Source organism: Enterococcus rivorum (genome assembly GCF_001742285.1).
GTDB lineage: Bacteria > Bacillota > Bacilli > Lactobacillales > Enterococcaceae > Enterococcus_L > Enterococcus_L rivorum.
The window spans coordinates 1-57,671 of sequence record NZ_MIEK01000007.1; the positions used below are offsets into that span (position 1 = coordinate 1).

Here is a 57,671-nt window from a genome sequence, read left to right on the forward strand (position 1 = left end):
ATGGTGTGGTTTACACGAACTTTGAAGGATTGAAGCAAGCCATTAATAAGTGGATATATTACTATAATCACCAACGAATCAAAACGAAACTCAGGTGCAGTCCCGTTCAATACCGTGAACGGATAACAGCATAAAAACTACCGACCAGATTTCTCCAGTCGGTAGTTGGTCTAACTTTTGGGTCTCACTACACTAAGTCAATTCTCTTGTTTTATATTAACTTACCGTTTTTCATAAACTGTTTTTTTGACTGCCATTTGATTTAAATTTAGTAAAACATAGTACAACAGATTTTTAAATTAATACTACTCTTTCCTTTTTAATCTAACATTTTGAAACACAAAGAATCCTAAATTTCCGACTATATCCAACAAAAAAATCGCGAAAGTGAAGACAAAAACAGGCTTGAATTCAAGCCTGTTTTTTTGTTCCACATGAAACAATTGGAAATTATGTGTTGCTTTTTTGGTTGTTTTTTTAGCTAAAGCACGATATCATTCGCAAGTTTATGGAATGTGTTATCTTGATGCAAAAATCAAATCGATTCAATGGCTCTCCAAGTTTCTTATTCACTAGAAGCTACTTAAAATACAACCATTTTCCGATAGGGACAGACTTTTCTCTAGTTCATTTTTTTCATTTCTTCGATAAATGTAGCGTATTTATTTGAGTGTAAGATTTTTTTTTGGCTTTCTTTTTGGTGGATAAAATCCAGTAAGATCGAGTAAATATCTCCGGTTTCTTCGTAGTCTTCTTTTTTGATTGCGAAAAGAAAAACAAAATGAACGTTTTCCCCGTTACCCCAATCGATTCCACTAGGAAGAATGGCGACGGCAACTCTTGATTGTTGGGCTTTTAATGACATAGGGTGGGGAATTGCCAGTGTTTGATTAATATTCGTCTGACTGATGGTTTCTCGCCTGCAGACACTTTCATAAAAATCGTGAGAGACGATGCCTTGTGATTCTAGTACTTGCGTCATCATTTTTAGTAACGCTTCTTTCGTTTGGACATTGGGACTATGGAAGAAGCAAGTTTCATGAAATAAATCAAACACAGTTGCGGTTTTAAGTGCCATTTTTTCAATAAATGCGCCAACTTTATTAATATCTTTATCTAGTTGCCTCATATTGATGTAAATATGAGGCATTTTAAGCTGTTCTAATGGAACGGTTGTAATTACAAAGTCCACCTCGGATAGGTCATGTTGCTGCACTTCAATAAAGGACAAGCGGTGGAGGATTTCGATTTTTTCTTGATAGTGTTTATTAATTTTAGCTTCAATAATACGACTCATCGCCCGACCAGTTCCACAGATGAGGATGACTCGTTGTTTGCGATACTTGTTATAAGCACTACGTTCGATTGCTCCAGCAATGTGTAAGGAAATATATCCAACTTCATCTTCAGAAAAAGTTAAGCCATGCTCAAGCCCAATATTTTTTAGAGGCATGAGACATAAATCATACGCTAAAGGGAAGGACTTTTTGATGGTTTCCAAAAGAGGGTTTCTTCTGCTGGCATCCATCAAATTTGCATTGATAAAGCCTTCGATGTGAGAAGTCAGATCTTGAATTAAAAGCTTATCTGTTCTCCAATCAAAGTTGGAGGCGTTTTTGATTGCTTGTAAAAGTTCAGACACAATTTCTTTAGCGGCAGGATTGGACGGGTTGCTATTTTGCTCCATTTCAACGAGTCGAGGGGCGTTGATGGATAAGTGATAAATAAAATATTCCTTTTCTTCGTTGCTTAAAATCACTTGGAAAGCGTCTTCAATTTCAGTGAAAAAACGTTCCATTAATACGTTAGCTTCTTTTTTTAAAGTAAACACTTCTACGGGAAAGTCCGTCAATCGTTTGCCATCTGTTATTCTGCTTAATGCCAAGGCAAAGTGAGAAAGGATATTTTTGTGATAATAGTCAGAATCCAGTAATCCAAGAGGTTCAAAATAAGCGAGTTGGATTTTTTTCAACAATTCTAAATTAATATTATCAAACAAAGACAACTCGGTTTCTGTGAAACCAACAAGATATTCTTGGAGGTCTTTTACAATGAGTAAATCACTGATAGCTTGGCGTTTTGCCAACTCATTACCAACCAGTTCAAAGCCAATATTGGGGCGGTTGATAATTTTCAATCCATAAGGGGCTAAAAGAGTCCGAAGTGATTTTAAATAGGAATAAAAAGTATTTTTACTGACAAATAAGCGTTCGAGGAAATCCTCTAATGACAGGGGTGCAGCTTCTTTAAAAAGCAAGTAAAGCAGAAACGTTTGCCGTTCTTGCAGGGACGTTAGGGTGGGCATGGAAGAAGTAATACTATCATTCCGCCAACTGGTGAACGTTTTTTCATTAAGAATATTAAGTACATATCCCTCTCCTCTTAATAAAGAAACACTAGCCCCTACATTTTTTAAGGCATCGTTTAAGTTGGTGATATCTGTTCGGATGGTACGATCAGATACCGAAAAAGCGTTTGTTAATTCGGTCATGGCAACTGGGTAGGATTGTTTTATTAGTATATCTAGAATATCATCCAATCGTTGATACATTAGTTTAGACATGTTCTCACTCCCCATATGTAATAATAAATCGTTCAATATGTATTCTATCGGTTTTGTACTATTTCAATCAGAACAAAAGGATCAAGGTTAAGGTCTATATCAAAAGCACCAAGTGATGTTCTATGTATTGAATGTAAAACGGTAAAACGTAAAACCAATTTTTTAGGACTCTCCTAATTCAACTCTATCATACCTGATAAGAGTAGTGATTGGAATATAGCGATTTCTTAGTCTTTTCCAATAGGTGTGGAAGTGATTTTGGAATTTGCAGTGTCCAGCGACTTCCAAATCATTTGGAAAATGGAAGTGTTTACAACGACTTAGTTAATCGGTAAATTGAAGGTACCAGAGAAAAGGAAGGGAGGCTTCGAGAATGGACTTTACAGAAATAAACATTCTTTTGGATTTAAACGTTTCTTCTCAGCTTGAACTATTTCAAGTGATTGCAAGTTACGCAGAAAAGTTAGGCTTTTGTAAAGAGTCAACGAAAGTCTATGACTCTTTTTTAGCAAGAGAAAATGAATATTCCACAGGATTACAAAATGGTTTTGCGATTCCCCATGCGAAATCTGACTATGTATTAACCCCTACTGTTTTGTTCATTCGTTTAGAGAAACCCATTGAATGGGAAACGTTTGATGATTCAGCAGTTCAAAATATTTTTGCGCTATTGGTACCGAAAGAGGACGAAGGGACACTGCACCTAGAAATGCTTAGTCGTTTAGCAACGGCACTAATGGAGGAAGATTTCATACAACAAATTCAGAATAGTAATAGCAAAGTTGAGTTAGCCAAGATTGTGAAGACAGAAATGATAGGAGAGAGAAATTGATGAAAATTGTCGGAATATCTGCATGTCCAGCTGGGTTAGCCCATACACCTATGGCAGCGAAAGCATTAGAAAAAGCTGGCGAAAGATTAGGCTACGATGTAAAAATTGAACAACAAGGTTCTTTAGGTCAAGTCAATCGGATTTCACAAGAAGAAGCAAATCAGGCGGATTTTGTTTTATTAGCAACCGATCAAAAGGTTATCGGGCTAGAACGCTTTGAAGGGAAACCTCAATTAAGAGTCAATATTAATACCTGTATCAAAGCCCCAGAAGCGGTTTTGAAAAAATGTATTGAAGCAGTGAACCAGCGGAATTTGGAAAAATAATAGAAAAGAGGAAGAAACATGAAAAAGACGTTAGCAGAGCTTAAAGGACATTTGATGAGTGGGATCAGCTTTGTTTTACCACTAATTATCGGTGCTTCATTAGTTGTAGCGATTCCTAAAATGATTGCTTTAGGGATGGGAATAACTAGTTTAGATCCTTATGCGGATGCAGAGGGCTTTAAACATATCCTATATGCGATTGAACAAGTTGGTTGGACAGGCATTGGCTTAATCAATACCGTGTTGGCTGGATTTATTGCGTATTCTATTGGGGACAAAGCAGCGATTGGTGCCGGTTTCATTGGTGGTGCGGTGGCGACAAGTACAAATGCCGGGTTTTTAGGAGCAGTTATTGCCGGTTTTTTAGCGGGGTATTTAGTAAAATGGGCGAGAAATAACATTAAATTACCAGAGTCATTTTCAGGTGTAATGCCTTTAGTTATTTTACCATTGTTGGCGACACTATCTGTCGCAATTGTGATGGGTGCTTTATTGTCGGAGCCACTAGCATGGATTAATACAAGCTTAGTTGAGTGGATTAGAGCAATGATTGCGAATGATGTAAATAAAGTTGTTTTAGCATTAATTATGGGAGCGATGATTGGTTCTGACCTAGGAGGTCCAATCAATAAAGCAGCTTGGATGGCTGGGAATGTATTGTTAACAGAAGGTCTTTATTTACCAGCGATTATCGTAAACGTAGCAATTTGTGCCGTACCGTTAGGGTATGCCTTTGCGACACTTTTTCATAAAAAAAGATTTAATACGGAGCTTTTGGATGCCGGAAGAAATAACTTTGTCATGGGTTTTATTGGTATTACGGAAGGAGCGATTCCTTTTACATTAGTGAATCCTTTAAAACTGGTTCCAATCAATATGATTGGTGGAGCACTCGCTTCCGCAATTGGGATTGCTTTAGGAATGTATGCTAAAATGCCGCCAGTCGGTGGGATTTACGGATTCTTTACCGTTGGGAATGGTTGGGCCTACTTGATTGGTCTTTTCGCTGGGGCTGCTTTTATCGGCTTTATTGCACCTTTATTGGTGGACTTTAATAAAGAAGAAGAGTTGGCTCTTCAAGAAACAGATTCTATTGATGTAGAAATTAGTTTTGAAAACTAATTAGAAGAAAAAGACATGAAGGATGGTGCTTTGTCCCATGTCTTTTTCTATTGATTTTTAGAAAGAACTTAAAGCATCACGACTTAAAATAGAATGTAAGGAGTTTGGTTATGAAGAAAATCGTACATGTTGTTCCCCATAGTCATTGGGATCGGGAGTGGTATTTTACAACTAGCAGGTCGAAAGTTTACTTAATGCATGATGTTAAAAAAGTATTAGAACAACTGGAAGCTGACAATGGGTATGAGACATTTATTTTAGATGGACAGGCGTCTTTGTTAGATGATTATTTAAAATGGCGACCACAAGATAGAAAAAGAATCGAGGCTCTAGTGCACGAAGGAAAATTAATCATTGGTCCTTGGTATACTCAGACAGATCAACTGGTTATTTCAGGAGAAAGTATCGTTCGGAATCTGCTTTATGGGATGGCAATTTGTGAAACCATAGGCTCTTATATGAATATTGGTTATGTGCCAGATTCTTTTGGTCAAGCGGCAAGTATGCCACAGATTTATCGTGGGTTTGGTATCGAAGATACGATGTTTTGGCGTGGTGTTAGTGATGATGAGGTGAAACAGACAGAATTTAAGTGGCGCGGGGAAGATGGTTCAGTTGTGACCGCCTTTCAAATCCCTAGTGGTTATTACATCGGAGGCGCAATTCCAGAAAAAGAAGAAGCTTTAGCTAAATTTTTATATGAAGAACCCTTTAAAACAACTTGGGGGAGAAGCTCAACGAATCACGTGTACTTTCCGAATGGTTTTGACCAAGCTCCTGTTAGAAAGAATTTACCCGAATTAGTAGGCAAAATGAATCGATTGTACCAAGAGGATTATGAACTGCATTTTTCTACCATTGAAAAATATATTCAAGCAGTAAAAAAACAGCAGCCAGAGCTTGAAGAAGTGACAGGGGAGCTGACAAACGGCAAGTTAATGCGAATTCATAAAACCATTTTTTCCTCACGGTCAGACTTGAAGGTTTTAAATACCCAAGTGCAAAATTATTTAGTCAATGTGATGGAACCGATTTTGACGATTTCTATGACGTTAGGCTTTGAATACCCGGTAGAAACAGTCAAGGAAATCTGGAAATTGATGTTTGAAAATGCCGCTCATGACTCCATTGGTTCTTGTGTTTCCGATACAACGAATGAAGACATTTACATGCGCTACAAGCAGGCACGAGATATTGCAATAAATTTAGTAGAACTAACGATGCGAGAAATCGCCACTCAAATTAATAACGCTGCGGCAAAAGAAATGACGTTGACTGTGTTCAATCCAGCTAGTCAATCTCGTGCTGGAGTGATTGAAGCTGAGGTTTATTTACCGCAAAAAGAGTTTGCGATTTTAGACGAGAAGGGGCAAGAGCTTCCCTATACAATTTTAGAGCGAATCGATCAGACGGAGTATGTATTGAATCAGGGGAATATATTGAATCCAACGAAAGAGATGTATTTGCCTGAAAAGGTTTATAAAGCAAAAATTGCCTTCGAAGCATCGGTGATTCCCAGTGTCGGCTATACACAATTAACCATTGATTTAAGTGGGAATACTTTGCAAGAAATAGTGGAGCATAATGTTAATCAAATAGAAAACGAGTTTTATCAGCTTACAATTCATTCAAATGGTTTATTTGATATCCTAGATAAATTGTCAGGAACGTTGTATAAAGAACAGGGAATTATTGAAGAAAACGGCGATAACGGCGACTCATTCAACTATTCTCCTCCAGAACAGGATCTATTGGTTTATGCCACTGATTTTGTGCCGAACATTGAAGTCAAAGAGTCGGCTCTTTTAAAATCAGTCAAGGTGTCTTATCAAATGAAAGTTCCAGCTAATCTAGAGGAAAGAAAGCGTGGACAAGCAACGGCACTATTTCCGGTTAGTTTAAACGTAACGCTAAAAAAAGGATCACAAGTGATTGACTTTTCTTTGCAGGCAGATAACCGTTTTGTAGATAGTCATCGGGTGTGCTTACTATTTAACACAGGGATTCAATCGAAAGTTTCTACAGCTGACCAACAATTTGGAACGCTTCAAAGACCCGTTGTTTATGAAAAAGAAATGGCTTTATGGACTCAGCACAAAGACCAATGGAATGAAATGCCAATTGCTATTGAGACCTGTCAAAGTTTTGTTAGTTTATTTGACAATCAAAAAGGGGTCTCGCTCATGCCAAAAGGAGTAAGAGAATATGAGGTTGTTGGAGAAAAGAAGGATACGATTCGCTTAACTATTTTTAGAACTTATGGCTTTATGGGGAAAGAAAATTTATTCTATCGTCCAGGTAGAGCATCAGGTGAAACCGTAGTAGAAACGCCAGCTGCACAGTGTCATAAAGAAATGACCTTTGAGCTATCCGTCTATTATTTTTCAGGTTCGTTTAATCAAGCAGAAGTCGCCAATATTGCCAAACAAGCCAATACGCCTGTACAAGTTTATCAAGTGGCGGAATTTTTAAACTCTCGGTTGAATTTTACTCTAGGGGATGAAGTGAAGGAGTTACCTGTCAGCTATAGTTTGTTTGAGATGCAAGGAGAGATGACGTTAAGTGTTGTGAAGAAGGCAGAATCTCAAGCTGGATACATTATTAGAGTGTATAATGGACACATGAAAGAGAAGTTAGATGAAGTTATCCGATTTAAGCATCCTGTTAAAATAGTTAAAGAAGTGAACTTGAAAGAAGAGATGATAAGAGAGTTGCAGGTTCATCATCAGGCTGTTGCATTTTCAGGGATCGGACACGCTAAATTTCTGACGTTATATGTTGAGTAGATGAGGGGAGCGTTATAGGGATGGAAAAAATAGTTGGAAGTATTGAAGCAGGTGGCACGAAATTTGTTTGTGCCGTTGGGAATCAGGCGTTAGAAATTATCGAACGAGTGAGTTTTCCAACGACGACACCAGAAGAGACGATGCTATCGGTAATCGATTTTTTTGCGCCATATAAAAATAGATTAGCCAGCATTGGCGTCGGCTCATTTGGACCGATTGATATTAATGAGGACTCTGAAACCTACGGATTTATCACGACAACCCCTAAGTTAGCGTGGCAATATTTTGACTTTGTGGGAACACTGAAGAAAGCTTTTGATGTGCCAATTGCTTGGACGACGGATGTGAATGCAGCTTGTTATGGGGAGTATTCTTCTGGAAGTGGAATCGGAGTGGAAAATGTAGTCTATTATACAATCGGCACAGGAGTTGGTGGTGGTGCTATTCAAAACGGTCGTTTGATTGGCGGTTTTAGTCATCCTGAAATGGGGCATATGGTTGTAAAACCACATCCTAAAGATACATTTAAAGGTGTTTGTCCATTTCATGGGAATTGTTTGGAAGGACTGGCAGCTGGCCCTGCGATTGAACAGCGAATGGGAATGGAAGGAAAACAGTTGCCAGAAACAGATGCTTTTTGGGCGATTGAAGCAGACTATATCGCCCAATGTGCCTATAATACAACGTTAATGTTCTCACCAGATGTCATTATTTTCGGGGGAGGCGTGATGAAGCAACCGCATTTACTAGAAAAAATTCATCAAGCTTTTGAAAAACTAACCAATGGCTACGTGACGCATCCTCCTTTAACAGAGTATATTGTGACGCCGAAACTAGGAGATAATGCCGCGACGATTGGGTGCTTAGCTCTAGCGAAAGAGGCCATCCTATAGTTTTAGGTAAAGCAATAGAAAATGATGACTCATTTCCTAGTAAGAATCAAAAGCTGCCAAAATAATTGATTGATAAATTGAGTCAGGAAATGAAGAAATTAATGTGCCAGAAGAATTTGACTGTTTAAGGATGTAAACGATTAAAAAAATAAAAAAGAGCACTGAAAACGAGGAGAGCTTAAAGCGGCATCGTTTTCAGTGCTTATAATAATTTTAAGCAGTAGTAATAAATGAATTAAGGTTGCATAACCCCTGAGAAAACCAACCAAGCAAGAACTGTTTTGGCAATCAAGCTCAACAGAATATACGTTCGTTCCCCGTAAATATAATTTGACCATTTTCCGATTCGTTTATATTGTAAAACCATGTTAATAGGGAAAAGGTTGAAGAAGACAAAATAGGAAGCTAAAATAGCATAAACAAACCAGGGAACTTCTGATGGGTCAGAATTACCAAGCGCGTAAATAAAAATAACTACCCAGGTGCCCAGACCGGAGATTGAACCAAAGATAAAAGGAAGCCAATTGGTTTTCTTTGTATATTGGTTTAGTAATTCCATCAGGAGCCCAAACAAGTTCATAGAAGCATTCAATAGAAATAGAATAATCAGAGAACCAAGGTCATACATCCCAAAAAGCATTGCAATCAAAACAATCATTAAGGATGAGCTTAAAGCATATTCATACCAGCGGAACCGATTAATCCGCTTTTTAAGATCATTGTTATAGATATCATTGAGTTTTGGTAAAACAATTAGGAAATGCGCTGCAGCAGAAATGAATAAAAATAATGAAACGAAAATAGCAAACGGAACTTGCCCAATCATTTTAGGATCAGTAACAAGCTGTACACTTCGTTTATCAAAGGTTAAAAAATAAGTCATTAAAGGAATTTTAAAGTTCGTTATTTTTGTAACAGACAGTGCAAAAAATAACATTAATCCCCCTTGTATAAAATGTAGACACCCCATTACCAAATTAAATCTTCGCAATGATTGGAAATCAATTTTCTTTTTTATTTTCTTTTTCAAAGTAGCCCCTCCTTTTTTATTACTTCTATTTTCCCATCGATTGGCCAAAGTTACAAAGAATAACCCTCAAATGCTAAGCGTTTCAAAATGACCGAAAGATAAATAAAAGAGAGTATCATAGTGGGAATATTTCCTATATACTATTTTTAATCGCCTTTTTAAGTGAAAGTTTAAAAGAGTAAAGGAGAATGGAATGAATAAAGTTACCTTGCATAAGATTACTATTGAAAATGTGGAGCAATGTTTGAAGTTGAAGACTCATAAAACACAGGGGAAATTTGTTGCAACGACTGAAAAAAGTTTAGCGTATGCCTAAGCTTATCGAGATCAGTGTCAACCATTTGCTATTTATTCTGGAGAAAAAATGGTGGGTTATGTGTTAACCCTGTTCGATAAGGAAGATGAGATGTATTGTATCTGGCATATGATGATTGATGCCGAAAATCAAGGACTTGGTTACGGGAAAGCTGCTTTAAAATTAGTGATTGATTATTTTCAAACATTCCCATTTGGAAAAACGGAAAGTATTGGTTTGACTTGTCATGAGGAGAATCAGGCAGGCTTGCGTCTATACCGAAAATTGGGCTTTAAGGAAACTGGTGAAAAAGATGAAGATAACGAACGAGTTATGATTCGCTCACTAGCAAAATAAAAAAGAAAAATGAAATAATTTGATAGATTATTTCCACCATTTTTTCCGAAAAATAAAGGAAAAAGAGGGTTCAACTTTCTTAATAAGATAGTTTAAGGAACCTTTATTTAAGTTGTACAAACTGTGTTTTCTTGTTAAAATGAAAAGACTGGAAAGCCGATGTTTAAAGTAGTAAGAACAATGAAGTTAAGCTATAAATTTTTCGTTTAGACAGGCTAAAATGGCAAGTAAAAAGCAGGATGACAATTTTAGACAATAAGATTCAATAAAAATCTGCTGGTATCTTGACCATTTTTTAAGTAAGTAGGAGAGAAAATAAATGGATGAAGTATGGCAAGATCGAGTACCGCCACAAAATATAGAAGCAGAACAGGCTGTTCTAGGGTCGGTTTTTTTGGATGCGGAAGTTCTTATCGAAGCGATGGAATATATCGAACCTAAAGACTTCTATCGTAGAAGTCATCAAGTCGTTTTCCAAACAATGCTCACTTTAAACGATCGCAACGAAGCCATTGATGTCATTACGGTCAAGGATCGCTTAGAGCAAGAAAATTTATTGGAAGATGTAGGTGGGCTAAGTTATTTATCAGATTTGGCATTAGCTGTACCGACAGCAGCCAATATTGTTTACTATGCTCAAATTGTTGAGCAAAAATCGTTATTACGTAACTTGATTCAGACTGCAACAGAAATTGTCACAAAAGGGTTTGAACAAGGAGAAGACGTTGAAACAATTTTAGACGATGCAGAACGAAGTATTCTTGAAGTCTCAGAAAAAAGAAATCGAAGTGGTTTTTTGTCGATTGCCGATGTTTTAAATACCACAATCGCGAATATTGACCAGCTGTATCAAAATGATGAAGAAATTACAGGCTTACCAACGGGCTATCAAGCATTAGATAAAATGACTGCTGGTTTACAAGCAGAAGAGTTAATTATTTTGGCCGCTCGGCCCGCAGTAGGGAAAACGGCTTTTGCATTGAATATTGCTCAAAATGTAGGAACAAAAACAGATCGTTCCGTAGCTATTTTCAGTTTGGAAATGGGTGCGGAGTCGTTAGTCAATCGTATGTTGTGTGCTGAAGGCTCTATAGAGGCTGCTCACTTGCGTACAGGTCAGTTGTCAGAAGAAGAGTGGCAGAACTTAATTATTGCAATGGGGAGCCTTTCACGAGCAAACATCTATATTGATGATACCCCAGGAATTAAGATTACCGAAATCCGAGCAAAATGTCGAAAATTGGCACAAGAAAAAGGGAATTTAGGGCTGATTCTCATTGATTACCTTCAGTTGATTGAAGGGACTGGACGTGAAAATAGACAACAAGAAGTTTCTGAAATTTCTCGTCAATTGAAAAAATTAGCGAAAGAGCTAAAAGTCCCTGTAATTGCCTTGTCTCAGCTATCCCGTGGTGTGGAACAAAGACAAGATAAACGCCCTGTTTTAAGTGATATTCGTGAGTCAGGTTCGATTGAGCAGGATGCGGATATTGTAGCGTTCTTGTATCGTGATGATTATTATGATCGAGCTGGAGAAGACGGGGAAGATGATCGTGAAGCACCGGAAATTGATAATGTTGTTGAAGTGATTATTGAAAAAAACCGGAGTGGTGCACGAGGAACTGTGGAATTACTGTTTATTAAAGAGTACAATAAATTTTCATCGCTATCGCCTCGAGAAGAGTTTTAAAATCGAAACGTCTGAGGAAAAAATTTAGAAGGGTTGATTGGCTTTATGCTAAGGGAGGGCAGTGAAAAATCACTGGTCTCTTTTTTTGTAACAACTTTAGAAGGGAGACACGTTACTTGTATTCCATCTTGAAGCAACTGTCAGGCGAATAAAAAAAGTTCAGCCTTTGTCTAAACTTTTTTTGTCTGTATTTGGTCATTCATTATGGTTGATCTTGATTGCAAACTATGAGTATAAATATATTTATTCGTTTATTTTAGGGAAAAGGCGCTAGAACTCAATATGAAGGATTGCTACAGCGGACTATTTTGGATTTTTTCTATGCTTGTACAACAAATTTGAGGTAGCAATGATTATAGGGTGTTGATAAGTTGCTACATTTTCAATTTTTGTGAGTAGGAGCAACTACCATTCAATATCAGTCGCAGCTTATCGCTGCTGTTGAATGGCAGTACTCGTTTATTTTTGACCGACCTATAAAACAGCATGCAGGTTTGGTCTGATAAGAGGGATAGGGTAAAGCTAATGAAGTGTTCTTTTAAAGAGGAGTCGCTAGTGGAGCAGCAAGAGGCAGCTAGCGAATGCCGGTTCTGCCTCTGCTTTGTTTGCTGGGCATTAGCAAACAATACGGTCTGTTCCATGTTGAAAATGTAGTTACCTTAATCCAATCTATTTATAAGGCGTTGCCGTTTCTTTTAGCACTTTATTTAATTCGTCAATATTTTGTTTCCCTTCGGTTCGTAACCACTCTCTAGCAGCTAATTCACCATTTTTCACGAAAGGAGCTACACCATTGGCCCAAGTAGCTCGGCCGCAAAGGACACCATTAAATGTAGAGCCCGCTTTTTTAGCAAAGTAAAGTGTATCCATAAATAGTTCTGCTGAAACACCAGCACTTAAAAAAATGAAAGGCAGATGGGTAGCCTGACTTTGTTCAAGGAAGAGTTGTTGCGCTTCTGCACGAGTATAAACAGCTTCTTCACTATAGCCCTCAACAAAGTGCATATTTACAGGAACTTCTACTTTTAAGACATCAACATGAAATTGTGGCTCAGAAAAAACTTTCATCATTTCGATGACTTTTTTTGGTTTAATTTTGGCATATTCTTTTGATTTAGGGTCTTTAATAGTATCATCGTAAGATAATAATTCAAGGAAAAATGGCAATTCTTCTGCTACACATTCCGAACCAATGCGTTCTACGAAGGCTTTCTTGCGATCATTGATTTCGTCGCTTTCATCCACATCATAATACAGAAGGAATTTACAAGCATCTGCCCCCGCCTCTTTTAGACGTCTGACAGACCAGTGATCTAATAAGTCTGGAAAGCGACCCTTGATAGAAGCATCGTAGCCTGTTTTTTCATAAGCAAGTAGAAGCCCCGCCTCTTTATGACGAACAGAACTTGCAGGCAGACCATATTCTGGATCTAGTAAAATGGCTGAAGCATAAGGAGTTAGCTCTTCTGAAATAAGCGCTTTAAATTGTTTTATCTCTTGCTCAGCCACAGAAGAATTGTAGGCTGACATCATTTTTTTTAAAGCACCTCTTTGGTCAATTGCTAAAGCAGCAATAATCCCCTCTTTATTTGCAAGACATTCAATTGCTGCTTGTTTTTTTTCTGAATTATTCAATCGGTTTTCCTCCTAAATTTGATCTATAATCATTTGGTCGAAAAATGAATCAAAATTTTTGACATTAATCGTCCCGGTTTGGGTTTCTAAGGTATTTAAAATTCCTGTGGTCATTCCTGTTTTTAAAATATCCGTGATAGTTTTTTTCTGTTGAATAGCCGCCGCCATTCCAGCTAAAGAAGCATCGCCAGATCCAACTGGGCTAATCGGGGTGATTTTTGGTAACCGCGCTCTATAGTAGCTAGTTCCATGTTTAAGTAAAGCTCCATCTGCTCCGAGAGTGACAACGATATACTCAACCTCATCGAACAGCGGATTTTTTAAATCTGTTATTAAAGAATCGATAGTCTTGCTGGCTTTTTTATTTAAAAGTTCGGCTATTTCATGATGATTTGGTTTAATTAAATAAGGCTTGAATTTGCCTGATAGAGCATGATATAAGCTTTTTCCAGAAGTATCTAACAAGACCGGGCATTTTTCTAACGTTGCTTGTTCTAATAGAATTTGATAGAAATCTGCTGGAAAGTCCTTAGGTAAGCTCCCCGAAATCGTGATGAGATCGCTTGTTTTTAAAAGGCTATGAAAATGCTCAAGAAAAGCTGCTATTTCTTTTTCAGTAATTTTGGGACCAGCTTCTAGAATTTCAGTTTGCCTATTCTCTGATAAAATAGCAATACAATTTCGGGTTTCCTCTTTTATAGGAGAAAATGAATGTTGAATGCCCATTTGATTGAGCCCCTCTTTCACTCGTTCACCAGTATAGCCTCCAAGGAAACCGGTCGCTTTTACAGAGACATTTAGTTGTTGTAAAACACGCGTAACGTTTAGTCCTTTACCACCTGCCGTTTTAGTTACTAATTCTGTTCGATTGACGGCATCTAGTTGGAAGGTGTCAACAAAGTAAGAAATATCGATTGAAGGGTTGAGAGTGACGGTTAAAATCATAGATAAAACTCCTAATCTGTATAGTCTCCACGATCCCATTTTTCTAGAAATTCATCAAAAATATGTTTATCGGTAATCGTTGCCGAGCTTTTCGTTTCAACTTTATTTATTTTTTCAATTAAAGCCCTATTTTCTTTTGTTGGTTGATAATCGGTTTGGATAAATTCTTGAAGGATGTCACAAATCAAAAATTCCCCTGTAATTTTTCCTCCGAAAGCAATCGCATTTGCATTCAATTCTTTTTTAGCATAAATAGCTGTCGTCATATCTCTGACTAAGGCAGCTCGCACGCCAGGGACTTTATTAACGGCATTAGTAATACCAACGCCGGTTCCACAAATAACGACACCAAGGTCAGCTCGACCAGATGCAACTAAGAGACCAACTTTTCGACCATAAATAGGGTAGTGTGTTCTTGAAAAATCATAAGTCCCGACATCAAGCACCTCGTGTCCTTGACTTTTTAAGAAATCGGAAATAGCAATTTTTGTATTTGTAACAATATGGTCGCAGCCTAAAGCAATTTTCATTATTTTATCCTCCTAAAACATTTTATTTAACATATCTACTCGAATTTGATGACGGCCTCCGTCATAGTGGGAAGTAAGAAAAGCTAAGACAATATTTCTAGCGAGTTCATTTCCGACAATTTCGCTGCCTAATGTGATGATTCGAGCATTGTTATGCTGTCTGGTCATGTAAGCAGAACGTTCATCAGAAACTTCAGCGGCGATAATTCCTGGATGTTTAGTAGCCGCCATGAAACTTCCTGCACCATAGGCATCAAATAGAATGCCAAAACTAGCGTCATCGGCTTGAATTTCTTTAACAACAGCTGCAGTAGATTCTATGAAGTCATCAGCTCCTGTTGCAGTCACATCCAAAACGTTAAACTCTTTTTCCTCTAAGAATTGTTTAATCATGTTTTTCAGCGTCAGTCCATTTTTGTCTGTTCCCAGTATTACGTTCATATTCCTTCCTCCTAATGAATAATAGTGATAATTTTCTCGTATCTTGCTAGTACATCTGAAGGAATTGTCTGGTCGGTAATTAGATAATCTGCTTCAGATAGTGAGTAGAATTTATAAAAATCTTGTTTATCCAATTTAAAATGATCGGCGATAATATATTTAATATGGGCGCTTTGCAAAATGATTCTTTGAGTCACCCCTTCATCTTCATTAGAGTTAGTAACAAAATTGTCTAAAATACCATTTACACCAATAAAGGCTTTATATACTTGAATGTTGGTTACGGTATCATTAGCAATTGTTCCTACAAAAGCACCAGTTTTTGAGCGATAAGAGCCCCCAATCAGAATTAATTCAAAACGGCTATCATTTTTAAATTTATCGAAAACATGAATCGAGTTGGTAACAATTTTGGCAAAGTCACATTCTAGGTAATCATAAACCAATTCAATCGTTGTTCCTGGTCCTAAAAAAACAGTATCGCCTGTCTGTATTTGTTGGGCGATGTTTTTGGCGACCGCTTCTTTTTCAGTTAAGTGAATATTTTTCTTTTCAATATGGCTTAATTCGAAACGACTTAAGTCTTTTTTGGCGGATGCTTTTGCTCCGCCATGAACCCGGATTAACTTTCCTTGTTCCTCTAGTTCTTTTAAGTCTCGACGGACAGTCATTTCTGTCACATTTATTTTATCGGTGATGTCAGTGACTTTTACAAATTCCTGTTTATCTAAAAGAGCTAATAAAGCTTTTTGGCGTTCTTCTTTAATCAATATACACCCCTCCTTTTGTTTTTAAATGTTTGTTAATGTTCAATTAGAACTTATCATCAAAAAACTTATCTGTCAATTAAAAAATTGGTCTTATTTTCAATTTTTTTGATTGACAGAAAGATGAGAGCGGTATATCATTTGTTTGTGAAGAACAAAAACAAACAAAAACAAACATGAAGAAATGAGGGTTTATTTATGAATAAAGAAGAAGTTGCAATGATTGGATTTGAGGTAGTGGCTTTTGCAGGAGAAGCACGTTCAAAATTGATGGATGCGTTGAACGAAGCAGAGAAAGGACAGTTTGAAGTTGCTGATCGTTTGGTGGAGGAAGCTCATAGTAGTTTAATGGAAGCGCATAAATCTCAAACACAAATGTTAGCGGCTGAAGCGAGTGGTGAATCGATTGAAGTTGGTTTTATTATGGTTCATGCACAAGATCATTTAATGACAACGATGTTATTGAAGGATACAATTAAGCACTTATTTAATATTTATAAAAAATAAAAGGAGGATTTATCAAATGAATGCACTAGTTTCTAAAATTGAAAAAATGAAACCAACGTTTGAAAAAATTTCGAACAATCCTTATTTAAGAGCAATCAGAGACGGATTTATTAGTTTGATTCCAGTTATTTTATTTTCTAGTATATTTTTACTAGTTGCTTATGTACCAAATATCTTCAAATTTTATTGGAGCTCTGACGTAGAAGCAGCTATTATGAAAATGTATAGTTATTCTATGGGGATTTTAGGCTTGTTAATGTCAGCTACTGTAGCAAAAAGTTTGACAGATAACTTTAATAGCAAGTTACCGAAAACCAATCAGATTAATCCACTCTCAACAATGATTGCAGCTATTATTTCATTTCTTTTATTAAGTGTAGATCCGCTTGAAAATGGGTTTGCCTCAGGATATATGGGCACGAAAGGGTTGCTGACTGCTTTTATAGTAGGTTTTATTGTACCGAATATTTACCGTTTTTGTATTAAGAACAACATTACTGTAAAAATGCCAGAGGAAGTTCCAGGGAATATTTCACAGACGTTTAAAGATTTAATTCCAATGACATTATCAGCAATCTTTTTCTGGTTATTTGATTTAGGCTTTAGAAGTGCGGTAGGAACCAATTTTTCAGAGAAAATTATTGAACTATTCCAGCCAATTTTTAGTGCTGCAGATGGTTATTTAGGTTTAGCGTTAATTTTTGGAGCGATGGCGTTCTTTTGGTTTGTAGGAATCCACGGACCATTAATTGTCGAGCCTGCTGTGGCAGCCATCTATATTACTAATGTGGAAGTCAATCTACAATTGTATCAAAATGGGGAACATGCTAATCGGATATTATCTCAAGGAACACAATATTTTGTTGCTACTCTTGGTGGGACAGGGGCTACACTAGTCATTACGATGATGTTTGCTTTTTTGGCAAAGTCTAAACAACTAAAAACAATCGGGCGCGCTTCTTCTGTCCCAGTATTATTTGGAGTCAATGAGCCGATGCTATTTGGTGCCCCGATTGTTTTGAATCCGATTTTCTTTATCCCGTTTATTTTGGCACCAATCCTAAATGTTTGGTTGTTCAAATTTTTTGTTGATACGTTTGGAATGAATGGTTTTATTTATAATTTACCTTGGACAACGCCAGGTCCTTTGGGTTTAATTATGGGAACAGGCTTTGCAATCCAAGCTATTATTTTAATGCTTTTGTTGCTAGTAGTAGATTTTGTTGTTTATTTTCCTTTTTTCAAGGCTTATGACAATGAACTTTTAGAAAAAGAACGCAATCAAGAAAATGAAATTATCGAAGAGAAGCGAGAAGAAGCAGCTGAGCAGTTAGTGACAAAGGCCGCTGCTGAGGCAATAGCGGAAGTGAAAACAGAGCAGAAAATTTTAGTTTTGTGTGCCAATGGTGCTACAAGCGCAATGTTAGCAAATGCGATTAAAAAAGGTGCCAAAGCAAAAAATATTGCTTTAGACTCAACAGCGATGGCTTATGGTCAGCATAAGGATTTAATTGGGGAATTTGATTTGATTATCTTAGCACCACAAATGGCTTCAATGTTGAATGAACTGAAGGAAGATGTCAAAGGCTATCAGACAAAAGCCGTTTCGACCTCGGGTGCGGAATATGTAGCTTTGGCCAGAGAGCCTGAACAGGCAGTAAATTTTGTATTTGAAACGTTAGCGAATGATTGATTTAAAATAATTGGCCATTAAAAGCCAATCAGAATGAATGGATAAAGTGAAGGAGGGCAACTGTTTCAGCTTTTGAAGGTTGGTTGCCATTCATTAAGAAAAGGAGTAGTTCTATGCAAAAATTTCCAGAAAACTTTATATTTGGAGCAGCAACAGCAGCTTATCAGGCAGAAGGTGCCACGAAAATTGGGAACAAAGGGAAAACCTACTGGGACGATTATTTAGCTGAACAGAATGTATTTGATCCTTCTACAGCTAGTGATTTTTATCATAAGTATCGAGAAGATCTTGAGGTGTGCCAAGCTTTTGGAATCAATGGCATTCGGATTTCTATTGCATGGACTAGAATTTTTCCAAATGGAACAGGGGAAGTGAATCAAAGTGGTGTTGACTATTACCACGAACTAATTGATACTTGCATAAAAAATAAAGTAGAGCCTTTTGTGACTTTACATCATTTTGATACACCGGATCCACTATTTAAATTAGGGGACTGGCTGTCTCAAGAAATGGTGACTGCTTTTGTTGATTTTTCTAGCTTTTGTTTTAAGGAATATGGGGATAAAGTCAACTATTGGATTACTATCAATGAACCGTGGTCAGTAGTTGCCGGACAATATATTATAGGCCATTTCCCACCGAATAAGCAGTATGACATTCCTAAAGCAATTCAAGCGATGCACAATATGATGGTAGCTCATGCTCGGGTCGTAAAAGTATACGTGGCAGGAAATTATCATGGAGAGATTGGGATTGTGCATATTTTAGAATCGAAGTATCCAATTAGTGACAAGCCGGAAGATGATGAAGCGGCTATGCAAGAGCATGTATTAGCTAATCAGTTTATGCTAGATGTCACCTTTAATGGGTGTTATTCGGAAGAATCCTTAGCTGTTGTAAAAAACATCCTTAAGCAAAATCAAGGAGAATTAATCATCCGGGAAGAAGAGCTTGAAATTCTTTCTGATGCCGCACAAAAAATAGATTTTTTAGGAATTAATTATTACGCCAGTCATTTTCTTAAGGCATACGAAGGAGAAAGCTTGATACACCATAATGGAACTGGTGAGAAAGGCAGTAGCATTTTTGCATTGAAGGGAATTGGTGAGCGAGTAAGTAATCCAAAAATTCCAACAACAGATTGGGATTGGCCTATTTATCCGCAAGGCTTGTTGGATATGTTATTGTATATCAAGGAAAAATATCCTCATTATAAAAAAATCTACGTGACCGAAAATGGAATGGGTGACAAAGATCTTCTAACGAATGAAACAGTCAATGACGACGCACGAATTGAGTATGTTCGCTTGCATTTGTCTGCTATTTTGAAAGCTGTAGAAAAAGGAGTAAATGTTCAAGGCTACTTCATCTGGTCGTTAATGGACGTATTTTCTTGGACAAATGGCTATAATAAGCGTTACGGCTTGTTGTATGTTGATTTTGATACGCAAAAAAGATACGCCAAAAAAAGTGCTTACTGGTATAAAAAATTAGCAGAAACTAAAGAACTATTGTAAAGTATAAAAAATCAAAATGAAACTATGAAACTGTGAGGGTTGTTTTCGAAAAAACTCACAGTTTTTTGTTGAAGCAAAATCTTGTTTTGTCTTATAAAAAAATATTTTTTAGAGGAGTGCTTATTTTACAGTAATTTTACAGTAATCTGACGTAAAAAACATACTATTATTTTATAATATATGAAACAATTATATATTTTATATAGTAATTGTTTGTACCAGAGGCCTATCCGAACAATCACTGTTCTTTGATGATTCTGGCTGTTAGAATGCAATTTTTAGGTATCATAAGTAAAAAAATTATTGGGGGGATTTTTATGTTAAAATTTCAAAAAAGACTGATTGCGTTAACGATGGTATGTGTGTCAATTTTATCTAGTGGTTCTCATTCTCACGCAATGAGCCTCGAAAAGCTTCAGGAGCAAAAAAAATAAAAAATGTTATTGTTTTAATCGCTGATGGGATGAGCATCGATGGCGTTACTCTCACTCGTTGGTACAACGCGTATGACCAAGCGTCAGGAAAAATTGATACGTCAAAAAATCTTTCAATTGATCAAATGGCTAGTGGCTTAGTCAGAACTTATTGGCAAGCAAATGGTGTTGTTGGAGCAATAACCGATTCAGCACCAGCAGGAACAGCTCTAGCCACTGGTGTAAAAACAATGGACAAATTTATCGGCGTTTCTGAGGAAAAAAAACCTTTAGCAACTATTCTAGAAACATCAAAAAATATTGGGAAAGCAACCGGATTAGTCGCTACCTCGCAAATAATGCATGCGACGACAGCCGCTTATTCTAGTCATTTCCCTGACAGAAGTAAAGAAGCAATTATCGCTGAACAGCAGGTTTATAATTCTATTGATGTAGTCTTTGGTGGGGGCTATGGAAACCTTCAAAATCGTGAAGATGATGAAGACTTAGTAAATGTTTTAAAAAATCAAGGCTACCAGTACTTGACAGACAAAAAAGACCTAACTAATGCTAAAAATAAAACTTGGGGCATGTTTGCTGAATCAGCTATGTCCTATGAAATGGATCAGAAAACACTAACGCCATCAGAGCCGTCTCTATCTGAAATGACGAAAAAATCGATAGATATTCTTTCAAAAGACAAAGATGGGTTCTTTTTAATGGTGGAAAGTTCAAAAGTTGATTGGGCAGCACATGCAAATGATCCGATAGGAATGATTTCTGAAATTAATGCTTTTGATCAATCGGTTAAAGCTGCACTGGATTATGCTAAGAAAAATGAAGATACAATGGTTATCGCTATTACCGATCATGGAAATAGCGGCTTAACAATTGGAAATAAGCAAACAGATACCACTTACTCAAAAGATAGTGTGGACAAATTTGTTGCGCCATTAAAAAAAGCCAAGCTGACAGGTGAAGGAATTGGTAAAAAAATAAGTGGAAATACTGATAATTTGGTTAAAATTATGGCTGAATATGGTGGTATTAGTGATTTATCTACTGAAGAAATCGCACAGCTTAAAGCTGTCCTAAATGATGAAAAAAAGGACAAACAAGCACTTTACGGAAGCAATATGCAAGCACTCTATGGACAGTTAATATCAAAAAGGGCCTCATTAGGCTTTACAACTAGCGGTCATACAGGTGAAGATATCACGCTTTATACGTACTTGCCCAATGACGAAAGACTTACTGGAACTATTAATAATACAGACATTCCTAAAGCGATAGCCAAAATATGGGGCATTGATTTGTCGAAAGAAACGAAAAATTATTACACTGATGCCAAAGAAGCATTAGAAAAATTAGGTGCTAAAGTTTCCATTGATGATTCTGATCAGAATAATGTTAAATTGGTTGCAACTAAAGGAAAAACGACGTTGGAAATACCCGAAAATAAAAACTATGTGTTACTAAATGGTAAAAATAAAGAACTAGAGAGTGTTGCTGTTAATGTAGAAAATACTTTTTACGTAAACAATAAGGCTTTAAAGCTGATGAAATAGTAATTTTAGCACATACGAAGTAAAAATAAGCCTGCTTTAAAGAAAACAGCGATGATTTTGGATTCTATGTCAACTCCTGTTGCTAGAATAAAAAACAGAATACAATCGAAGAGCTTAAAACAAAAACAGAGAATCTCTGGTTTTGTTTTAAGTTTTTTTGAACGAAGGAAGACAGCGGGAATGATCTGGGCAGTTGTTGGGAAGTGACTTGGCGAAACCCGTGCCAAGTCCATTCCTAGATCCAGTCAAAGCAGCTGTAAGAACTTTGCTGTTCCTTTTTTTGTTTGAACACTCAAAAAAAGTGCTGGTGGGTTTTCCTTGAGGAATTTCCACCAACACAAAATAGTATAGAGCCAACAAAACGACAACCGTTTTGTTAAGACTCTTTTTTCGCTACCATAAATTGACTAACATTAAATAGCCTGGAATCCAGCAAGTGACAATTCCTTCAAAGATTGCTAAGTATAAAACAGGTTTGGTAATATCAATTTTTAAAATAGATTCCACGAACCCAGCAAACCATAAAATTCCCCAAAGGAGCCAAATAATTGCGAAACGCCAATCCCCTTCGATAGTGTAAGCGACCCAAGCACTTGGAATCGTATTGATTGCGACAAATAAAGCAAAAATTCCATAAATGCGCATATCTAAATTGAAAAGATAGATTAAACCAACCAATAAATAGGTAAAGGCAAATAGATACCCCGTGCCAGCAGAGTAATATTCTCCCTGTAATAAATACATAGTGTTAATAATGAAAGACAAGCTTCCTGTAAGAATATTTAAAAGTGCAGTAGATTTTTTATCTACGCCTGCTAAGCCGCAATACCCATTGCTAATTAAAGTAATCCCTACAAATAATAAACCGACAGCTAACAATTTTGTTCCTCCTATAGATTATTTATGACCATCCAACCATTTTACGAAATATTGAAGAAAAAGTGTACATCATGAGAAAAAAATTTCTTTATAGAAATCAAGTTGCCATGAAAAAAATAAAATTTTCTAATTTTCGCTTTTTTATAGATTTTTTCAATAAAACCGACGTAACGTTCGTGTTTTAACCTTTCCTTTTTTTTCGTTCTTCGTAATATTCGATTTTTCCTTGAAAGGGTGGCGTTTTCTTGGTACAATAATTCAGGACAAAATAATTTAGAACGAGGTGTTCGAATGTCATCAGTTGTAGTAGTTGGAACGCAGTGGGGCGACGAAGGTAAAGGAAAAATCACGGATTTTCTAAGTGAAAATGCGGAAGTTATCGCACGCTATCAAGGTGGAGACAATGCTGGGCATACGATTAAATTCGACGGTGTAACGTATAAACTTCATTTAATTCCTTCAGGTATTTTTTATAAGGAAAAAATTAGCGTAATTGGGAATGGCGTAGTTGTAAACCCTAAATCTTTAGTAAAAGAGTTAGCGTACTTAAAAGAAAACAACGTAGCGACTGATAATTTGCGTATTTCAGATCGTGCGCATGTCATTTTACCTTACCATATTCAATTGGATCAATTGCAAGAAGATGCGAAAGGTGAAAATAAAATTGGAACAACAATTAAAGGAATTGGCCCAGCGTATATGGATAAAGCGGCACGTGTTGGGATTCGAATTGCTGATTTACTAGATAAAGAAATTTTTGAAGAACGTTTGAAAATTAATCTGGAAGAAAAAAATCGTCAATTTGTTAAGATGTTTGATAGTGAGCCAATTGCATTTGAAGATATTTTTGAAGAATATTATGAGTATGGCCAACAAATCAAGAAATATGTTACTGACACTTCAGTGATTTTAAATGATGCTTTAGATGCTGGCAAACGCGTGTTATTTGAAGGTGCCCAAGGTGTGATGCTAGATATCGATCAAGGAACGTATCCTTTTGTAACATCATCAAATCCCGTAGCTGGAGGCGTGACAATTGGTAGTGGTGTAGGCCCATCTAAAATTAATAAGGTTGTAGGTGTTTGTAAAGCTTATACGTCGCGTGTCGGCGATGGACCTTTCCCAACAGAATTATTCGATGAAACAGGAGAAACAATTCGTAGAGTAGGGAAAGAATACGGTACAACAACAGGGCGTCCTCGTCGTGTGGGTTGGTTTGATACGGTTGTAATGCGTCATTCGAAACGTGTTTCAGGTATTACAAACTTATCTCTAAATTCGATTGATGTACTAAGTGGACTAGAGACAGTTAAAATTTGTACAGCCTATGAATTAGATGGAGAATTAATCTATCATTATCCTGCAAGCTTGAAAGAATTGAGCCGTTGTAAACCAGTTTATGAAGAGTTACCAGGATGGTCAGAAGATATTACAGCGTGTAAAACATTAGCTGATTTACCAGCCAACGCTCGTAACTACGTTCATCGTATTTCTGAACTTGTAGGTGTAAGAATTTCAACATTTTCAGTAGGACCAGATCGTAACCAAACCAATGTATTAGAAAGTGTTTGGGCACAAATTTAATCAGGTTTCGAGAGGGCAGAACAAAACGTATACAGTTTTGTCCGCTCTCTTTTCTTTTACTTAAATTAAAAATATTATAGAGGAAAAAAGAGAAATATCTTTATGTTCAGTGTTCTTTAATGAGTGTCATGAGCTTTTGTGTTAAAATGTAAAAAAGGAGGATTATAAAAAATGACCTTTAAATTAGTAACCGATTCTTGTTGTGATTTACCCTATACTTTATTAGAAGAAAATGATGTTGATTTTATAAGTATGACAGTCCATTTGAACGGAAAAGAAATGATTGATGATCTAGGAAAAACCTTTGATTATGATCATTTTCTAAAGGAAATCCAGAACGGTGGTATGCCGACGACTTCTCAAGTGAATATTGGACAATATATAGAGTTTTTCCGCACTTTTATTGAGAAAAAAATACCTGTTCTTTACTTAGCTTTTTCTTCAGGTTTAAGTGGCTCTTACCAAAGTGCCCTGCAAGCAGTTGATATATTAAAAGAAGAATATGAAGATGTTGAAATTTATATAGTAGATACCAAAGCTGCCAGCCTGGGATTAGGTTTACTCGTAAACAAAGCGATTGATTTGAAAAAAGCAGGTCATTCACTAGAAGATATTTTACTTTGGTTAACAGAAAATAAGATGAACGTTCAATCTTGGGTAACCGTGGATGATTTAAAACATTTGGAACGAGGTGGACGAATCTCAAAAACCGCAGCAGCAATTGGTGGTTTGATGAATGTAAAACCAATCATTACAATAGACGCTGAAGGAAAGTTAATAAATGTTGGAAAAGTTCGTGGAAGAGGCAAAGCCCTCCAGAAATTAGCAAATGAAACAACATCAAGAATTATTGAGCCTGTAAAACAAACAATCTATATTGCTTATGCAGGAGATCTTGATAACGCTGAAAAATTAAAGAAGATGATCCTTGAAAAGATTCAAGTAAAAGAAATATCTATCTTCCCATTAGGTTCAACCATCACAAGTCACACAGGCTATGGCTGTATCGCTGTTTTTTCTTTAGGAGAAAAACGAGTTTAAGCAATTATTATTGAATTTTAAAAAAAATCATATATTTAGAAAAATAAAAAGAATCAGAACAACGGACTCAAAAAGTTGGTTGTTCTGATTCTTTTTTGTTTGATTTTTAATATTCCCCAGTAAACAGTTCATCCAATTGTTTTTGAACATCTTTGTTTTCTAAGAATTCGTCGTAAGTTGTTTCAGCACGATCGACTAAACCTTTATCAGAAACAGCGATAATACGGTTTGCTAAGGTTTGGATAAATTGATGGTCATGAGAAGCGAATAAAATTGCGCCAGTAAAGGCCATTAGCCCATCATTTAATGCTGTGATAGATTCTAAGTCCAAATGGTTTGTCGGATCATCTAGAACCAACACATTTGATTTAGATAACATCAGTTTAGAAAGCATGACACGAACTTTTTCCCCACCGGAAAGGACGTTTACAGGTTTTAATACTTCTTCCCCAGAGAATAACATTCTACCTAAGAAGCTACGTAAAAAGGTATTGTCATCTTCTTCTTTTCCAGCAAATTGACGTAACCAGTCGATAATTGTTAAGTCAGTATCGAAATCTTTACTGTTGTCTTTTGGTAAGTAAGCTTGAGTCGTTGTAACACCCCAACGCACCGTACCAGTATCAGGTTTGATTTCCCCCATAATTACTTTGAATAAAGTCGTCGTAACGATGTCACTGTCAGCAATAAATGCTACTTTGTCATCTTTACTTAAGTTGAAAGAAATGTTGTCTAAGACTTTTTTACCATCAATTGTTACAGAAATATTTTCTAATTGTAGTAAATCATTTCCGATTTCACGTTCAGGATTAAAGCCAACAAATGGGTAACGACGTGAAGAAGGCTGAATATCGTCTAAAGTGATTTTGTCCAACATTTTTTTACGAGAAGTTGCTTGTTTTGATTTAGAAGCATTTGCGCTAAATCGTGCAATAAAGTCTTGTAATTCTTTGATTTGTTCTTCTTTTTTTGCATTGGCATTCGATTGTAATTTTGCCGCTAATTGACTAGATTCTAACCAGAAGTCGTAGTTCCCTACGTAAAGTTTAATTTTTCCGAAATCTAAATCGGCCATGTGGGTACAAACTTTGTTTAAAAAGTGACGGTCATGGGAAACGACAATAACGGTATTATCAAAGTTGATTAAAAATTCTTCTAACCAATTAATTGAACGAGTATCTAATCCATTGGTAGGCTCATCCAGTAATAGTACATCAGGTTTACCAAAAAGCGATTGTGCTAATAACACTTTTACTTTTTGACCGGCAGTTAGTTCACTCATCAATTGGTCATGTAAGTTTTCAGGAATGTTTAAGCCTTGAAGCAAGACAGCAGCTTCAGGTTCTGCTTCCCAACCACCTATTTCGGCAAATTCTCCTTCTAATTCAGCGGCACGAATCCCATCTTCATCAGAGAAGTCTTCTTTCATATAGATCGCATCTTTTTCTTTCATAACTTCATATAGGCGTTTGTGGCCCATAATTACAGTTTCCAAGACTGTATTTTCTTCATAATCAAAATGGTTCTGCTTTAATGTAGCCAAACGTTCATCTGGACCTAAAGAAATATTTCCTGTTGTAGGTGGAATTTCACCAGATAAAATTTTTAAGAAAGTTGATTTACCAGCACCGTTTGCACCAATTAGCCCATAACAGTTTCCTGGAGTGAATTTAATATTTACATCATCAAAAAGTTTGCGGTCTGGAAATTGCAAACTTACGTCATTTACAGTAATCAATTGTTTTCCTCACTTTATTTATAATTGTTAAACCTCTCTGCATTATAGCGAGGAAAATGCCATTTTTCAAGGAATTTCAGTGTTTTTCAGAAAAGAATTCATTTCCGAACGTGCAAAAGATAACTTAATCATAAGATTTGAGCATTTTTTGATGTAAACTTCATCTAATAATCTTTTTAAGAGTAAACATTCAGTTGTAAGAATTAGATTTCAAGTTTGCTATTTTAGAAAAAATCAATACAATTAACTTAATCAAATTCATAATAAAGAAATAGTCTCTTTGAAAATTACTGGCTAAACAAAACTACGCTGACGTAAAGTCCTAAAATGGCTATGAAAAAAATATATTGGGGAGGAAACGATGAAAGATATTAATAGATATAATTCAGGAAGACAAAATGAATTAGATATAGCTAAAGGTTTAGCAGTGTTATTTATGGTATTGGTTCACTTTTTACTACAATTTAGTTCATACGCGACACAAGAAGAAAGTGTTTATGGGCAAATCGTTCAATTTTTAGGCGGCATTCCGGCGGCACCCGTTTTTATGTTTATGCTCGGTGTAGGCATCATTTATTCTAGAAGAAATACACCTAGTATTTTGATTAAAAGAGGAGCTACTTTAATTATATTAGGCTATCTTTTAAATATTTTACGTTCGGTTATACCTGAATCAATTAACTTGTTAAATGGTTATAGCAACTACATATCGCTATATGAAGTATTTTATGATCATTTTTTCTATGTGGATATTTTACAATTTGCAGGACTAGCACTAATTCTTTTCTCGTTTGTATTAGCAAAGGATTTTTCGAATAAATCTTTAACTGCGATTGGTTTATTTTTTATGCTGTCTAATTACGTATTACTTCCGTACAGTCGATATTTTGTAACACCAACATCAGCTCCGATAGTCAATCTTTTTGTAGGGGGAAGTGGAGCTTCCTATTTTCCATTTTTAACATGGATCATCTACCCAATCCTAGGGTATTTATTTGGCAGTTACCTTATTCAAACAAATAACAAAGTTCATTTTTACAAAAAAATCTTGATTTATTCAACAGGTCTCTTGGTTATTTATATTCTTGGTATTTTCTATTTAAATTTTCCAACTGGATATGAAAGCGACGCTATTTATTATCATCACACTTTCCCAATCACTCTCTTTTATAGTCTGTTTGTATTATGGTGGGTTTCAGTGTTATTTTTTGTATCAACGAAATTTACAGTTCTTTCTTATCAACATTTAATTAATGCCAGTAAGTATACAACGGAAATTTATTTTACTCATTTTGTATTAATGGGGATATTATCAATATTCTTGCATAGTAAATTAGGCACCTACGCTACTATATTAGCGAGTCTTCTTTTATATATAATGAGTTACTATCTTTCAATGTATTACAAGAATTTTCAAGGAAAACAAAAGTTAGAGGGAGTAAAAGAGTAGCAAGAGGTATGGGGGGACTATAGTTAAACTGAAGTTCTCAGCGGCTGCCAGTAAAATACTATACCCTTTTCTATATTGCTTATGTAGCATCAAAAAAGAAAAAGTCTAGAATCTAACCCATTGAGTTACTTTCTAGACTTTTATCATTTGAATAGGTTATAAAATTAAGCTTTTTTAGAAAATATAGAAGTAAGGATAGAATTATTGCTTTTAGTAGCAAACATATCTGTTGGTAAAAACATACAAACAGAGATAAACAAAGATAAAGCTAAAAAAATCAAAGCAACTAGCGCTGAGCCAGAAAAATTCATGCTTGCTATAGGCACGTATGAATCTGAATAATCTGAATAGACAGATGATAGTGAATTAAGAAGTGATGAGTAGAAGCTCATCATAAATGTTCCATAAAAAGCATAATAAAGAATGTAAAGGGCTAAAATGGTTTTGCTTTTCAACCCTGTGTTTCTTATACGTCTAACAGATAGTGTAATCAAAGGTACTATTAGTGATAACGAGAATAGTAAAACGATAAAAGCCATCAAAGGAACACTAATTGTAAGTATAAATAGAACGACATACGCAATAAAAATAGCAAGTATGACCCACCAGTACCCAGAACGTGTAGTATTTCCTGTAAAATCAAAGTACCCTTGATAAAAATCTTTTACTGCTTGTGGAAAAGAAACTTTTCCTTCTTGTGATATTTTTTTCATAAAAATCCCCTTTCGTATTAATACCATTTTATCATAAAAAAAATTCATTTGAACATTTTCCTTGGAAAATCATTTTTTAAGAAAATAAACTTTGCAAAGTAACTGTTGTTTAGCAGATTTTTAATATGTTCCACATGAAACATATTAGAAAAAAGATTATTTTTAGTGTACTTTTTTAACAATACACTGTATGATACACTTGAATCCTGCTAGGTCCTCTTTTTACTGGGGTTTATAATTGCTTAATAGTCGAACTGTATTAGTGTATTTTTTGAAAAGGAATGGGTGAAATATGAAACGAAATGAGCGAATCTATCTTTATGTGAAAGAGCAGACGCATCACTTAACACCAGAAGATGTTTCTTTTGGTGCAGGAGTAACGACAAGTAGTGTCTCTGAAGCATTGGGTATTCAGCGAACAAATGCAAGTAAAGATCTAAATGAGCTAGTGCGTGATGGTTTATTAGAAAAAGTAGACGGTCGTCCAGTCAAATACATAGATATTGCGGTTTTTCGTCATCGTCCTTTGTCGAAACCAGTTAGTAGTTACTTAGAAAATAAAAAGCCGACCATTGTTGTTTCACCCAAAAGAGTTGAACGATCAGAAGAAGTAGAAGATATTTTTAAACGAATGATTGGTTCATCGGGTAGTATGAGAAATCCAGTAGAGCAAGCTAAAGCGGCGATTTTGTATCCTCCGAAAGGTCTAAATTGCTTAATAACAGGGCCCACCGGTTCTGGGAAAACTTATTTTGCTCATGCGATGTTTCAGTTTGCCCTTTTAAATCAGGTGGTGAGTTCAGAAAAAAAGTTGACAGTTTTTAATTGTGCTGACTATGCTCACAATCCCGAACTGTTGATGTCTCATTTATTTGGTTATGCGGAAGGTGCTTTTACTGGTGCAGTAAAGGCGAAAGAAGGGATTATCCATGAAGCAGATGGAGGAATCTTGTTTTTAGATGAAGTGCACCGTTTACCACCAGAAGGACAAGAAATGATTTTTTATTTTATGGATCAAGGAATTTATGCACGTCTAGGAGAAACGATCAAGAAACGGAAAGCAAATGTTCGAATTATTTGTGCCACAACAGAGAATCCAACTTCCTCGCTGTTGAATACATTTGTTAGAAGGATTCCTATTATTATTCAATTGCCGAATTTTGTTGATCGTCCAGCGAAAGAAAAAATTGATTTACTTAGAGCGATGATTTCAATGGAAGCTTCTCGCATTCAACGGAAAATTTCTCTGTCAGAAGACGTTGTTAAAGCGTTAATTGGTAGTGTCTCTTATGGAAATATTGGGCAGCTGAAATCGAATGTTCAATTAGTTACAGCGCGTAGTTTTTTAAATCATATGGACCAAGATGAATTAACGATTACTATGGATGAACTGTCAGATGGGATTAAAGAAGGAATGATGCAACTAGCAAGCAATCGAGATGCTCTAGCTGAGTTATCAAAGTATTTAGAGCCGCAAATGGTTGTTTCACCAAATGAGCCGTTAGTTACGATTCAGTCAGATTCCTATGAATTGCCTTATAATCTATATGAAATTATTGGTGACAAAGCGGCGTTGCTAAAATCAGATGGATTAGATCAAGAGGTTATCAATAATTTTATAACGACAGATATAAATGTCCATTTAAAATCTTTTTATAAAGATCATGGCTTTACTTTTGATACAGAAAATAAATTAGCAGAAATTGTTGATCAGCAGATTATTGACGTTACAAAAGAAATATATCTGTTTGCTCGAAAGCAATTATCCTATGATTTTCAATCTAATTTTATTTATGCAATGAGCCTGCATATCAGTTCTTTTTTGAAACGAATCCAAGTAGGAGAGCAGCGACAACATAAATTAAATGAAAATATTCGGAATATGGTACTAGATTATCCTAGAGAATTTGAAGTGGCTCAAGAAATTAAAGCAATTATTGAGTCCAATTATCAAATGACAATTCCTGATTCTGAAAGCTACTATTTGGCGGTATTGCTTATCTCTTTACGGGAAAATCAAGAAGTAGGTCGTATTGGTGTTGTAGTAGCAGCTCATGGAAAAAGTACCGCAACAAGCATGGTTCAGGTGGTTTCTCAATTACTTAATGTTGAAAACTTAAGAGCGGTAGATATGCCGTTAGAGATGCAACCGAAAGAAGCGTTGGCACAAATCATTAGTACGGTTGAAGAAGTCAATGAAGACAGTGGTGTGATTCTCTTAGTAGACATGGGATCGTTAGCGACTTTTACTGATGAGATTATGCGTCAAACAGGGATAGAAGTACGCACTGTGGACATGGTAACCACCCCGATTGTTTTAGAAACGGCTAGAAAAACGACCTTAATTGATACGAAACTAGATGATTTATATGATTCGTTGAAAAACTTTCAAGGCTATGCAGAAATCAAACAAGCACAAGACATAGATCCTTTAGCACCTTGGAAAAAAAGAGCTATTTTAGCTATTTGTGCTTCTGGAGAAGGAACGGCTAGAAGAATGAAGGAATTAATTGAAGCAACCGTTTCTCCACAAGTAGGATTAGAATTAGAAGTTCTGCCCTTGTCAATTGTCGATATGAAAGATCGATTGCCTAAAATAAAAGAAGATTATCAAATTATTGCTTCTACAGGTATTACAGATCCTAAAATTAATGCGCCGTTTATTTCAATGGAAACTTTTTTTTCTGGAGAAGCAGAAAGTATCTTAGACCGAATTTTAGTAGAGACAGAAATTTCAATTGAAAAGCAAGAACTGAATGAAGAAATGGCTAAAAAAGTTTGTATGGATTATATGGAACAGAGCTTTACTTTTATTAATCCTAAAAAGGTCATCGACCCTTTGTGGTCTTTTGCAGACATAATCACAACAAAACTAGGTTTGGTAACTAATTATTCACTATATATTAACTTGACGATGCACCTTGCCGGATCATTGGAAAGAATGCTTAGGAATGATTCACTAACTGTGGAAGCAGAAGAATTAGAAAAAATAAAACAAGAGCCGATATATGATGTTGTTGCAAAAGCAGTTCTATTTTTGAATAGAACATTTAATCTGGTCTTTTCATTAGAAGAAACCTACTATATTGTTCATTTGATAAACAATGCTATATTGAATGAAGAAAGCAATACAGACAATACACTATAAAAAATACACAAAAGAGATACACTAATTAGTGTATCTCTTTTGTGTATTTTTTAAGAAAAGCTTATCAATTCAGTGTTTTTAACAAATACACTAATTTTGGCACGAAACTTGCTTAATATATGGGTGAATGTCATAGAAACAAAGATTTATTAAATTATTCTGACAAAGTTCTATCGTTATTTTGGCAATTCGGACAATAACATAGTATTTTATATTTAAGGAATAGTTAAAAGAGGTATGGTTTAAGGAACAAAAGTCTTGTGTTGGGGTCAAGAAATATAACTAAGGGAGAAAGAACCATGGTAATGGATATTCGTTTGGCTCGAATAGATGATCGTCTAATTCATGGCCAAGTGGCAACGGTTTGGGCCAAAAGCACTAATGTCAATCGTATTTTGGTTGTTAGTGATGCAGTTGCTCACGATACCTTGAGAAAATCCTTGCTAATACAGGCTGCGCCACCGGGAGTAAAGGTCAATGTGATTACGGTTAAAAAAATGATTGAAGTCTTTCCCGATCCTCGTTTTGATTCGTTTGACGCAATGCTATTGTTTACAAATCCGAAAGATGTCCAACGCGTAGTCCAAGGTGGCATTAAATTAACGACTGTAAATATTGGTGGCATGAGTTTTTCAATGGGAAAAAAGATGATTACGAATGCAGTTGCTGTAGATGAAGAGGATATCGAAGCTTTTAAATATTTAAACAACGAAGGAATTGAATTAGAAATTCGAAAAGTTGTAGCAGATAGTCAAGTAAATTTGATGGAACTTCTGAAAAAAGAACAATTATTGTAAGTGAATTTAAACAAGCGTTTAATTGTCTTCTTTTTCAGGTTTCTATATAAATCGATTGTTGCTAATCGCCAATTAGTGCCGTTTTTGACAAGTTTTGAGAGGAAGTGGGTCTGTTAGGAGAGTAGCAATGATACAAATGTAGTACTTTATTCTGAAACTATTAGGTAAACATAGCACTAAAAAATTTGATGTAGTTTTTCCCTAAAATTTAATTCAGTATTTTTTGACCGTTGTTTATAAAGTAGAAGAAAAATAAAAGCTACAAAAAAATTAGAACTTATAGGAGGGATCAAAACATGGTAGGAATTATTTTGGCTAGCCATGGAGAATTCGCCGAGGGTATCTTACAATCCGGCGCCATGATTTTTGGTGAGCAGGAAAAAGTGCGGGCAGTTACGTTAATGCCTAGCGAAGGCCCAGATGATTTGAAGGCGAGATTACAGGAAGCAGTTGCATCTTTTGATGCAGATGATGATGTATTATTTTTAGTTGATCTTTGGGGAGGAACACCATTTAACCAAGCAAATAGTCTGTTTGAAGAGCATAAAGACAAATGGGCAATTGTTAGTGGCTTGAACTTACCAATGTTAATTGAAGCATATTCTTCAAGATTTTCAATGAACTCAGCACATGATATTGCTGCACATGTTGTTAATGTGGCAAAAGAAGGTGTCAAAGTGAAACCAGAAGAATTAGAACCTGCTGAAGCAGCAGTAGCTAAAGTTGAAGATACACAACCTAAAGGTGCATTACCAGAAGGAACTGTTGTCGGCGATGGAAAAATTAAATATGTCTTAGCACGTGTTGACTCTCGTTTGTTGCATGGACAAGTAGCGACTGCATGGACAAAATCAACGTTGCCAAATCGTATTATTGTTGTTTCAGATGCAGTATCTAAAGATGATCTTCGGAAAAAACTAATTGAACAAGCGGCTCCTCCAGGAGTTAAAGCAAATGTTGTGCCAATTAGCAAAATGATTGAGGTAGCAAAAGACCCTCGTTTTGGTGGAACGAAAGCATTATTATTGTTTGAAAATCCAGAAGACGTGCTTACAGCAGTTGAAGGCGGCGTAGAAATTACAGAAGTAAATGTAGGCTCTATGGCACATTCGGTTGGAAAAGTGGTTGTGAGTAAAGTGTTATCTATGGGACAAGAAGATGTTGAAGCTTTCGACAAAATGAAAGAAATGGGCATTAAATTTGATGTACGTAAAGTGCCAAATGATTCCCAAGACAACATGGATGACCTCATCAAAAAAGCGAAATCTGAGTTAGCTCAAGCAAAATAACACGACAAATTCAATAAAAATAGGAGGCTTATCATGTCTATTATATCAATAGTTTTAGTAATATTAGTTGCCTTTCTAGCTGGTATGGAAGGTATTTTGGATGAATTTCAGTTCCATCAACCATTAGTGGCATGTACATTAATTGGTTTAGTAACAGGGAATTTAGAAGCAGGGATTGTTTTAGGGGGTACCCTTCAAATGATCGCACTTGGATGGGCGAATATTGGTGCAGCAGTAGCACCCGACGCTGCATTAGCATCAGTTGCATCAGCAATTATTTTAGTTTTAGGTGGTCAAGGTGTCAAAGGTGTTCCTTCAGCAATCGCAATTGCAGTTCCATTAGCGGTAGCTGGTTTATTTTTAACAATGGTTGTTCGTACACTTGCAGTGCCAATTGTCCATATGATGGATGCGGCAGCAGAAAAAGGCGATTTCAAAAAAATTGAAATATTACACATTTTAGCAGTGTGTATGCAAGGGGTTCGTATTGCAATTCCAGCAGCAGCACTTCTATTCATTCCTGCACATACCGTTCAAGCGGCATTAGAATCAATGCCTGCATGGTTAACAGAAGGTATGGCTATCGGTGGTGGAATGGTCGTAGCTGTAGGGTACGCATTGGTAATCAATATGATGGCAACAAAAGAAGTTTGGCCATTTTTCGTTATCGGTTTCGTGGTAGCAGCAATTTCTCAATTAACGCTAATCGCACTAGGTGCATTAGGTGTTGCTTTAGCACTTATTTACTTGAACCTTTCTAAAATGGGTGGTTCTTCTAACGGTGGCGGAGGAAGCAATTCAGGCGATCCGCTTGGCGATATCTTGAATGATTATTAACCAAAAAAATATACGGAACAAAGTCGAACTGCATTCGATTTGTATCATGCCTCTAGGAACGAAAGCTTCTAAGAGTCATGACAAAGGAGGAGAAGAGCAATGGCAGAAAAAATTGAATTAACCAAAAAAGATCGTTTAGCTGTTGCATGGCGTTCTACATTTATCCAAGGATCTTGGAACTATGAACGTATGCAAAATGGTGGCTGGGCATTTGCAATGATTCCAGCAATCAAGAAATTATATAAATCAAAAGAAGATCGTTCAATGGCGTTAAAACGTCACTTAGAATTCTTTAATACTCACCCATATATTGCTTCCCCAATTTTGGGTGTTACTTTAGCACTTGAAGAAGAACGTGCAAATGGCGCTCCTGTGGATGATGTAGCTATTCAAGGGGTTAAAGTAGGGATGATGGGTCCTTTAGCGGGTGTTGGTGATCCAGTATTCTGGTTTACTATTCGTCCAATGCTAGGAGCTTTAGGAGCTTCATTAGCCATCGGCGGAAATATCCTTGGACCTATTATTTTCTTTGTAGCTTGGAACTTGATTCGTTGGGGCTTCATGTGGTATACCCAAGAGTTTGGTTATAAAGCAGGTTCTAAAATTACCGAAGATTTATCAGGTGGCTTATTGCAAGATGTAACAAAAGGTGCCTCTATCTTAGGAATGTTCGTACTAGCGGCGTTAGTGCAGCGGTGGGTGTCAATCAAGTTCATTCCGGTTGTTTCGACCGTTAAGCTGGACAAAGGGGCTTATATTGAGTGGGACAAAATCCCGATGAGTGGAGCTGGACTTCAACAAGCTTTCAAAGATGTAGGTAGTGGTCTTTCATTGACGCCAGAAAAAGTAACAACTTTGCAAGATAACTTGGATCAATTAATCCCAGGATTAGCAGCGTTGTTATTAACCTTTGGATGTATGTGGTTACTGAAGAAAAAAGTATCACCAATCGTTATTATCCTTGGTTTATTCTTAGTCGGCGTGGTTGGTCACGTGTTTAAACTTCTATAATTTGTCTTTACTCAGGCTGGGACAGTGAAATTTCCCAGTCTGTTTTTACATAATGTTAGGTTAAATAGTATTACGTTTTTCCAATGGATTAATCGTTGTAATGCACGTATAATGAACCTATGGAAATAATAGAAATGGAGCAGAATCAATGGTTCAATCACTTAATACAAAAATAGATTTAGTCATGAATGCCACCGCTTTTACCGGGCTTACCGATTATGGTGAAATTATGGTAGGGGATAAAGGTTTTGAGTTTTACAATTCTCGTGATGCACGAAAATTTATTCAAATTCCTTGGGAAGAAGTAGATTATGTGATTGCTTCTGTAATGTTTAAAGGCAAATGGATTCCCCGTTATGCCATTCAGACGAAGAAAAATGGGACTTTTACGTTCTCATCCAAACAACCCAAAAAAGTGCTTCGAGCAATTGGCGAATATATTGCTGCTGACCATATGGTACAGTCTCTCGGTTTTTTTGACGTCATCAAGCGTGCCTTTCGATCAAAGCGCAAGAAAAAGCAATAGCTAAGAGAGCCAATGTATTTGTTGGATGATTGAAAATAATCATCATAAATGAAAAGCATTCTCGTCTTTTGTTTCAACAAAAAATAGGGGAAGGCAAAACTCAAAAAGTTTTGTCTTCCCCTATTAACAGTTAACTTATTGAGGATTCACACAGTTTCCAGCGTTGCGACCATGTTGACCACCAGCACCAGAACCATCATGAAGACCATTTCCGCCACCACGATGTCCTTGCCCCATCCCTTGACCAGCACCATTTCCTAGTCCAGCTCCCTGACCGGTACCATTTCCAGCACCAGTACCATCACAAATCCCTGTTCCGTTCCCTTGTCCATTTCCTAGTCCAACACCAGTACCTTGCCCAACACCAGTACCGTCACAATTTGCTTGATTTTGCTGAATCGTTTCAACAACTTGAGTTGCTTGTTCTTCTGTAATTTGACCAGCATCGATTTTTTCAGCAAGGCGAGCTTTTTTATTTGCTAATACTTGTTGTTGGAATTCAGAAAGTTTTCCAGCTTCTTTAGCAATTGTTCCTAAACGTTTTCCTTGGGCACGCCCAGTATCTGCAACTTTCTTATTTGCTACGGAACATAACACATCATAATTACTTTGATGTTGTCCCGCATAAGCGATACTTCCGCCAGCAAACATAGCTGCCATTAACCCGACTGTCAATAAACTCATTATTCGTTTTTTCACATGAAGCACATCCTTTTTCTATTTTAATTATAGTATAGATAGAATATGTGACAAAAATGTGACGTATTGACAAGCTATTAAAAATAAAGAAAAGAAAGTGAAAAGAATGTTCCCTAATTTTGTGAATGATTCTTTTGATTGGTAGAAAGAGAAAGCAAAGGCATTGTGAAAACAACTACTAGTAGAATTATTGAAAATAATAGCTTACTGAAATCAGATAAGGTTAAAGGATTTATGATTTTTAAGAGAACTGAAAGTTCTAAAAGGATAAAAATAATAGTTGGAAAAATTTCGCTAAAATAGCTTCCAGAGCGGTAATAGTGTACTAAAATAAAACTTGAAAAAATCAATAGAATCAAAGCAAATAATTGATGAGAAATAATTGTTACAGGCCCAATTCCATTCATTTTATCATTAATGATTGGAACGATGACTGCACCGATCCAACAAAGTAAACTTAAAAAACTAAAAAGATATTGTTTTCGTTTAAAAGAACGATATTTCAAAGAATGAAGCAAGAAGTACATAGCAACTATTAGGAATAAAATAGGCAGTCCTGTTTTAAAGAGACCGATTGTAACGACTGGTTCCATTAAAGTATCGATTAACTTGATTTGCACTAAAATAAAGAAAATCATTAAAAAGAGGGTTAAGTTTCCCATTAAAGATTCTTTTGGTAGTTCAGCAATCAAAGCGTCACCAATTTCTTGCGGTCCTTTCCCAAAAAATTCTTCAGCGGTACGCCCATTTTTTTGTGCCTCTAAAAGATCTTGAAGAATTTCCAACATCACTTCTTCCGTTTTTTGCTCATCTATGTTTAAGGTAAGGCGGACATGGGTTAAGAGTTCTTCGTAATAGCGTTTATTGTCATCGTTTAGTTGTTTTCGTAAAACATTGTTTTGTTGAATCATTTCTTTATTGTTCATATGTGATTCCTTTCTGTCCGGGGTGGTTTTTTTATAAACTCCCTTATTTTAAAACATACTACTATTTTGTTGAGTTGTAAAGCAGTGTAGAAAAAAATCAGCAAGAGTAAGTCTAAAATAGCCAGTAACTCTCGCTTTTTTCAAAAAATTAGATAATAAATAATAAAATTGATAAAAATGTTGGGACTTTCCGTAGTATGATAAGTAGGTTAGAATAAATTTTGGAGGAAAAAATTTTGAAAAAAATAAGAGTTGTTTTTTTTGCTATAACAGCAATTGCTTTATTAGCAGGGTGTAGCACAAATAAAAAGGAAAAAGTAGCAGCCGTTACAATCGATGGTGGGGAATACATTTTGCCACAAGACGAAAGTACTTCAGAGGGCGAAGGATTTTTAGCTTTAGAAGTGACTTTGAAAAATGAAACAAGTAAAAGTTTAGATATTAGCAAATCTGATATTATGTTATATGATGAAGATGATAGCAAAATAGAAGCAATAGATGTCTACCCAGAAGAAGGAAGCAAAACTAAATTCTTTTCATATGAAAAGCTTTCGGGAAATAAATCAAAGACAGGGTATGTAGTGTTTCCGGTAAATAAAGAAGAAAAATATAAATTGCATTTTGAGCCAATGATTTTTGATACAGAAAAAGAAGCAGAACCAATTATTTTGGAGGTAGATGCTTCAAAATATAAAGATCATTCAAAAGAAGTATTGAAAGCAGCTACTGGATTTGTAGATGAAGTATTTTTAGCCAAAGAAAATAAAAGCTATGAGAAATTAGTTACGAATAATAAAGAAGAAGCGATTAAAAATTTTGATTCTAACTTTACAAAAAATTTAAAAGATAAGTTTTATGATTACAAGCCAACAGAACAAGAAGCTAGCGCTATTGCTAAGGTACTTAGAGAAACAAATGGAAAAGTGGGTAAGGTAGCATATGAATTATTTTATTTTTCACCAGATATGGCTACTGTTTTAGTAAATGTTGAAGCAGTAACCTTTAAAGAAATGAGATCAGCAATGACAGAAGTGCAAAATAAATTTTCAGAGCAAGCAAGTGACATGAGTTTTGAAGAGGAAATGAGATTAGCAGAAAAAGCAGTCGTCGATCAGTTGCCCGAAATCATAAAAACTACAACACCTGTTGAAATTGATTCATACGGAGATGGTTTCAGAATGCTTCTTAAAAAGAATGGTAAAGGGAAATGGGAGGTTCAAACAAAAGGAACAACTGCTAGATTTGATAGTTTGGAACAACCTTTTAGAGGGGACTATTAATAAATAAAAACAATCATTTTAGCCATTTCAAGGTTAAGATGATTGTTTTTTTATTTATACGAAAAAAGCAAATATGAAAAATCCATTTGCTTTTTTAGAACAGATCAAAATTTTTTTGAACTAAGAGCCAGTAACTACTTAATAATATCTACGGCCACAACGATTGCGATTAGATGGACCAGAAATAGCTTTAACAATCCACACGATAATAGCGATTGGAAGAACTACTTTAATACCAAACCAAAGTAACCCACCTAAAAGCCCCATTACGATACTTAAAATAATGCTAGCTGCAAAGAAAAATCCGATAACCATTAAAATTTTCACAAAGATTGATTGTTGTCCCATTTTGATAACCTCCATTTTTTTCTGTCTTTCAATAAATAAAGTATACCAAGAATAAATCGAAGGAACATCCACCTTAAGACTGATTTTGCTGTGAATCACTGTGATTACCATGAAATGGTAGAACAGATGATGAACAGTACACTTCACTCCGTTACGCTCACAACAATTTCTAAAAGCTAAAGCATTAAGAATTGAAGGAAGGCGAGAGAAAGGAGCGTTGTCACCCCAGCCTCGAATCACTGTGATTACCATGAAAAGGTAGAACAGATGATGAACAGTACACTTCACTCCGTTACGCTCACAACAATTTCTAAAAGCTAAAGCATTAAGAATTGAAGGAAGGCGAGAGAAAGGAGCGTTGTCACCCCAGCCTCGAATCACTGTGATTACCATGAAAAGGTAGAACAGATGATGAACAGTACACTTCACTCCGTTACGCTCACAACAATTTCTAAAAGCTAAAGCATTAAGAATTGAAGGAAGGCGAGAGAAAGGAGCGTTGTCACCCCAGCCTCGAATCACTGTGATTACCATGAAAAGGTAGAACAGATGATGAACAGTACACTTCACTCCGTTACGCTCACAACAATTTCTAAAAGCTAAAGCATTAAGAATTGAAGGAAGGCGAGAGAAAGGAGCGTTGTCACCCCAGCCCCGAATCACTGTGATTACCATGAAAAGGTAGAACAGATGATGAACAGCACACTTCACTCCGTTTCGCTCACAACAATTTCTAAAAGCTAAAGCATTAAGAATTGAAGGAAGGCGAGAGAAAGGAGCGTTGTCACCCCAGCCCCCGAATCACTGTGATTACCATGAAAAGGTAGAACAGATGATGAACAGTACACTTCACTCCGTTCTAATCACTACGCATAAAACATGCTAGAATTGAAGGTCTTCGCTAAGCTTTGATCGTATAGTTGTAAATCACTGCAAGCAGATGATGCACAATATAAAGTAGCTAAAAAAACTGTACTCCCTTTTTACACGGCATATTAAACATGTAAAAATTGAATGAAGGCAAACAAAGCGAGGGTTACCTCAGTTGCTTTGAATCAAGAAATGCAGCGAGTCATTTTTTCTCATCTAATAATAGTCATGATTGCTTTAAAAAATCGTAATTAGACGATAAGAAGAAAATCAGTGCTATTCTATTTACTTAACTTTAAGAAACACTCAGGTTGAATAATTGCATTTATTGAAAAAGGACGTAAAATAATTAATTAAGGAGTGAGAGCGATGTCTAAAGGGAGAATCGAAATTTTCACAGATGGAGTAGTAGCTATTGTGATGACCCTGTTGGTGTTAGAACTTAAACAGCCTAAGGAAGGGACTTGGCAAAGTTTACTTGGTGTAGAAAGACATTTTATCATTTATATAGTAAGCTTTGTTATGTTAGCAATCTACTGGAATAACCACCACCATATGTTTCAATTAGTTCATAAAGTTGATGGGAGAGTTTTGTGGGCAAATAATTTTTTTCTGTTTACCTTAACCTTATTTCCATTTACTACCGCTTGGGTAGGAGAATTTTCAGAAAATCTAGCACCACAAATTACTTATGGAATGATTATGATGTTAGCAAATATCTCCTATTTAATTTTGACAACTGAATTAATTCGGGTAAATGGAAATAATTCTGAATTAGCTAAAGTTTTTGAAAATCAACGTAAATCTTATTTATCTATAGGTTTAAATGTGTTGGGGTTATTTCTAGGATGGTATATTCATCCGTACTTAGTATTAATTGTAAATATTGTGATTCTTTTGATGTGGTTTATTCCAGATAAGAGAATTGAAAAACATTATAAATAGTGCTAGCAGCAAAGAGAAGGTGGGACAAAACCACTTCTTTTTATTTGGTTTTAGGGATAATGAAGAGGATGGGACAAAACTAAAAATCAGTTTTACTTTATCCTTTAAATCTGAATAAACGGTGGTCAAAAATCTGGGTCTTCGGAAATTTCCCGAAAATCACTCAATGGATAAAGCGCATTGTGCGCTTTTGGATTCAAGTTCTTGCCCCAGAAGGACTTCTGCCTCAACCTCGTCTATATTTCTCATTTTTTTCCTGTATTTGTTCATTTTATGAAAACCTGTAGACGCTTTTTTAAGGTAAAATAGAACATGATTGATAAAAATGGAGACTGGTATGGCTATATAAAAGGGTGTAGGAGTAGCACTAAATTAATGTTTTGGGATTAGTTTATTTGTTAGGGAGCCAAATTGTTAGCTTAAGTGTAAACGGATAGAAAAGGAGTTGCTGGTATACATGGAGAAATTGAACCTAACAAAGATCACACAGGCAAATAAAAAAGTGCTGATACGAAAAGAAATTGAAGAGGATCGTTTAGGTGAAGAAATCTATTCAGATGATTTATTAAGTCCGTATTCTGTTTATTTAGTGAGAAAGTTTGAAGAAACTATTGATTATGAAGAACAAGGACAATTTGAAGAATTATTGAAAACTCTCATAGAGAATTTTGAACAAGTTTTTCAACAATTTGTTATTAAAAATATATATGTACGCACGACTCAGAAGGCAGTTTACCTCACACTTCTTTTAGCTCTAGCTCAACCGCTGACTAAAATAGAGATGAATGATTTACGCATATGGATGAATGAATTGAAAGTACCAGACCTTCCTGAAACCTTGGAACATTTGCCATCGCCTTCTCAAGAGATTCCTATAGAAATGGTTAAAGGATTACAAGAAACAACTAGTGAAGTACTTTTATTAACGGAAATGATGAATCAATTTGGTTTGAATTTATCTGATATTTATGAAGAATTGCAAAAGCTTAAAAATAAGAAAACACCTCCTGTAGTAAAAGTGGTGAAAAGCGATGCGGCTAGAAAAAAATCGTTGGAATCTGAAAATGCAGAGTTAATCAAGCAGACTACTGAAAAAGTAGATAAACTATTCTCAGCTTTTTCTAGTTTGAAAACACAGGTAGACCAGCGTTTGACGAAGCTTAGTAAACCTAAAACACCGCCTAAATTCAAAGTTTTTTTTAATGGTGAAAAATCTGAGCAGTCTTCTTTAGAAAGTCGATTGGAAGAAGCTTTAAAAGAAATCAATATGTTAACAAAAGAAGTAAAGGCTTCAGAACGTAAAATTACTGAATTAAGTGCTCATCTGGAAAAAAATCAGCCTAAAAAAGTTCCTAAGATTAAGATGCCTGTAAAAAAAGAAAAGTCCAAAAATGAGAATGAACTAGAGAAAAAGTTGGCAACCACAACGGAAGAAGTAACTTCATTGACAAAGCAACTACAAGAAATTAGTCAGAAATTAAGTACGGTGGAAACTAATATATTAGAAGTAAAACCTGATCCAGAAACGGTAGCAAGAATGGAAAAAGATCACGGACAATTACAAGTAACAACTTCTGAAACGAGGAAGCTAAATGAAGTGATCGATGGATTACATAAAAAACTACAAAACGTTGAGACGGAATTAACAACAGTCAAGAGAACCAAAGCAACGCCAGTTATTAAGCTTAAGAAAAGTGAAACCTTAAATGATTTAGCAAAACAGCATCAAGTAGATCAAGAGCGACTAACTGTGAATGCAACAGAAATTAAGCGATTGACACAAACGGTTGGTAAAGTGGATGTAGAATTAATTAAAGCCCATCAAAAAATTGCAGAGCTAGAACAACTCGTAAGGGTCTCTGTCTCTAAAGTACAAGCAACAGAATCGATGCCAAGGCAGAAAGTTCCTGAGCTGTCACAGAAGCAGCCAGAAAATAGTCCATCAATGCCAGAAGGGTCACCACAAGCAATAGTCGGACCTGCCGCACTTCCTGTTTCAAGGCAAATGCCAATCATGGAAACAAGACAGGAGAAGGCAATAGGAGATAGGGTTCAGGAACAAGAAGCTTTGTCACATAGAAGAAATGCTGATAGTAGAATGCCGATTCAGACAAGTAGTTTCCCTTCAAAAGAGGATTTTTTAAGAGCTTCAAGACCGTTAAGTGCACAAGTTAGAATGCAAGCAGAGGTTCAGGCACAGGTCCAAAATCAAGCAAGAGCTCAGGCAGCTCAACAAGCTATTTTTCAACCAGTAAAAGCAGAGACTGCTCCAGTTACCTTAGCTATTGAAGAAGTACTTGATCGAGTTTCTGATCAGTCTGTCAGTACGAAAGAGCAAGAGCAGAATTTGAGTTACACAAGCCAAGCGGATGCCATCCAAGCTAAAGCAGAATTACCTTCGTTACGGCGTTTGAAAAAGCTGGAATGGGAGATTCATTCATTTTTTGAAAAAACGAGAGGGCTTGGTCATAAAGGGATGGTTTCAAAAGAAGATTTTTATGCGAATATGAGGAAAATTGAAGTACTTCCTTATTTATGGACAAAAATCTATGAGTTAAATAGAAAAGATATGATGTTGGGTACAGATTTAAGCTGTCAGAAGCTAATAGATAATCTAGAGGATTTTATTGAAGAGGCAAAAGGCCTTTCCAAGAAAAGAAAAGTCATGGGGAAATGGATTTACTGTCCCAAAGAAGTAGAGCAAAAAATGGAAGGGTACAAACAATTAGGGGAGTACTTTGAACTCTACATTGCTCGTAAAGAAGGAACCGAATCTCATCAGTGGGGATATTAATTTTAAAGAGACTAAGACAAGACTAGTTACGTTTTGTTTTAGTTTTTTTATTTATGTAGCATTAGTGAACAAATACGTTATGAGAGATACATGCCCTATGATAAAACCTCTTTTGAGTCAAAATTACTTAGTTATTTATAGATGAGTGTGGGTTAATATAGTACAGAAAATTATTAAACTATCAGTATTTTGAAACTTATTTTTTGTTTGAAAAATAGGGTCTGTAACTACTGATAGAATAAGATTTCTAGTGAAAAATGGGTAAACGCAAATCTTTTTAAAGTTGCTGAAAACCTTCTTTCCAGTTACTATAAAAGAAAAGGGAGGGATGGAAATGACACAACTTTCAACGGGAAAAAAAGAGCAGAAAAAAAAGACTAGCAGTGTCCGTTTTAAAGAAATTATGAAAGTTTTTCTTTCCTATAATGTATTACCAAATATAGCAAAACAAGAGCATCCTGAAAAAGTCAGGGAAGCTTTTGAAGAGTTAGGACCAACCTTTATTAAAATAGGTCAGATGCTGTCAGTTCGATCCGATATTTTGACACCACGATTTATTGGAGAACTAAAAAAACTACAGGATAATGTGAAAACAGATACGTTTGCTACGGTGAAGCAAACGATTGAGGAAGAGACTCACTTAAAGTTAACCGACATTTTTGAAACGTTTGAAGAACTGCCTTTCGCATCTGCTTCCATGGGTCAGGCGCATAAGGCGACTTTGAAAAATGGGAAGGAAGTCGCGGTTAAAGTGCAACATCCAGGGATAAAAGAGGAAATTAATTTGGATTTATCTTTATTTGCTAAGGTGCTTCCTTTAATCAAGCATATTCCTGAATCCAATGTCGTAGATCCAAAGGAAATTTTTTTAGAAATCAAAACGTCCTTACAAAATGAATTGAATTCGTTGAAAGAAGCGGAAAATGGGGTAGCTTTTTATAAAAAAAATAATGGCTGGGAAATTATCCAAACGCCAATCATTTATCGTGATTATTGTACTGAAAAAGTCCTAGTCATGGAATTTATGCAGGGGGAAAGTATTCGTAAGTTTGTCCAAAAAGAGGTTGTGTCAAAAGAATCAGAAGAACGGAAGCAATTGAAAAATCATCTTGGGAATGTGTTGGTTCGTAATTTTGTAAAACAAGTATTTGAAGATGGTTTTTTTCATGCGGATCCCCATCCAGGGAATATTTTAGTTCGTTTTCTTGAACCAAACGAAGAGGGCTATCATGCTAAAAATAAGGTGAAAGATATTCAGCATAAGAAAGAAATGAAGCAAGGATCTATTGGTTTTAATTATACAGAAGAACAGGATCTACCACCGTATCGTTTAGTTTATTTAGATTTTGGGATGATGGGGTATTTAGACGAAACGATGATTCATAAGCTGACAAATGTGATGGATAGTTTGTATGGAAATAACGTTAAGAATATTGGACGTGCCATTTTGCAGCTATGTAATCAGATTGGACCTGTAGATGAAGAGCATTTTTTTGAAGAACTAGCTCCTTTGTTAGATGAAAATTACGGTGCAAGTGTCGGAGATTTAAATTTACAAACGCTATTTTTCAGAATTATTGCTATTTGCCATCAGAATAATTTGCAAGCACCTCAAGAAGTAACGATGCTAATTAAGGCTATTGCCACTTTTGAAGGAGTCATTAGGGAGTTGGCGCCAGAGATTTCTTTGATTGAAATTGCCACACCTTTTGCTAAAAAATATTTTACCGAAAAAATCGATTGGCAATGGGAGTTAAAAAAAGCCGGTATTGATTTGCTTTATTCAGCGAAAGCAGCGCCGAAGATTCCTTCACGGGTTTTGGACGTTCTGGATGATTTGTCAAAAGGAAAGTCAAAAATAAATTTGGAATTAAAAAAGCAAAATGAACTAATGGATCGGGTTGAGCGAATGATGAATCGGCTTGTGATGGGCTTAATTCTTTCAGCTCTAATTATTGGCTCATCTATGTTAGTGGAATTTAATGCCGGTCTTACTAGTAATTTCGTTTCAGTTTTAGGAATGATTGGTTATGCGATTGCTTTGTTCGCTATTTTATTTTTAGCAGTTGATATCTGGAAAAAAGGACGAAGGAAAAAATAATCCTTCAATAAAAAAATACTGGGGAAGGTTCTGATTTAGTAGAATCTTGCCCAGTGTTTTTTTATAATTTCAAATAACTAAAGAAACGCATGTCCTTGTTCTTGTAGGACGTTACGAGCTTTCTCACTATCTTTATATTTAATCAAAAGATAGTCTGTATTGAAAGTTGATAATGCAAAAATAGAAATATCATTTTTAGCTAAAGGATTTGCTAGTTCTGCAAGAATCCCTACCAAAGAAAAATCTAAGATACCGACAACCTTAATGATGACCCAATCTTTGTCTACATCTACTGCGTTATGACCGTCTATTGAATCCTCTGGAACAACCAATGAACATTCATCTTCAGTATAGGTAATGCTTTTAAAACTTGTGATTTTATGAAAAGAGGAGGGAATGGCAGTTTTGACTGGAAATTTCAGAATCATGTATTTTTGTTGGTCAATAAGCTGTAATTTCATTCGTTTTTCTCCCTTATATCGAATTTATTTCGTTACGGGTAATTTTAGAATAACAAAATCACCATCAATAGTATGTTGCTTTATTCCAGTATCTTTAAAACCGAAGTTTTCATATAAAGCAGGAGCAAACTCTTGTAAACTTTTCTCAGTTACCTTAAATAACAATTCTTCAATTTTTGGATAGTTGCTATTAACAAAATCTGTTAATAAAAAAATGATTTTTTTTCCATACCCTTTGCCAAGATGACGATAGTCCGTTGAAAAGCTACGAATTAACATAATATTTTCTTTGTCAGAGTATGGATTCATGCGATCTACTTTATGAAGAACTAGAAAACCTACTAATTTTTCATTTTCAAAAGCAAGAATGGCTTGGCGATTGGGGTCGTTTTCTGTTAGAGCCACCGCTTCTTTCGGTTCGGACATATAGTGTAATTGTTCGGCAGATAAGCAGTATTTTTCAACAATTGTTCGATAATCGTTATTGTATTTTATTAGATGCATAAAAAAATCTCCCTTCTAAAACAATTTATCCGTAATCATTTACTCAGAAATAAATATCGTTTTATTAAGAACAGTTCTCCTATTACTAATTTTATTATAGCGCATTCTAACCAGTGTGTGTAGGTTGTTTGAGGGTCTTTTTTTGTGGGAATCCATTTTTAAAACAGTTCTTTTTTCATAGGGATGAACTGAATGCCATTGACGATTTGTAACTCTCCTACTTTAGTGAAACCTAAATGCTTATAAGCTATTTCAGCATAAGGTGAAGAGTTAACGGTTATCTCCTGCGAAGTTGTCGTCTTTATTTGTTCAAAAGCTGTGTTAAAAAGTAAGCGTGCTACTCCTTGACGGTGGTAATTTTTGTCTACGAATAACAAAGCAATATGATTAGGGGGACGAACTGCCACTATACCAATTAATCGATCCTTTTTCAAATAGCCCCACATCAGTAGTTGATTATTTTTTATTAATTGTGAGATATTTTCGTTTTGAATAAATTTTTTAAACTCTTTTTGTCCTTCTTCGGAGTAATCTGGTGCTTCAAATTCGTCAAAAGTAGTTTCAATAAGAACTAACGCTTGCGAAAATTCTTTCTGTTCAGGATGAATGATTTTAATTGAGTAATCCATGAGTAAACCTCCTTCTAAGGTTAAATGCTTATAGCTAGTCTAGTATATAGAGAGCAGATAGTAAATAGAACCAGTGAAATTTACTTCAAAAGTAAACTGTGTTAGAATGACTTTGTCAGAAACGAAACCGTGAATGACAAAAAATTGCATAGAACACCATCACATAGGGGAGCGATCCAGCTGAGAATGAGAATACTCTAAACCCTTGAACCTGTTGCGTTAGGACGTGCGTAGGAAGTTGTGATGGAGTAGATAGATTTTACTCCTCCTTTGATGAATGGTTTGTTCTGCATAAGGAGGATTTTTTGTGTCGAAAAAAATGGATTTAAGAGTATGGATTGAAGGAACGATTGTTGCAGCGATGGCGATGGCTCTGTCATTTATTCCTATCCAGTCCGCAAATTCAGCATTTGATTTATCGTTGGGGTTGGTGCCCTTAGTGTTGTATTCTTATCGTAGAGGACTGATACCTGGATTAACAGCGGGATTTATTTGGGGATTATTGAACATTATTTTAGGCTCTGCGCTGAAAAATTTTATCTCAGTTCCGCAAATTATTTTTGAGTACCCTTTTGCTTTTGCCTTTGGTGGAATGGGTGGGCTTTTTGCTAAAAAAATCCAAACATCGTTAGCTCAGAAGAATACTCGCCAAGCGATTATTTATGTTGTGTTGGGAGGCTTTGTAGCGGTGTGCTCTCGTTGGTTTTGGCACTATTGGGCAGGCGTCCTTGTTTGGGGCATGTATGCACCAGAAGGAATGAGCCCTTATTGGTATTCACTTATCTTTAACGGAGGAAGTGCGATTGCGAACACTATTTATGTAGGGATTGTTTTAGGTATCTTGGTTAAAGTAGCTCCACAGTTGTACACACCTAAAGAAAGCTTTCCTATATTTCCAGAAAAAAAGAAATGATAGACCTTAATTAGAGAAATGGCTTATGAGAGCTATGAGAAGAGTGGTATTCAGCCAGTTATAGAAAAATAAAAAAGTAAGAATCTGAACAATAGCTGTCAGATTCTTACTTTATTTGGCGTTCGTCGCTTTTACTTAAAGTACTTACTTTTTTTATATGTTCAACTGCAATCATCCGAATTTGCTGAGAATCTCCTTGCAAACGTAGCATGATACTATCAGTAATAGACTTTGACACAATCCATCCTGAAACAGTTTCAAATTTTTGAGAAGTTGGAACTTCTTTTAGCTGTAGCACCACTAGACTTTTTTGAGCAGAAGCTAACTGCAGCTTTTTTAAAAGGGATTCGCGTTCCTCACTTTTATTTTTCTTATCTTTAGAGTCATCTAAAAAGGCGGAAAGGAAACTTTGGGAAGATTGGGAAATCAGCTTTGATATACTTTTCATGGTTGACTTATGATCGTTATCCATGCTTCAACCTCCTTTATAAATAGTGTTTCTTAAATGTTTAATGTTAGACACTACTATTCTACCTAAAATTGACTAAAATTTCAAGAAAATATGTTCGGTAAAAATATCTCTCCTTTTATCTATACTATGGGTAGGTAACAAAGCTATCTAAGCATCAATTTCATTGCGATAGAAACAAGAGTAGCGTCAGGTCAAAAAACTACAGATTTTATAAAGAAGGATAGAAATAGTTCGCTCTTTTTATGCTAGTCAGTTTATTGAGTGAAGGTAACCTCAAAGGAGTGGTGGGAATGTTTCAAAGACCAACGTATCCATTCTCTTTTCAGGGATTTTTAAATGTAAAAGGATATTAATAAGTAATGCTCTTTGGAGAAGTATTTGTTTAGAGTACTGAAAAATTAAGAAACTATAGGCTTAGCGACAATAGGAAGGCATTAAAAATACCCGCCACAGATTCTCTTGCGACGGGTATTTCGGAGAGCATGATGAACGTAAACTAAATCACATCTATAAACAATTAACATTAGTGTTGCGTAAAAAAATTAACCTATTTTGTCCCTTCAATTTAAAAAAAGGATTAGCTCCACTACCGACAGTTACGGCCAGTGAAAAAACGTGGAGTCGCTCTAAGTCGAAAGGAGAGGTCTCAGAGCTTCCAAGCTGCAAACTTGGGTATAATAAGTGGCAAGCCCAAGTAATTCACGTTGGATTCTTGGCACGGTTACTGGAAATAACTGCTAGTAGTGCCACTGTTTTTTTGAAAACCTCATTTTAATCCAAATATACTTTGTTATTTATGAACTAGTGTGGCTTAGTATATAAATCAGTTTTAATTATTTTTTGAGCCTAATCGATAGCGATACCAATTTAGCAGCAGGATGATAAAGAAGCCAATCACGATTGCTGCATTATTTTTATTTTCTCCAGTTCGAGGAAGAGCACCGCTAGGTTTGCTAGATTGATAGGTTGTTGTGTTTGGTTTTATTCCACCGTTTGTTGCTGTTTCCCCAACTAAACTAGTCTGCTCAGTTTCGCTCGAGCTTTCAGTTGTTGGTTTGTTAGAATTAGAATTTTCAGTAGGAGTTTTTGGTTTTTCTTTTTCTGCAAATACTACAGTAGCTTTGATAACGGCACTTTCATTTCCAGCGTCATCATAACTTTGTGCCCAAACTTCTGTCGCTGTTGTTTGTTCAAACGGTTCAGTGTAAGGTTGATAGGTTTTTCCTTTGTCTAAACTGTAACGAAGGTGAGTATAACGGGCTTGTTCTTGTGTTAACTCTTTATCATAGGTAATGGCAACTTCAACAGGTGGCGTAAATGTTAGCGCTCGTGTTTTTTGAGTAACGGTAATTACAGGTTTAGCTGCAATCTCACTTTGAATATTCGTTACGTCATAGGTTACTACATCAGACTTATTGCCATAACGATCTACAGTGTAAAAATACATTTTTTGATTGGTAACAACAGCTATTTCATCTGTATAAAGCTCGTAAAGTTCTCCATCAAAACTATAAAAAATAGTTATCTGTTCATCCGCAGTAGCTTTTAATCGGACCGCTTGATTGGTTAACTTTGTGGTATCTGCCGTGATGACAGGTATCTTAGGCTGTTCCTCTTGATAAAAAACAGTAATGTTCTTACTCGTTGTATTTCCTAAAACGTCAGTTAATCCAACTTTTAAATGATTTTCACCTGTAGTGATTGGTACTACATAGTCAAAAGCAGCGGCTGGTTTTCCGGCAAAAAACTTCTCATCAAAAACACTATAGCCAATATCCGTATGAATGTTTTCATTGTTTACAAATAGTTTATAGCCAGAGAAGTTGTCTGAAATCAGTCCTTTTACATGAAAAGGATTTTTATTTGTATAGGCAGAATAGTTGTCATTTTCATCAACAGCTAAGTGCTCTAGCTGTAATGTTGGCAAAACAGTATCCACCAGTACATAATAACCTTCGTCAACAAGGGGTTTTCCATCATTCAATTGTTCAGATTGAACATAAAAAGCTAGACTGTTTTTCCCTTGTTTTAATTCAATTGGCATACTAAAGGTCAACGTTTTAGAATCGTAAGAGACGTCTTTTTTATTGATAGTAAAATGATCGACTTTTTCACGTAAGCGTCCTTTGATTGTATAAGTACTAGTAGATGTATCGTAATCCGGATTTCCAACACCAATCGCAGTCAGGCCACTAACATTGATATTTTCTAGTGCAAGAATATCTGTTTGTTGATAGCCAGTTGACGTAATCATTCTTTTTTGCACCGATTGATTGCCATATTCATCTATCGCACGAATAGAAAGCAAGTTTTGACCATGAACGAGTTGTATTGGTGCTTGAAATTGTCCATTTGATTGAATCAAAGCAGTTAAATCTATTTTATTACTGCTATTTGATTGCTCTAGTTCCAGCTTCTTAGTGCTTGCACCTGTAGTTCCAGTTAGTGTATAGGTTATTTCTTCAGTGGTACTATTTTCTTGGTTGGGACTGGTAATTGATAGATCCGGTTTTTGTGTATAAACACTGACTGGAATTTCTTTAATAATTGCTTGTCCTTCAAGGTCGTTTGAAAAAATAATGTTCTTGGTTTCATTTGTTAGAGGGACTGCTACAGTAAATAAATGTTCGTTGGCTTTAGCTTTGACACCATTTACAAATAATTCTTCTGGATATGAGCCATTAATCGTTAGTGTTTGATCGGCCGTTGAAAAATGGGTCGTATTGCTTGTAATGATTTGATTTTCTTTAAGATTGAATAGAACCAACCCACCTTTGGAACCGTATTGGATCGTTTGATTTTGGTAACCATAATTTCCCGCGTGGTCTGTAATTAAAACGGATACTTGATTTTGACCAGCACTTGGTTTCTGTGAATCGGTTAAAGGAATCGACACCATGCTTGTTTTTTGACTGCTAAGATCGTAGGTTTCGATGGTTCCATTTATGGCAATCGTGACAGACTTTAAATCAACCCCACTTAATTGATCTTCCAGTTTCATTTTTAAGCTTGGTGTAGGCGAGGTATCTTCAAAGGTTATCTGTTCAATCGTTGGTTCAGTTGTGTCAACTTTAATAGGTAAAAACATTTCTTGAGGTTTTTCATCAGGAACATTCCCTGTAGCTACAACTTTTAATTGATATTGACCGTCTGGAACGATTTCACTTTTTCCAGTTTTCATGTTGTAAATACTGCCATCCCAATTGGCAGAGGTAATGGTATGAGCTAAAAAGCGTCCTGCTCCAGCGTTAAATAAATTTTTGCGCATTTGTTTTTCTTCTGCTAAACGGCGAATAACTTTTTTGTCAGAGTTAACAATTTCATACGTAACGTTTTTAGCATTCCGTAAAAAGTTTAAGGTCGGTTTTGCTTCATCTTTCCGATTATCTTTATTTGGCGAAATAGCAACTAGTTCAGGAGCAATTGTATTATTATTTAAGCCTAAAAAAGTATTGTTTTTGTCAGTAAAATAACCAGTTCCTAGAAGTGAATTCGCATCATAGACTGGTGCATCAATCACTGGTGCTAAACTATAATCACCATAGAATCCAACGAAAGGCATCGTTAAGTCTGGTTGAGTGTCACTTGTAAAGCCAATATAGCCTTCTACAAATTGCTGTTTTGAAAATGAGTCTGGTAACTCTAATTGAAGCTGAATCGTTTTTGTTTCAGTTGGTTTCAGAGTTACCTCTTTTTGATTCGGTGTGATTTCAGCATCCTTAATTTTTGTTTCATAGACTTCAGCAGTATTTGTTTTAGTTTCCGTATAGACGCCACCAAAATCAGTAAATTGATAGGTTACAGCTTTCGTTCCATTGTTTTGTAACTTGATAGAAATTGTGGTTTTTTGTCCAATTTGCTTTAAGGCTAAGGCTCCATCACCATCGGTTGAATCGGTTAGACTCGTTGTATTTTCAATCGCTTTGTCTACTTTAATTTGCCCAGCACCTTGGCGCCTTGGAGAAATAATCACATCATCATGTTTTTTATCTAACATTGGTACAGCAGTATTCATCACTGATAATTTTGCAAAACGAGTTAAATCGATACCGGTAAGAGAAGTTTTATTCTTTTTCAACGCTTGATAGACTAGGGCTTGAGAACCAGCTACAAAAGGGGACGACATCGAAGTACCGCTTTTCGTTTGGTAGCTGTTATTATTGACAGTTGAATAAATGTTACCTCCAGGTGCTGAAATTTCTGGTTTTAATTCTAAGTCTGGTGTTAGTCCCCACGAAGAAAAGTCAGACATTTTTCCTGTTTTTGGATTTGCGAATTGATAGCTGTTCATGTCAAAACTAAACTGTTGGTTTACAGTTTCATTAGCCAATTTGATTAAAGCTTCTCCATCTTCTTTCGTTAGACCTAAAGTTAAGTAGCTAGGATCTGCAAGTTGCATGCTGATAGGAGGACTATTGGGTACATTGTTGTAAATAAATGCTGCGCTAGCACCATGTTCTTTAGCGATTCGCTGTTTATCAGAAAAAGCAATTGCCCCACGTTGAATTAATACTATTTTTCCTTTGACTTCTTTATTTTGATAGTCGTTCTCTGAACCAATTCCAACACTAACTAAATCTGTTGTCTGATTCAATAAGCTAGGATCGGCACTTGTCGAATTTGACACAATAATTGCACCTGATGGAGAAGTAGATGTTTCCATCGGATAAGCATGTTTCGTTCCATCCGCATCTACTAATTGAACAAGTAACCCTCCACTTGTAATATAGGTGTTTTCAGCGGAAGCAACGGTTAGAGCTTCTGTAGTGACACCTGAGGAGCCAAGAGTTCCTGTATCGATGGTTCCCAATTTATTTTGAGGGTCAGTATTAGCATTATCTGTCGTGCTAATGCTGCTATTGCCTGCTGAAATAACAGACAATACGCCAACTTCAGCTGCTTGTTTGATTACTAATTGTTCAGGAGAATCTGGGTCGACGGTGCCGGAATCTGAGCCCAAGCTCATATTTATAATATCAGCTCCCAGTTTGACAGAATCTTCAATAGCCGCAATGACATCATCATCTAATGCTGTAGGCACGCGCGTATTGTTTGTAAAAACTTTCATTGCTAGTAATTGTGCTTCTGGCGCAACGCCTAGAACGGCTTTTGCAGGATCTTCACCAACGCCATTTGCAGCAACAATTCCTGCGACATGCATACCATGCATGTTCGTTCCAGGGTTAGTATCAATGATTGTTTCATTGTTGTCAGCGTAGTTATGACCATAAGGAACTTTTCTGGTAAAAGCTTGACCATAGCCCATATTTTTAACACTCTGCTCACTTTGCTGAAGGCTAATTTTTTCTTTGGTATCTGTTGATAGACGTAAGTCTTTATGTGTTGGGTCAACTCCTGAATCAATAATGGAGACGACCATTCCTTCTCCTTTTAATTGGTGATTTTGCCACACTTGCTGGATGTTGGCCAATTGATTGGCATCAATAGAGGTAGGATAGTAAACTTTTGCAGCAGAAACGGATTCAACGCCAGTAATTGAGCGGATCTTTTCAATATCTTTGTATTTTGCATCAATTGAAAAACCATTGAGTAGGTAGCCGAAAGAGCGCTGGCTTTTATTCCCTGTGAGTGCTTCAATTTGTTTTTTTATAGAAGCTTGGTTATGGATGACAGAATCAGTTGCTCGCTCAATAGTTTGAACAGAGTTTTTTGAACCCGTCGGAGCATCAAGTTTTTCAACAGCAGCATCCTTAGTTAATTGTACGATTAAACGTATTTTCTGTTGTTCTTCATCGATAGCGTTCTCATCAAAGGAGTTAGTATCGAACCCTCGACTGGCTAATTGAGCTTTAACATTTTCTTCAAAGGCTTGCTTACTAAGCTCATTGACGAAAGATTCGTTCTTCTCATGAGCTTCTTTTAACGTTTGATAATTTGTATCTTGCTGAGAAGTTGTTTCTTCTTTTCCAAAAACAGTTGTTGAAAAGAGATTAAAACTTGTAGAAAGGATTAAGATTGTCAGTAAAAATAAAGGTATTTGCTTATGTGCTTTTTTTGAACCGTACTTTTTCATAATAAAACTCTCCTTTTACTCTCATTTAATTCAAATTAAATCATTAGTTTTATTTTAATCTAAATAGAATTATAATTCAATCTCCAATAATAGCCTTCAATCGTTATCCTCGTTTTTTTTATGCGAATCATAGTACAATATAGTTGAAGATATAAGAGATAAAAAAACAAATAAAAAGCGATAAAAAGAGCTTGTTTACTTAACCGAGAAGGTCACAGTTTTGTCACATTATTTGGGTATTATTTACTTTGATGGGTTTTTATCTTAAAAAATGCTAAAAAAATAGAAGATAATGGCGACATTTATTTTCATTCATGTTTTAATAATTGAGGTGTAAAAATAGGTGGATTTGTTTAAAGTTGGCAGAATGTGTAGAAAAGAGTTGATGATATGAAAAAGAAAAAAGAATCAAAATCAGTTCTTTTTATTATAGTGATCCTTTCACTAATATTTTTTTTAAGCGGACTATTTGCTAAGGTTGTACCTATGAAAAGTGGGCATGGGTTATCCAATTTTTTAAGTACAAACTTTGATGAAACAAAAGCAACAGAAAAAACCACGAAACCAGTAGTAGAAAAAAAGCAACCAGAAGTGAAAAAAATTAGTTACTCAGAACAAGTTAATCAAGAGATAGTGGCTCAAACATTTCCTAATCGTTTTGCGATGCCGTTATTGTTACAAACAGATGAACGTTGGAAAACAACACCATACGGTATTGGAAGTCCAGAAGGAGATAATTTAGAAATTAATGGTTGTGCTATTTTATCCTTAGCGATGGTTAGTTCTTATTGGGAAAATCGAGAGGTTTTACCAACGGAAGTTTTAGCATGGTCTGGGAACGATTATTTTATGGAAGGTGAAGGGACTGCGTGGTCAATTTTTTCTGAATATGCAAATGAAAAAGGCTATGTCTGTGAAGACCTTGTCACAGATATGGTAGCCGTTGAGGATCATGTCAAAGCAGGACACCCAGTGATTGTATCTGTACATCCTGGCATTTTTACAACAGTAGGACATATCATGGTTATTAGCGGAACAAATGATGGGAAATTTTGGATTAATGATCCCAATGATTCCGAACAAAAGGGGCATTCAATCAAAGAATTTACAAGTGAAGAGTTAGAAAATGAGGCTGTCAATTTTTGGGCAATCTACAAGTAATGTAAAAAAATAAAGATAGAGATAGTTTGAATTTTCTAAGGGAAAATTCCTGCTATCTTTTTTTGTAGAATAAACCTAAATAGAAAAAAATGGTTGCGCTGACAACCATTTTCAGGTATTATAGTTGTTGCGACAACTAATATTTTTTGTTATTTTACTATATGTGTAATTAGTAAACTAGCGTGATTAGGATGTGAATAAACAATGAAAAAAAGTGTTGGGCGTATGGTTTCAATTTTGTACCGAAGGCATGTGGTTTATATGAATGACGTGTTAAAGGAAGTTGATATTACCTCTTCTGAACAGCCTATTTTGATGTACCTATACAGTCACGAAGGAGTGACTCAGGAAGAGATTACAAAATATTTGTCTATTGATAAAGGCTCCACTGCACGCAATATTCATTCGTTGATTAATAAGGGATTTGTTCGACGAGAAAAAAATAGTGTAGATAAACGGTGTAATGTCTTGTTACTAACAGAAAAAGGTTGGTCAATTGAAAAAAAAATGAAAAAGAAACTACAAAGATGGAGCGATTTTCTCACAGAGGACTTAGATCCAGAAACAGAGCGGCTACTTTTTGAAGGATTAGAACAAATGGTTGAAAAACT

At 35.8% G+C, this 57,671-nt stretch carries 46 protein-coding genes and 1 pseudogene (1 of these 47 running past the window's edge); 29 read left to right on the forward strand and 18 right to left on the reverse strand.

What is annotated here, in order from left to right; all coding sequences use genetic code 11:
* Window positions 1-5 precede the first annotated feature (5 nt).
* Window positions 6-134, forward strand: a complete 129-nt coding sequence (locus BCR26_RS17910) for an IS3 family transposase (protein WP_209591845.1) — start codon at window positions 6-8, stop codon at window positions 132-134.
* Window positions 135-622: 488 nt separating this feature from the next.
* Here BCR26_RS17910 and BCR26_RS03425 read toward each other — a convergent pair whose 3' ends face one another.
* Window positions 623-2,563, reverse strand: a complete 1,941-nt coding sequence (locus tag BCR26_RS03425) for a BglG family transcription antiterminator (protein ID WP_069697574.1) — start codon at window positions 2,561-2,563, stop codon at window positions 623-625.
* A 373-nt stretch (window positions 2,564-2,936) separates the two neighbouring features.
* Here BCR26_RS03425 and BCR26_RS03430 point away from each other — a divergent pair, with 373 nt between their 5' ends.
* The 5 genes from BCR26_RS03430 to scrK all read left to right on the forward strand — a co-directional run bounded on the left by BCR26_RS03430 (window position 2,937) and on the right by scrK (window position 8,522).
* Window positions 2,937-3,395 carry a PTS sugar transporter subunit IIA gene (locus BCR26_RS03430; protein ID WP_069697575.1) on the forward strand — a complete coding sequence of 153 codons (459 nt, stop codon included), beginning with the start codon at window positions 2,937-2,939 and terminating at the stop codon, window positions 3,393-3,395.
* Window positions 3,395-3,721 (forward strand): PTS fructose transporter subunit IIB, encoded by a 327-nt coding sequence (locus BCR26_RS03435; RefSeq protein ID WP_069697576.1) that lies wholly within the window; start codon window positions 3,395-3,397, stop codon window positions 3,719-3,721. The genes BCR26_RS03430 and BCR26_RS03435 overlap by 1 nt, the downstream gene beginning before the upstream one ends.
* Window positions 3,722-3,739: 18 nt before the next feature.
* Window positions 3,740-4,843 carry a PTS fructose transporter subunit IIC gene (locus BCR26_RS03440; RefSeq protein WP_069697577.1) on the forward strand — a complete coding sequence of 368 codons (1,104 nt, stop codon included), beginning with the start codon at window positions 3,740-3,742 and terminating at the stop codon, window positions 4,841-4,843.
* A 110-nt stretch (window positions 4,844-4,953) separates the two neighbouring features.
* Complete coding sequence (mngB, locus tag BCR26_RS03445; protein WP_069697578.1) at window positions 4,954-7,629, forward strand: mannosylglycerate hydrolase; 2,676 nt, start codon at window positions 4,954-4,956, stop codon at window positions 7,627-7,629.
* Window positions 7,630-7,649: 20 nt separating this feature from the next.
* Window positions 7,650-8,522 carry a fructokinase ScrK gene (gene scrK, locus BCR26_RS03450; protein WP_069697579.1) on the forward strand — a complete coding sequence of 291 codons (873 nt, stop codon included), beginning with the start codon at window positions 7,650-7,652 and terminating at the stop codon, window positions 8,520-8,522.
* A 235-nt stretch (window positions 8,523-8,757) separates the two neighbouring features.
* Here the strand turns inward: scrK and heR are convergent, their stop codons facing one another.
* A complete protein-coding gene (gene heR, locus BCR26_RS03455) occupies window positions 8,758-9,552 on the reverse strand; it encodes a heliorhodopsin HeR (protein WP_245341949.1) in 795 nt (264 codons plus the stop codon).
* A gap of 193 nt (window positions 9,553-9,745) precedes the next feature.
* Between heR and BCR26_RS19085 the strand changes: the two genes are divergently transcribed.
* The 3 genes and pseudogenes from BCR26_RS19085 to dnaB all read left to right on the forward strand — a co-directional run bounded on the left by BCR26_RS19085 (window position 9,746) and on the right by dnaB (window position 11,894).
* Window positions 9,746-9,868 (forward strand): hypothetical protein, encoded by a 123-nt coding sequence (locus tag BCR26_RS19085; protein ID WP_275950776.1) that lies wholly within the window; start codon window positions 9,746-9,748, stop codon window positions 9,866-9,868.
* A gap of 21 nt (window positions 9,869-9,889) precedes the next feature.
* Window positions 9,890-10,204, forward strand: a pseudogene (locus tag BCR26_RS17915) (GNAT family N-acetyltransferase); the annotation flags it as partial.
* A gap of 319 nt (window positions 10,205-10,523) precedes the next feature.
* Entirely contained in the window at window positions 10,524-11,894 is a 1,371-nt protein-coding gene (gene dnaB / locus BCR26_RS03465; RefSeq protein ID WP_069697580.1) for a replicative DNA helicase, read from the forward strand.
* Window positions 11,895-12,563: 669 nt separating this feature from the next.
* On the opposite strand, the gene lacD is transcribed toward dnaB, so the two are convergent.
* From lacD to BCR26_RS03490, 5 genes are read right to left on the reverse strand one after another with little or no spacing between them, the layout of a single operon-like run.
* Complete coding sequence (lacD, locus tag BCR26_RS03470) at window positions 12,564-13,529, reverse strand: tagatose-bisphosphate aldolase (protein ID WP_069697581.1); 966 nt, start codon at window positions 13,527-13,529, stop codon at window positions 12,564-12,566.
* Window positions 13,530-13,541: 12 nt separating this feature from the next.
* Window positions 13,542-14,474 carry a hexose kinase gene (locus BCR26_RS03475; RefSeq protein ID WP_069697582.1) on the reverse strand — a complete coding sequence of 311 codons (933 nt, stop codon included), beginning with the start codon at window positions 14,472-14,474 and terminating at the stop codon, window positions 13,542-13,544.
* 11 nt (window positions 14,475-14,485) lie between these two features.
* On the reverse strand, window positions 14,486-15,004 hold the full coding sequence (lacB, locus tag BCR26_RS03480) for a galactose-6-phosphate isomerase subunit LacB (RefSeq protein ID WP_069697583.1): 519 nt from the start codon (window positions 15,002-15,004) through the stop codon (window positions 14,486-14,488).
* A gap of 12 nt (window positions 15,005-15,016) precedes the next feature.
* Window positions 15,017-15,445, reverse strand: a complete 429-nt coding sequence (gene lacA / locus BCR26_RS03485; RefSeq protein ID WP_069697584.1) for a galactose-6-phosphate isomerase subunit LacA — start codon at window positions 15,443-15,445, stop codon at window positions 15,017-15,019.
* Between the two features lie 11 nt (window positions 15,446-15,456).
* A complete protein-coding gene (locus BCR26_RS03490; RefSeq protein WP_069697585.1) occupies window positions 15,457-16,215 on the reverse strand; it encodes a DeoR/GlpR family DNA-binding transcription regulator in 759 nt (252 codons plus the stop codon).
* A 195-nt stretch (window positions 16,216-16,410) separates the two neighbouring features.
* On the opposite strand from BCR26_RS03490, the gene BCR26_RS03495 reads away from it, so the two are divergent.
* From BCR26_RS03495 to BCR26_RS03510, 4 genes are all read left to right on the forward strand, one after another.
* The gene (locus tag BCR26_RS03495; protein ID WP_069697586.1) at window positions 16,411-16,719 is read left to right on the forward strand and encodes a PTS lactose/cellobiose transporter subunit IIA; all 309 of its coding nucleotides are present in this window, start codon (window positions 16,411-16,413) and stop codon (window positions 16,717-16,719) included.
* A 16-nt stretch (window positions 16,720-16,735) separates the two neighbouring features.
* Window positions 16,736-18,412: a lactose-specific PTS transporter subunit EIIC gene (locus BCR26_RS03500; RefSeq protein WP_069697587.1), complete on the forward strand. Its 1,677-nt coding sequence runs from the start codon at window positions 16,736-16,738 to the stop codon at window positions 18,410-18,412.
* A gap of 113 nt (window positions 18,413-18,525) precedes the next feature.
* Window positions 18,526-19,929 carry a 6-phospho-beta-galactosidase gene (lacG, locus tag BCR26_RS03505; RefSeq protein WP_069697588.1) on the forward strand — a complete coding sequence of 468 codons (1,404 nt, stop codon included), beginning with the start codon at window positions 18,526-18,528 and terminating at the stop codon, window positions 19,927-19,929.
* Between the two features lie 463 nt (window positions 19,930-20,392).
* On the forward strand, window positions 20,393-21,910 hold the full coding sequence (locus BCR26_RS03510; RefSeq protein ID WP_084387001.1) for an alkaline phosphatase: 1,518 nt from the start codon (window positions 20,393-20,395) through the stop codon (window positions 21,908-21,910).
* A gap of 393 nt (window positions 21,911-22,303) precedes the next feature.
* On the opposite strand, the gene BCR26_RS03515 is transcribed toward BCR26_RS03510, so the two are convergent.
* The gene (locus tag BCR26_RS03515; protein WP_069697589.1) at window positions 22,304-22,789 is read right to left on the reverse strand and encodes an AmiS/UreI family transporter; all 486 of its coding nucleotides are present in this window, start codon (window positions 22,787-22,789) and stop codon (window positions 22,304-22,306) included.
* Between the two features lie 291 nt (window positions 22,790-23,080).
* On the opposite strand from BCR26_RS03515, the gene BCR26_RS03520 reads away from it, so the two are divergent.
* Both BCR26_RS03520 and BCR26_RS03525 read left to right on the forward strand, forming a co-directional pair.
* On the forward strand, window positions 23,081-24,373 hold the full coding sequence (locus BCR26_RS03520; RefSeq protein WP_069697590.1) for an adenylosuccinate synthase: 1,293 nt from the start codon (window positions 23,081-23,083) through the stop codon (window positions 24,371-24,373).
* 171 nt (window positions 24,374-24,544) lie between these two features.
* Window positions 24,545-25,414, forward strand: coding sequence for a DegV family protein (locus tag BCR26_RS03525; protein WP_069697591.1), 870 nt, complete (start codon window positions 24,545-24,547; stop codon window positions 25,412-25,414).
* A 106-nt stretch (window positions 25,415-25,520) separates the two neighbouring features.
* Here the strand turns inward: BCR26_RS03525 and BCR26_RS03530 are convergent, their stop codons facing one another.
* A complete protein-coding gene (locus BCR26_RS03530; protein WP_069697592.1) occupies window positions 25,521-27,152 on the reverse strand; it encodes an ABC-F family ATP-binding cassette domain-containing protein in 1,632 nt (543 codons plus the stop codon).
* Window positions 27,153-27,513: 361 nt separating this feature from the next.
* On the opposite strand from BCR26_RS03530, the gene BCR26_RS03535 reads away from it, so the two are divergent.
* Window positions 27,514-28,602, forward strand: a complete 1,089-nt coding sequence (locus BCR26_RS03535) for a heparan-alpha-glucosaminide N-acetyltransferase domain-containing protein (RefSeq protein WP_069697593.1) — start codon at window positions 27,514-27,516, stop codon at window positions 28,600-28,602.
* A 164-nt stretch (window positions 28,603-28,766) separates the two neighbouring features.
* On the opposite strand, the gene BCR26_RS03540 is transcribed toward BCR26_RS03535, so the two are convergent.
* Window positions 28,767-29,315 (reverse strand): DUF805 domain-containing protein, encoded by a 549-nt coding sequence (locus BCR26_RS03540; protein ID WP_069697630.1) that lies wholly within the window; start codon window positions 29,313-29,315, stop codon window positions 28,767-28,769.
* A 292-nt stretch (window positions 29,316-29,607) separates the two neighbouring features.
* Between BCR26_RS03540 and BCR26_RS03545 the strand changes: the two genes are divergently transcribed.
* The 6 genes from BCR26_RS03545 (at window position 29,608) to BCR26_RS03570 (ending at window position 36,923) form a co-directional block, all read left to right on the forward strand.
* The gene (locus BCR26_RS03545) at window positions 29,608-32,463 is read left to right on the forward strand and encodes a sigma-54-dependent transcriptional regulator (RefSeq protein WP_069697594.1); all 2,856 of its coding nucleotides are present in this window, start codon (window positions 29,608-29,610) and stop codon (window positions 32,461-32,463) included.
* A 299-nt stretch (window positions 32,464-32,762) separates the two neighbouring features.
* Entirely contained in the window at window positions 32,763-33,260 is a 498-nt protein-coding gene (locus tag BCR26_RS03550; protein ID WP_069697595.1) for a mannose/fructose/sorbose PTS transporter subunit IIB, read from the forward strand.
* A 296-nt stretch (window positions 33,261-33,556) separates the two neighbouring features.
* Window positions 33,557-34,549 (forward strand): mannose/fructose/sorbose PTS transporter subunit IIA, encoded by a 993-nt coding sequence (locus tag BCR26_RS03555; RefSeq protein ID WP_069697596.1) that lies wholly within the window; start codon window positions 33,557-33,559, stop codon window positions 34,547-34,549.
* Between the two features lie 33 nt (window positions 34,550-34,582).
* On the forward strand, window positions 34,583-35,386 hold the full coding sequence (locus BCR26_RS03560) for a PTS mannose/fructose/sorbose transporter subunit IIC (protein ID WP_069697597.1): 804 nt from the start codon (window positions 34,583-34,585) through the stop codon (window positions 35,384-35,386).
* A gap of 99 nt (window positions 35,387-35,485) precedes the next feature.
* On the forward strand, window positions 35,486-36,397 hold the full coding sequence (locus BCR26_RS03565) for a PTS system mannose/fructose/sorbose family transporter subunit IID (protein WP_069697598.1): 912 nt from the start codon (window positions 35,486-35,488) through the stop codon (window positions 36,395-36,397).
* 148 nt (window positions 36,398-36,545) lie between these two features.
* Window positions 36,546-36,923, forward strand: a complete 378-nt coding sequence (locus BCR26_RS03570) for a DUF956 family protein (protein ID WP_069697599.1) — start codon at window positions 36,546-36,548, stop codon at window positions 36,921-36,923.
* A 135-nt stretch (window positions 36,924-37,058) separates the two neighbouring features.
* Here BCR26_RS03570 and BCR26_RS03575 read toward each other — a convergent pair whose 3' ends face one another.
* Window positions 37,059-37,607, reverse strand: a complete 549-nt coding sequence (locus BCR26_RS03575; protein ID WP_211272283.1) for a hypothetical protein — start codon at window positions 37,605-37,607, stop codon at window positions 37,059-37,061.
* A gap of 128 nt (window positions 37,608-37,735) precedes the next feature.
* Entirely contained in the window at window positions 37,736-38,548 is an 813-nt protein-coding gene (locus tag BCR26_RS03580; protein WP_069697601.1) for a DUF1129 domain-containing protein, read from the reverse strand.
* Between the two features lie 236 nt (window positions 38,549-38,784).
* Between BCR26_RS03580 and BCR26_RS03585 the strand changes: the two genes are divergently transcribed.
* Complete coding sequence (locus BCR26_RS03585) at window positions 38,785-39,828, forward strand: DUF5105 domain-containing protein (protein ID WP_069697602.1); 1,044 nt, start codon at window positions 38,785-38,787, stop codon at window positions 39,826-39,828.
* 138 nt (window positions 39,829-39,966) lie between these two features.
* On the opposite strand, the gene BCR26_RS18910 is transcribed toward BCR26_RS03585, so the two are convergent.
* Window positions 39,967-40,887: a hypothetical protein gene (locus BCR26_RS18910; protein WP_245676909.1), complete on the reverse strand. Its 921-nt coding sequence runs from the start codon at window positions 40,885-40,887 to the stop codon at window positions 39,967-39,969.
* Between the two features lie 528 nt (window positions 40,888-41,415).
* Between BCR26_RS18910 and BCR26_RS03595 the strand changes: the two genes are divergently transcribed.
* From BCR26_RS03595 to BCR26_RS03605, 3 genes are all read left to right on the forward strand, one after another.
* Window positions 41,416-41,991 (forward strand): TMEM175 family protein, encoded by a 576-nt coding sequence (locus tag BCR26_RS03595; protein ID WP_069697603.1) that lies wholly within the window; start codon window positions 41,416-41,418, stop codon window positions 41,989-41,991.
* A gap of 457 nt (window positions 41,992-42,448) precedes the next feature.
* Window positions 42,449-44,785: a hypothetical protein gene (locus BCR26_RS03600; protein ID WP_069697604.1), complete on the forward strand. Its 2,337-nt coding sequence runs from the start codon at window positions 42,449-42,451 to the stop codon at window positions 44,783-44,785.
* 334 nt (window positions 44,786-45,119) lie between these two features.
* On the forward strand, window positions 45,120-46,886 hold the full coding sequence (locus BCR26_RS03605) for an ABC1 kinase family protein (protein ID WP_084387003.1): 1,767 nt from the start codon (window positions 45,120-45,122) through the stop codon (window positions 46,884-46,886).
* 77 nt (window positions 46,887-46,963) lie between these two features.
* Here the strand turns inward: BCR26_RS03605 and BCR26_RS03610 are convergent, their stop codons facing one another.
* From BCR26_RS03610 to BCR26_RS03620, 3 genes are all read right to left on the reverse strand, one after another.
* Complete coding sequence (locus BCR26_RS03610; RefSeq protein WP_069697605.1) at window positions 46,964-47,347, reverse strand: ACT domain-containing protein; 384 nt, start codon at window positions 47,345-47,347, stop codon at window positions 46,964-46,966.
* 24 nt (window positions 47,348-47,371) lie between these two features.
* Window positions 47,372-47,851 (reverse strand): GNAT family N-acetyltransferase, encoded by a 480-nt coding sequence (locus BCR26_RS03615; protein ID WP_069697606.1) that lies wholly within the window; start codon window positions 47,849-47,851, stop codon window positions 47,372-47,374.
* A gap of 158 nt (window positions 47,852-48,009) precedes the next feature.
* Window positions 48,010-48,480 (reverse strand): GNAT family N-acetyltransferase, encoded by a 471-nt coding sequence (locus BCR26_RS03620; RefSeq protein ID WP_069697607.1) that lies wholly within the window; start codon window positions 48,478-48,480, stop codon window positions 48,010-48,012.
* Window positions 48,481-48,787: 307 nt separating this feature from the next.
* On the opposite strand from BCR26_RS03620, the gene thiT reads away from it, so the two are divergent.
* A complete protein-coding gene (gene thiT / locus BCR26_RS03625) occupies window positions 48,788-49,393 on the forward strand; it encodes an energy-coupled thiamine transporter ThiT (protein ID WP_069697608.1) in 606 nt (201 codons plus the stop codon).
* A 106-nt stretch (window positions 49,394-49,499) separates the two neighbouring features.
* Here the strand turns inward: thiT and BCR26_RS03630 are convergent, their stop codons facing one another.
* Both BCR26_RS03630 and BCR26_RS03635 read right to left on the reverse strand, forming a co-directional pair.
* Window positions 49,500-49,865: a hypothetical protein gene (locus BCR26_RS03630; RefSeq protein WP_069697609.1), complete on the reverse strand. Its 366-nt coding sequence runs from the start codon at window positions 49,863-49,865 to the stop codon at window positions 49,500-49,502.
* An 829-nt stretch (window positions 49,866-50,694) separates the two neighbouring features.
* A complete protein-coding gene (locus BCR26_RS03635; protein WP_139124872.1) occupies window positions 50,695-55,899 on the reverse strand; it encodes a S8 family serine peptidase in 5,205 nt (1,734 codons plus the stop codon).
* A gap of 390 nt (window positions 55,900-56,289) precedes the next feature.
* Here BCR26_RS03635 and BCR26_RS03640 point away from each other — a divergent pair, with 390 nt between their 5' ends.
* Together BCR26_RS03640 and BCR26_RS03645 are read left to right on the forward strand one after the other, a co-directional pair.
* The gene (locus tag BCR26_RS03640) at window positions 56,290-57,060 is read left to right on the forward strand and encodes a peptidase C39 family protein (RefSeq protein ID WP_069697611.1); all 771 of its coding nucleotides are present in this window, start codon (window positions 56,290-56,292) and stop codon (window positions 57,058-57,060) included.
* Between the two features lie 204 nt (window positions 57,061-57,264).
* Window positions 57,265-57,671: the 5' portion of a MarR family winged helix-turn-helix transcriptional regulator gene (locus BCR26_RS03645; RefSeq protein WP_069697612.1), read on the forward strand. 31 nt of this gene lie beyond the right edge of the window; only the first 407 of its 438 coding nucleotides appear in the window; it begins with the start codon at window positions 57,265-57,267; its stop codon lies off the right edge, out of view.

Excerpts from the sequence above, each read along its gene's own strand:
- BCR26_RS03425 (WP_069697574.1), bottom strand. The coding sequence starts at position 2,563 with ATGTCTAAACTAATGTATCAACGATTGGATGATATTCTAGATATACTA.
- BCR26_RS03430 (WP_069697575.1), top strand. The coding sequence starts at position 2,937 with ATGGACTTTACAGAAATAAACATTCTTTTGGATTTAAACGTTTCTTCT.
- BCR26_RS03435 (WP_069697576.1), top strand. The coding sequence starts at position 3,395 with ATGAAAATTGTCGGAATATCTGCATGTCCAGCTGGGTTAGCCCATACA.
- BCR26_RS03440 (WP_069697577.1), top strand. The coding sequence starts at position 3,740 with ATGAAAAAGACGTTAGCAGAGCTTAAAGGACATTTGATGAGTGGGATC.
- mngB (WP_069697578.1), top strand. The coding sequence starts at position 4,954 with ATGAAGAAAATCGTACATGTTGTTCCCCATAGTCATTGGGATCGGGAG.
- scrK (WP_069697579.1), top strand. The coding sequence starts at position 7,650 with ATGGAAAAAATAGTTGGAAGTATTGAAGCAGGTGGCACGAAATTTGTT.
- BCR26_RS19085 (WP_275950776.1), top strand. The coding sequence starts at position 9,746 with ATGAATAAAGTTACCTTGCATAAGATTACTATTGAAAATGTGGAGCAA.
- dnaB (WP_069697580.1), top strand. The coding sequence starts at position 10,524 with ATGGATGAAGTATGGCAAGATCGAGTACCGCCACAAAATATAGAAGCA.
- BCR26_RS03475 (WP_069697582.1), bottom strand. The coding sequence starts at position 14,474 with ATGATTTTAACCGTCACTCTCAACCCTTCAATCGATATTTCTTACTTT.
- lacB (WP_069697583.1), bottom strand. The coding sequence starts at position 15,004 with ATGAAAATTGCTTTAGGCTGCGACCATATTGTTACAAATACAAAAATT.
- lacA (WP_069697584.1), bottom strand. The coding sequence starts at position 15,445 with ATGAACGTAATACTGGGAACAGACAAAAATGGACTGACGCTGAAAAAC.
- BCR26_RS03495 (WP_069697586.1), top strand. The coding sequence starts at position 16,411 with ATGAATAAAGAAGAAGTTGCAATGATTGGATTTGAGGTAGTGGCTTTT.
- BCR26_RS03500 (WP_069697587.1), top strand. The coding sequence starts at position 16,736 with ATGAATGCACTAGTTTCTAAAATTGAAAAAATGAAACCAACGTTTGAA.
- lacG (WP_069697588.1), top strand. The coding sequence starts at position 18,526 with ATGCAAAAATTTCCAGAAAACTTTATATTTGGAGCAGCAACAGCAGCT.
- BCR26_RS03510 (WP_084387001.1), top strand. The coding sequence starts at position 20,393 with ATGAGCATCGATGGCGTTACTCTCACTCGTTGGTACAACGCGTATGAC.
- BCR26_RS03520 (WP_069697590.1), top strand. The coding sequence starts at position 23,081 with ATGTCATCAGTTGTAGTAGTTGGAACGCAGTGGGGCGACGAAGGTAAA.
- BCR26_RS03525 (WP_069697591.1), top strand. The coding sequence starts at position 24,545 with ATGACCTTTAAATTAGTAACCGATTCTTGTTGTGATTTACCCTATACT.
- BCR26_RS03535 (WP_069697593.1), top strand. The coding sequence starts at position 27,514 with ATGAAAGATATTAATAGATATAATTCAGGAAGACAAAATGAATTAGAT.
- BCR26_RS03540 (WP_069697630.1), bottom strand. The coding sequence starts at position 29,315 with ATGAAAAAAATATCACAAGAAGGAAAAGTTTCTTTTCCACAAGCAGTA.
- BCR26_RS03545 (WP_069697594.1), top strand. The coding sequence starts at position 29,608 with ATGAAACGAAATGAGCGAATCTATCTTTATGTGAAAGAGCAGACGCAT.
- BCR26_RS03550 (WP_069697595.1), top strand. The coding sequence starts at position 32,763 with ATGGTAATGGATATTCGTTTGGCTCGAATAGATGATCGTCTAATTCAT.
- BCR26_RS03555 (WP_069697596.1), top strand. The coding sequence starts at position 33,557 with ATGGTAGGAATTATTTTGGCTAGCCATGGAGAATTCGCCGAGGGTATC.
- BCR26_RS03560 (WP_069697597.1), top strand. The coding sequence starts at position 34,583 with ATGTCTATTATATCAATAGTTTTAGTAATATTAGTTGCCTTTCTAGCT.
- BCR26_RS03565 (WP_069697598.1), top strand. The coding sequence starts at position 35,486 with ATGGCAGAAAAAATTGAATTAACCAAAAAAGATCGTTTAGCTGTTGCA.
- BCR26_RS03570 (WP_069697599.1), top strand. The coding sequence starts at position 36,546 with ATGGTTCAATCACTTAATACAAAAATAGATTTAGTCATGAATGCCACC.
- BCR26_RS03575 (WP_211272283.1), bottom strand. The coding sequence starts at position 37,607 with ATGAGTTTATTGACAGTCGGGTTAATGGCAGCTATGTTTGCTGGCGGA.
- BCR26_RS03580 (WP_069697601.1), bottom strand. The coding sequence starts at position 38,548 with ATGAACAATAAAGAAATGATTCAACAAAACAATGTTTTACGAAAACAA.
- BCR26_RS03595 (WP_069697603.1), top strand. The coding sequence starts at position 41,416 with ATGTCTAAAGGGAGAATCGAAATTTTCACAGATGGAGTAGTAGCTATT.
- BCR26_RS03600 (WP_069697604.1), top strand. The coding sequence starts at position 42,449 with ATGGAGAAATTGAACCTAACAAAGATCACACAGGCAAATAAAAAAGTG.
- BCR26_RS03605 (WP_084387003.1), top strand. The coding sequence starts at position 45,120 with ATGACACAACTTTCAACGGGAAAAAAAGAGCAGAAAAAAAAGACTAGC.
- BCR26_RS03610 (WP_069697605.1), bottom strand. The coding sequence starts at position 47,347 with ATGAAATTACAGCTTATTGACCAACAAAAATACATGATTCTGAAATTT.
- BCR26_RS03615 (WP_069697606.1), bottom strand. The coding sequence starts at position 47,851 with ATGCATCTAATAAAATACAATAACGATTATCGAACAATTGTTGAAAAA.
- BCR26_RS03620 (WP_069697607.1), bottom strand. The coding sequence starts at position 48,480 with ATGGATTACTCAATTAAAATCATTCATCCTGAACAGAAAGAATTTTCG.
- BCR26_RS03630 (WP_069697609.1), bottom strand. The coding sequence starts at position 49,865 with ATGGATAACGATCATAAGTCAACCATGAAAAGTATATCAAAGCTGATT.
- BCR26_RS03635 (WP_139124872.1), bottom strand. The coding sequence starts at position 55,899 with ATGAAAAAGTACGGTTCAAAAAAAGCACATAAGCAAATACCTTTATTT.
- BCR26_RS03640 (WP_069697611.1), top strand. The coding sequence starts at position 56,290 with ATGAAAAAGAAAAAAGAATCAAAATCAGTTCTTTTTATTATAGTGATC.